We start from the raw sequence: 55,570 nt of genomic DNA on the forward strand, positions 1-55,570 counted from the left end.
ACGCGGCCAGCCGCGCGGCGGCCAGCACGAACCGCTCCCCCGCATGCTGCTCGGCCAGCGGCGAACCGTCCTGCGGCTCGACGACCAGGTACTCGATGTCCGGGCCGACCGCGAGCGCCAGGTTGCTGGGCAGGGTCCACGGCGTGGTGGTCCACAGCAGGGCGAGCTCACCGGTCTCCAGGCGCACGCCGACGGTCAACGCCGGGTCCTGGCGGGAGGCGTAGACGTCGTCGTCCATGCGCAGCTCGTGGTTGGACAGCGGGGTCTCGTCGCGCCAGCAGTACGGCAGCACGCGGTAGCCCTCGTAGGCCAGCCCCTTGTCGTACAGGCGCTTGAACGCCCACAGGACCGACTCCATGAACGTGATGTCGAGGGTCTTGTAGTCGTTCTCGAAGTCGACCCAGCGCGCCTGCCGGGTGACGTAGCCCTGCCACTCGCCCGTGTAGCGCAGCACCGACTCGCGGCACGCGGCGTTGAACGCGGCGATGCCCATCTCCTCGATCTGCGACTTGTCGGTGATGCCCAGGATCCGCTCGGCCTCGAGCTCGGCGGGCAGACCGTGGGTGTCCCAGCCGAACCGGCGCTCGACACGGCGCCCGCGCATGGTCTGGTAGCGCGGCACGACGTCCTTGACGTAGCCCGTGAGCAGGTGACCGTAGTGCGGCAGACCGTTGGCGAACGGCGGGCCGTCGTAGAACACGAACTCGTTGGCGCCGTGCTCACCGGCGTCGCGCGCCTGCACGGAGGCCGCGAACGTGCCGTCGGCCTCCCAGTGCGCGAGCACGTCGCGCTCCAGCGCGGGCAGGTCGGGCGAGGCGGGGACGGTGATCGGGCTGGCGGGCCCGGCGGAGCCGGACGAGCGGTGCAGCGGGTAGGCCACGCGGGACGCTCCTGTGATCGGCACCCGAGGGTGCGCAACGGCACGGGACCGCGAGGACGACGGGCCCGGACGTCCGGGACCACCGCGGTACCACCCCGCTTGCCACTCACCCCTGACGGGGTGATCGACCACTCTGCGACGGCTGTGACGGGCCTGCCCCGTCCGGTTCTACTGGGGGCGCCCGGGGGTGCCCTGTTCTTCCGGAGGCTCACCGGTGATGGCCGGGTCGACGCCTGTGCGCACCATGCTAGTCGAGGCGCCCGCCGGGGTACGCGAGCAGCGCGGCAACCTGCACCAACGGGGCGTTCCAGTTGATCGTCAGCTCGTTGACGGACCACGCGCCGATGTCGTCCACGAAGCAGCGCTGCGCGGGCAGCCCGCCGACGGCCGCGGCAGCGACCTCGTCCTGCGTGGAGGAGTTCGGGCCGCCGCTGAGCGTGCCGGGGGGAGGGTCGGGCAGCGTCGGGTCGAGCTGGCCGGCGTACCAGCGGCTGTGCTGGTGGTGGACCCACCGCGTGCCGTACCCCGTCACGTACGACAGCCCCAGCGCGTTGCGCCCCAGCAGGTACCCGAGGCCGGTGGCCGCTCCGTGCACGAACCGGTCCTCGCCGCTGACGTCGGCGGCGGCCAGCAGCACCGTGAGCAGGTTGAGCACCAGGCCGTTGGAGCCCCAGTCGTAGCGCCCGTCGCGCGGGGCGTACGGCGTGCCGAACGGCTGGGCGGCCTGCGTGTCCAGCAGCTCCTGCGCCGCCTCGACGACACCGGCGCGCACCTGCTCGCGCTCGGGCAGGGCGCTCGGCACCGTGGCCAGGTCCAGACGGGCCAGCGCGGCGAGGTCCTTCCAGTCGTGGCCCTCGGGGACGAAGACCGGCTCTGCGCCCTCGACATGGCACGCGTTGGCGCGAAGGTCCGCCAGGTAGGGGGCCTCCCCCGTGCTCAGGTAGAGCTCGGCGGCCGCCCAGTACCACTCGTCGTCCAGGTGCATGTCGTCGTACGGTCCACCGCCGAAGTCGGCCACGACGTTCGTGTCGGGGGCCAGCAGCACCGGCTGGGTGAGCGCCGCGGCATACGCCTGACGCGCCGCGGTCAGCAGCACCGACGCGAACGCCTCGTCGTTCCCGGCCAGCACCCGGGCGCCCTGCGCGGCCGCCGCCGCCAGGTTGAGGGTGGCGGCCGTCGAGGGGCGGTGCAGGTAGCGGCGCTGCGGGTCGAGGTGCGGCAGCGTGGGCAGGGGCGTCCACGACTCGTCGTGCACCTTGTGGTGCACCAGCCCGGCGTACCGGGACCCGGCGGGCACGCGCATGCGCAGCATCCACTCCAGCTCCCAGCGGGCCTCCTCGCGCAGGGCCCGCAAGAGCTCGGAGTCCACGGTGGCCCCGGCCGCCGACCGGGCCACCAGGCGCTCGTGGGTGCCGAGCAGCTGGGCGACGGCGATCCCGGCGTTGACGACGTACTTGCCCTGGTCGCCCGCGTCGTACCAGCCGCCGCTCACGTCGAGCACGTGCTCGTCGGTCCAGCCCTGGTACAGGTCGACGCCGTCGGCCGTCACCGCGCGCCCGGCGGGCAGGCAGGCCACGCGGGTGTCACCACCGTGCGCGCAGCCGGCCGTGTGCCCGGCGGGCCGCACGTACGCCGGTCCGGCCACGTCGGGGCCGATCTCGGTGCCCGAGCGCTGCAGGTGGAAGAACCGCAGAGCGTCGGCCGCGAGCGGGGCGTGCAGGTCGGCCGCGACGCGGAACGGGTGGCTCGTGACCCCGTCGGCGACGAGCGTGTAGCCCTCCCCCGGTGCGAGCGGGCCGACGTCCAGCGTGTGCACGTCGAGCCCCGCCGAGTCGTCCCACCCCCCGGGGGTGGAGACACCCGCGGCCACCGGGCGCCCAGCCTGCTCCAGCCGCCACGCCACGGGTTCGACGGCTTGCGTCACCAGGGTCGCGGAGAACGGGACGCCGGGCAGCTGCCCGACCTGGTCGAGGTGCACGCGAGGGTCGCTCGGCTTCGAGGTCACGGCGACCACCCTAGGAGCCGCACGCCCGGCACGAGCCGGGAACGGCGCCACGAATGGCGGTCGGAGCCTTGCGGCTCAGGCAGTGACGCGCTGCACAGGAGGCTGGTCGGACCACGGGAACGTGATCCACCGGTCCGTGCGGCGCCACACGTAGTCCGGGTTCACGATCGAGTGCGGCTTGGCATACAGCACCGCGGTGCGCGCCTCGGCGCAGTGCGCCGTCATCAGCCGCTGCACCAGGGCCAAGGTCTCGCCCGTGTCGGCGACGTCGTCGACGACGAGCAGCCGCAGACCGGCCAGGGCGTCGGTGTCCAGCAACGGCGGCAGCACCACGGGGTCGGGCAGACGCTCGTCGACACCCGTGTAGAACTCCACGTTGAGCGTGCCGACCGCCTTGGTGCCCAGCGCGTACGAGATCGCCCCACCCGGCAGCAGACCGCCGCGGGCGACGGCCACCACGAGGTCAGGCTCGAACCCGGAGTCGACGACGGACTGCGCCAGCGCCCTGCTGGCGGTGCCGAACAGCTCCCAGTCGAGGATCTCGCGGTCGTCGGGCAGTTGCTGGCCGGGGGCCGCCTCAGTCGTCGCCATGAGCGCAGGGTACGGGCCGAACATGACCCCCGAGTGACAGCGCCGGGGAACGGGCGCCTCGCCCGCCGACGGCCGGCTGCCGTGCCGCTCCCGTGCGACGCCCGGCAGGCACGGAGTCGGTCAGACTGGGGCGGTGACCGTCCCGCCGCGCCCCCTCGTCCTGCTCGACCTCGACGGCACGCTGATGGACTCCGCACCGGGGATCGTCGCCTCGGCCGCGCACGCGTACCGCGCGCTGGGGCTTCCGGTACCGGACTCCGCCACGCTGCGCTCGTTCGTCGGGCCACCGATCACCGACTCGTTCACCAGCCACGGGGTGCCGCGTGCGCGGCTGCACGAGGCCGTCACGGCCTACCGGTCCGACTACTCCGCCGGGCGCCTGTTCGACGCCCACGTGTTCCCGGGACTCCCCCAGGCGTTGACCGAGCTGCGGGCGGCCGGCTGCACGCTGGTGGTCGCCACCTCGAAACCCACCGCGTACGCCCGGCCGGTGTGCGACCGGTTCGCCCTGACCGCGCTGGTCGACGCCGTGCAGGGTGCACCGCTCGACGAGTCGACCTCCACCAAGGCCCTGGTGATCGCCGAGGCGCTCGCGGGCCTGGGCGCGGACCGCGTCCCGGCGACGGACGCGATCGTCATGGTCGGTGACCGCTCGCACGACGTGCACGGCGCCGCCGAGCACGGCATCCGCACCGTCGGGGTCTCGTGGGGGTACGCGGCGCCGGGCGAGCTGGCCGCAGCGGGCGCGACCGCCGTGGTCGACGACACCGCGTCGCTGGTCGCCACGGTGCTCGGCCTGCTGGGACCGCACAGGAGTCGCCGAGCGGACCGGAGGTGACCGCCCGACAGGCTTGACCTTGACGTCACGTCAACTCCTAGCGTCGAATCGTCCACCCAGAACGGGTGGGCCGTCCCTCGCTCTGGCGCCACTGGACGCCACTGTGCGCCTCTGCACCGGAGTACGGACGGACACGACCGGGCCAGGAGGTGTGCACGCATGGAGGCCTCGATCCAGGAGGTCGCCCGACTGGTCGGGACGACCAGCCGCACGCTGCGTCACTACGACGCCGTGGGACTGCTGCCGCCCAGCCGCGTGGGGCACGGCGGGTACCGCTGGTACGACCAGGACGCCCTGGTCCGGCTCCAGCGGATCCTGCTGCTGCGCGACCTCGGTCTGGGCCTGCCCGCGATCCGGCGGGTGCTGGACGACGGGCAGGACGAGGCCGAGGCGCTGCGCCACCACCTGCGCCAGCTGCACGCCGAGCAGGCCCGGCTGACCCGGCAGGTCGCGTCCGTCGAACGGACGATCGCCGCACGAGAGGAAGGGGCAGCGCTGATGCCCGAGCAGATGTTCGACGGGTTCGACCACACGCAGCACGAGCAGGAGGTCACCGAGCGGTGGGGCGCCGAGGCGTACCGGGCCGGCGACCGCTGGTGGCAGGGCATGGACGAGGCCGAGCGCACCGCGTGGACGGCGCGTGCCGCGACGCTCACGCAGGACTGGACCGCTGCGGCCCGCGCCGGCACCGCACCGGACGACGACGTCGCCCAGAGGCTGGCCGCCCGGCACGTGGCCTGGCTCGGGTCGATCCCGGGCACCCCCGGCCACGGCACGGCACCCGTCAAGGACTACGTGCTGGGGCTGGCCGAGATGTACGTGACCGACCCGCGGTTCGCCGCGACCTACGACGGGGAGAAGGGCGCCACGTTCGTGCGCGACAGCCTGCGCGTGTACGCCGAGCGGGAGCTGTGACGCTCGCCTGACGCGCCCGGCGGGCAGGCCCGTCGCGACGACCAGTACGGTCGCCGCGACGGGTCGCTCGCCCGGGTTCTCAGAGCTCGACGTCGACCAGCAGCCCGGACTGCACGGCGCCCGCGAGGTCCTCGTAGGACACCCCGGCGTCGTCGAGCAGGTCCAGCAGCGACGTGCCCGACTGCAGCTCGCCGAGCAGCGACTGGGAGTCCGTGCCCAGCAGGTCGGCCAACGCGTCGAAGGTGGTCTGCTGCTCGGTGGTGAGCTCACCGGTCAGCGCCCCGCCCGACGGGGGCGGCGGCGGAGGTCCCGCCGGCCCGCGACCGGCGCCCGTGCCCTCCACGAGCGAGGTGACGAACGACTCCACGTCTCCCGTCGCGGTGATCGCCTCGGGTGCGTCGGCGACCAACGCCGCGACGAGGTCGTCCTTCGACACACCCTGCTCCTGCGCCAGCTCGGCCAGCGTCTGCCCCTGGTCGAGCGCGGCCATGACCTGGTCCGTGGACAGCCCCAGCGTCTCGGCGGCGGTCTCGATGTGCCCCGGGACCCCGCCGCCACGGCTCACGCCGGACGTCGAGGAGCCGGTCGTCGCCGCGAGGTACGCGGACGACGTCGTGCCGGTGACGGCACCGATGCTCATGGTCGTTCCTTCCTGTCGGTTGTGCGGTCGCCCGGCCCATCGGGCGTCCCGCCGACCGCAAGAGGCGTCTGACCTGCTTTGACAGGCAATCGACAGGCTGGGCACAGACACGCCGTGATTCCTGTGAATCCGGCGCACCGCACCGGGCCACGCCGCCCGGGCCGACCGCCCGGAAGGTCGGGCTCGGCGCCCTGGTGCCCGGGCGGGGCCCCCGACGAACCTGACGAGGCACCGCACCACCCCCACGAGCACCAGGAGCACCGCATGACCAGCCACACCGTCGACACCACGACCCTGCGCACCACCCGTCCCTCCCGCTCCTCGACGAGCCGCGCGTGGGCCTGGACGGGGGTCGCCGCCGGGGCTCTCGGCATCGCCTCGATCCAGTCGTCCCTGGCCGCCTCGGTGGACTGGGAGGCCACGGCGGGCGACGCCGGGGCGATCGTCGCGGACGCCGCCGGCAAGCAGGGCGCGTTCCTGGCGTTCCACGTCACGACCACGCTGTGCCTGCTCCTGCTGCCCGTGTTCGCGCTCGGGCTCGCCCGCCGGCTCGACCAGCAGGCACCGGTCGGTTCCCTGCTCGGCAAGCTCGCCGCCTGGGGCCTGGGGCTCGTCTCGGCGGCGCTGCTGCTCGGCAGCGGGCTGGACACCCAGTTCCTGTTCGGGCTGAGCGACACGAGCATGCTGGTTCCCGAGTCCGGCGCGTTCTACACCGACTGGGTCGCCACCATCCCGTGGCTGTGGCTCGGCGCGGGGCTGTCAGGCCTGGCTCTGGCCGTCGCAGCACTGCGTCACGCCGCCGCACCGCGCTGGATCGGTGTGGTCAGCCTCGTGCTGGGCGCCCTGACGTGCCTGGCGGGCATCTCGCCCTTCCAGTACATGGCGGGCTTCACCGGACCACTGTGGCTGCTGGTCGTCGCGCTCGGCTTCGCCCTGGGCGACCGCCGCTGACCATCTGGCCCCACCGGACGGGCGGACCGGGTGAGACGTCGAACTCACCCGGTTCGCCCCTCTTCGTCCCGCTCTGCGCCCTCTACCGTGACCGCATGGGACAGGGGGCCACCCGCAGCGTCGGCGCACCGCGCGCCGCCGCGGCCGTCGCCCTGGTCGCATGGACGCTCGCGGTCGCAGCGGTCGTGGTCCGCGTCGCGGCACGGGTGCCGTTCGAGGGCGACCTGCTCTTCTTCGTGGTCGACGCCACCGCGGCGCTCGTGCAGGGCGCCGTCGCGGCCGTCGTCCTGGCCCGTCGTGCGCACCCCGTGGGCTGGCTCGTGGCGGTGATGGCGGTGGGCTGCGGCGCCTCGGCCGTGGGTGGGGCCTGGTCGGCGTACAGGATCTCCCACCCGCTCGTGCCCGCCGCGGAACCCGTCGCCGCGCTGTACGGCTGGGCCTGGGTGCCCGGCACGCTGGCGCTGTTCCTGGTGGTCCCGTGGCTCGTGCGCGAAGGCCGCCTGCCACCGGTCGCGCGCACCGGCGCGACCGCCGGCGGGGTGCTCGCCGCCGCGATGACCGCGCAACAGCTGCTCGCACCGCAGCGCGACAACACCGGCCTGCTGGCCGCGGCGGTGGTGCTGGGGCTGCTGACCGCCGCCGCCACCGCCTGGCGCCACCGTCACGGGTCACTCGAGGAACGTCCCGGCCTGGGCCTGCTCGCCCTGGGCACCGCACTCATGGCGGCCTCGTTCATCCCGCTGCTGTTCCTGCGCACCGCCCCCGACCTGATGATGGCGGTGCCCTTGACCCATCTGGCGTGCCAGGTGCTGTTCCCCGTGGCCCTGCTGGTCACCGTGCTGCGCAACCGCCTGTGGGGCATCGACCTGGCCGTCAGCCGCGCGTCGATCCTGGCCCTGCTCACCCTCGGGCTGGTGGTCGTGTACGCAGCCGTGACCCTGGCCGTCACCGCACTGGTCGGCAACGACGCCGTGGCCCGGGCGGCCGCCGCGGTCGGGGTCGTGCTCGCGGTCCAGCCGGCCCGCACCCGCCTGGACCGGCAGGTCCGTCGCCTGGTGTACGGCGAGGCCGCCAACCCCGGCCACGCCGCCCTGCTCGTCGGTGCGCACCTGTCCGCCGCCGACGACTCCGACGCGCTGCTGCGCACGCTGGCGGCCGGCGTCGGCGAGTCGCTGCGGCTGGAGTCGGTGACGCTCGCCCCGGCCGACGGGGCACTCGCACCGGTCACGTGGGGGCGGGCGACGTCGGTGCCGTACGAACGCCGACTGGAGCGCGGCGGCCGCGTCGTGGGCACGTTGACCTTCACCGGACGCCCCGGGGAACGGCTCGACTCCCGCAGCGCGACCGCCGTGGACGGCCTGCTGCCCGTGGTCAGCGCGGGGATGGCGCTCACGGCGGGGGCGCACGCGCTCGCGCGGGCACGCGACACCGCGACCCGGGCCCGGCTCGCCGAACGGCAGCTGATCCGCCGCGAGCTGCACGACGGCATCGGCCCGTGGCTGACCGGGCTCGGGCTCGGCCTGCAGGCGGCACGCAACACGCTCGGACGGGACCCGTCGGCCACGGCCGTCCTGCTCGGCGAGCTGCAGGCCGAGGTCGACCAGCGGGTGCAGGACGTGCGCCTGCTCTCCCGCAGCCTGCTGCCGCCGGTGCTCGACGAGCACGGTCTGGCTGCCGCGCTGGAGGACCTCGCGCAGCGCACCGACCACGGGTTCGGCGTGCACCTGGACATCGACGACGTGCGTACCTACGAGGAGAGCCGGCAGCTGGACGCCCGCGTGGCCGCCGCGGCGTACGCGATCGTCGCGGAGTCGGTCGTCAACGCCGGCCGGCACAGCGGCGCCGACGGATGCCGGGTGAGCGTGCGGATCGAGGCGGGCCCGGGCGTCCCGCCCGAGGCGTGGCTGGCCGTGAGCTGCCTCGACGACGGCGTGGGCGTGCCACCGGACGCGACGACGGGCGTGGGCACCCGGTCACTCCGGGAGAGGGCCGAGGAGCTGGGCGGTGCCGTCGAGATCGTCCCCGGACCGACCGGGCGCGGCACGCTCGTGCGCGCTCGCGTGCCGCTGAGCCCGGAGCCGACGGTATGAGCGGCGGGCCGGTGCGTGTCGTCGTGGTCGACGACCACCCGGTGTTCCGCCTGGGCATGGCAGCCCTGCTCGACTCGCTCGACGGCATCGAGGTCACCGGCCAGGCAGCCGGTGCCGGCGCAGCACGTGCGCTGCTCACCTCCGGGGTCCGGGCGGACGTGGTGCTGATGGACCTGGACCTGGGTGACGGCTCGGGTGTCGACGTCACGCGCGAGATCCTGCGCGAACGCCCCGACCTGAGGGTGCTGGTCGTCACGATGCACGAGGACGAGGACACCGTGGTGGCCGCCGTGCGCGCCGGCGCCCGCGGCTACCTGGTGAAGTCCGCGCCGCCGGACGCGGTCGAGCGGGCTGTCCGTGCCGTGGCCGCAGGAGAGATGATCCTGGCCCCTGCCGTGGCCGAGCGTGCCCTGGCGTACGTGCTGGGCGGACGGGCCGCCGTGCGCGTGCCGTTCCCTCGGCTGACCGACCGCGAGCGCGAGGTGCTCGACCTGGTCGCCGCCGGCCTGGACAACCTCGCCGTCTCCCGGCGTCTGCACCTGAGCCCGAAGACCGTGCGCAACCACGTGGCGAACGTGCTCACCAAGCTCGAGGTGTCCGACCGGTCCGCACTGATCGTCCGGGCACGCGAGGAAGGCCTGGGTGGTGGGTCGCGCTGACGGCCCACCACCGGGCCCGCCGCTCACACGCCCGTGCGGGCGATCTTCGTGTTGTGCGCCTGGGCGCGGGGCCGGACGATCAGCAGGTCGACGTTCACGTGCGCGGGGCGCGTGAGGGTCCAGGTGATCGTGTCGGCGATGTCGTCGGCGACGAGCGGCTGGTAGCCCTCGTAGACCTTGGCGGCTCGCTCGGCGTCACCGTCGAACCGCACCAGCGAGAACTCCTCGGTGGCGACGTTGCCGGGCGAGATCTCGATGACCCGCAGCGGCTCGCCGACCAGCTCCCAGCGCAGCGTCTGGGTGAGCATGCGCTCGGCGTGCTTGACACCGGTGTACCCCGCACCGCCCTCGTAGGTGCCGTGGGCGGCCGTCGAGGTGACGATGAGGATGTCGCCGGCACCCGAGGCGCGCAGCAGCGGCAGCACGGCCTGGGTGACGCGCAGCGTGCCCAGCACGTTCAGCTCGTACATGCGTCGCCACAGCTCGAGGTCGGCGTCGGCGACGGGCTCCAGGCCCAGTGCGCCACCGGCGTTGTTGACGACGGCGTCCAGACCGCCCGTGGCGCCCAGGTACGCGGCGAGCCGCTCGATGTCCTCGGCGACGGTGATGTCGGCGACGAACGCCTCCGCACCGGTCTCCTCGGCGAGCGCGGCGAGGCGGTCGGCGCGACGGGCCAGGGCCACGACGTCCCACCCCTCGGCCCGCAGGCGGCGCACGGTGGCCGCACCGATGCCGGACGAGGCCCCGGTGACGAGGGCACGGCGGGGGCGCGGGGTCGCGGGTGCGGCCAGCTCGGGCTGCGGATCGGCGGTGGGCATGCGGGACTCTCCAGACGGGTGGTGGGACGGGCGCGGCGCCCCCGGGCGGACCGGGGGTGCCGTCGTGGCGGGGTCAGAGGGCGGCGGCGACCTCGTCGAGCACGGTACCGAGGACCTCGAGCCCGAGGGCGGCCTCGTCCGGTGTGACGATGCACGGCGGGACGACGTGCACGCGGTTGTCGGCGACGAACGGCAGCACGTCGTGCGCGAGCATGCCGGCCTTGATGCGCCCCATGACGGCCGGGCTCACGGGGGTGCGGGTCTCCTGGTCGGCGACCAGCTCGACGGCCCAGAAGACCCCCAGGCCGCGCACCTCGCCGACCAGCGGGTTGCGCTGGGCGATCGCGGCCAGGCCCGGGCCGAGCACGTCCGTGCCGATCGTGGCCGCGTTCTCGACGACCTTCTCCTCGGTCATGGCGTCGAGCGTGGCGACGATCGCGGCCATGGCCAGGGGGTGCCCGGAGTAGGTCAGACCGCCGGGGAACACGCGGTCGTCGAAGGTCGTGGCGATCGGCTCGGAGATCATCACGCCGCCGGCGGGCACGTACCCGGAGTTGACGCCCTTGGCGAACGTCACGAGGTCCGGGCGCACGTCGTAGTGGTCCAGGGCGAGCCACGCACCCGTGCGGCCGAACCCGGCCATGACCTCGTCGAGGATCAGCACGATGCCGTACCGGTCGGCCAGGGCGCGCACACCCGGCAGGTACCCGGGCGGAGGCACGAGCACGCCGGCGGTGCCCGGGATCGTCTCGAGCAGGATCGCGGCGACGGTGTCGGGGCCCTCGACCTGCAGGATGCGCTCGAGGTGGTGCAGCGCGCGCTCGCACTCCTCCTCGGGCGTGCTCGCCCAGAACTCCGTGCGGTACAGGTACGGGCCGAACACGTGCAGGTGGCCGCGCGCGTACTCGTTGGGCAGGCGACGCCAGTCGCCCGTGGCCACCACGGCGGCCCCCGTGTTGCCGTGGTACGAGCGGTACGCGGAGACGACCTTGTCGCGGCCGGTGTGCAGGCGGGCCATCCGGATGGCGTTCTCGTTGGCGTCGGCGCCGGCGTTGGTGAAGAAGATCTTGGAGAACCCGTCGGGGGCGTGCGCGAGGATGCGCTCGGCGGCCTCTCCGCGGGTCCGGTTCGCCGTGGCCGGCGCGATCGTGGTCAGGACCGCGGCCTGCTCCTGGATCGCGGCCACCACCTTCGGGTGCTGGTGGCCGATGTTCGTGTTGACCAGCTGCGAGGAGAAGTCGAGGTAGCGCCGCCCGGACTCGTCCCAGACGTGGCTGCCGGACCCGCCGGCCACGGCCATCGGGTTCAGGTGGGCCTGCGCGGACCACGAGTGGAACACGTGCGCGCGGTCGAGCTGCAGGGTGGTGCCGTCCTCGTGGCTGCTCATGGAGCCTTCTCCTCGGTGTGCGTGCTGTTCAGGGGACTGTCTCGCCGGTGCGGTGCGGCGGGCGCGAGGCACGCCGCACCGCACCGGCGCGGCGATCAGTTCCCGCCCTCGGCGAGGGTGACGTCGATCGGTGCCCAGTCGGCGCCGACGACGTCGACGCCCTCGTCCGTGAGCTCCGCGAGGGCCTTCTCGACGTACTCGGTCGTGAAGGCCGACTCCGGCGGCTCCTGGGTGATGATCGTCGCCCCGGTCTCGTTGTGCGTCTCGAGCGCGAGGGCGACCGTGCTGGCCCACGCGTCGGGGTCGACCAGGCCGATGCCACCGGTGGTGCTCGGCCAGATCAGCTTGTTGACCTCGTTGGTCATCCACAGCTGGTGGCTGGTGCCCAGGGTGGAGCCGGCGGCCGTGACGATGTCGGCGGCCTCCTGGGCGTTGTCGCGGGCGTACACCCAGCCCTTGATGGAGGCCTTGATGAACTTCACCGTCGTGTCCTGGTAGTCCGTGTCGGACTCCAGGCGCTCCGTGTCCGCCCAGATGGCGTCCTGGAGCATCGCGGTACCCTCCTCGTTCCAGTCGATGACGTTGAAGTCGTCGGCCGTGTACAGCTCGCCGGTCTCCGGGTTCACCGTCTCCAGCAGCTGCGCGTACTCGTTGTACGTCATGGCCTGCGCGGCGTCGATGTCGCCGTTGAGCAGACCCAGCATGTCGAACGCCTGCGTGACCAGCTCGAAGTCGGTGACACCGGCCTTGTTCAGGCCCGCGAACAGCTCCCACTCGTTGCCGTAGCCCCACGAGCCGACCTTCTTGCCTGCCAGGTCGGCGGGCGAGGTGATGCCGGCGTCCTTGAACGAGACCTGCAGCGTCGCGGAACGCTCGAAGATCTGCGCGACGTCGGTGATGTTCGCACCCTGCTCGATCGAGCCGAGCACCTTGGGCACCCACGCGATCGCGTAGTCCACCTCGCCGGCGGCCAGGGCGTCCTGCGGGACGATGTCGCCACCGGACGGCAGGATCTCGACGTCCAGGCCCTCGTCCTCGTAGTAGCCCTGGTCGAGGGCCGCGTAGTAGCCCGCGAACTGGGCCTGCGTCAGCCACTGCAGCTGCAGCTTGACCGGGGTGAGCTCACCGGATCCGTCCTCGGCCGCGGTCGAGTCGGCCTCGTCCGCCTCCGAGCCGCTCGCACAGGCGCTCAGCAGCAGACCTGCTGCCAGACCTGCGGCCACCGCCGCCCCCCAACGCTTCGTGGTCCTCATGTCATCTCCCTTCGCTGGTGGAACTGACCGACGGGCAGCGGGAGCTGCACGCCTCGACCGGCCTGGCGGCGTTGGCAGGCGGACGGGTGCGGGCCGGGCGCCTCATGCGCCGGACCGGCGGGTGACCAGGTGCTCCGCGAGCGCGGTCACCGCGTAGAACAGCAGGCCGACGACGATGCCGCCGAGGACGTACGCCCAGGCCTGCGCGTAGTTGGAGCCGGCGGCGGCGGTCGTGATGAACGAGCCGATGCCGGATCGCGGTCCGCCGAAGTACTCGGCGACGATCGCGGAGATGACGGCGAGCGAGGACGCCATGCGCAGACCGGTGAACACGAACGGCACGGCCGTGGGGATCGTGACGGTGCGTGCGACCTGCTGCGGGGTGGCGGCCAGCGCGCACATGAGGTCGCGGTGCACGGGCAGCACCTGACCGAGCCCGCGCAGCGTGTTGACGTACACGGGTACGAAGACCGCGAGCGCGGCGACGATGACCCGGGCCTGCTCCGAGCTGGCGCCGTACATCGAGTACAGGACCGGGGCGAGCGCGACGATCGGCACGACCGACAGCGCGGTGACGACCGGTGCGGCCAGCAGGTCCAGGAGCCGGAAGGCGGCGGCGACCACTGCGAGCAGGATGGCCAGGAACGACCCCAGGAGCAGCCCGAGCAGCGCGTTGCGGCCGGTGACCAGGGCCGCGGAGGTGATCGGCCCGGCGTAGGTGGAGGCCTCCCCCGCGATGTCCGCGGGCCCGGGCAGCACGAACGGCGGCACGTCTGCGAGCACGACCAGCGCCTGCCAGCCCGCGACGAGGGCGACGAGCAGCACGACGGGCGGCAGCACCTGCCGCGCGAACCCGCGCCCGGTCATCGCAGGTCCACCCCGCGAGCGGCGACCGCACCGCCGTGCAGCGCCTCACGGACGGCGGCGACGGAGGTGAAGAACGCCGTGTCGTTGCGCAGCGCGTCGCCGGTGTCGCCGGCCTCGGCGGGGCTCGACGCGGTGGAGCCGACGGCCGCCGACCGGTCGAGCGTGACGTCGACGATCTCGCGGATGCGGCCCGGTCGCGGGGACATCACCACGACCCGGTTCGAGAGGAACACCGCCTCGGGGATCGAGTGAGTGACGAACACGACGGCGGCCCGGGTCTCCGCGCAGATGCGCAGCAGCTGGGTCTGCAGGTGCTCGCGGGTCATCTCGTCGAGCGCCCCGAAGGGCTCGTCCATCAGCAGCAGGCTCGGCTCCTCGGCCAGCGCGCGGGCGATGGCGACGCGCTGCTGCATGCCCCCCGAGAGCTGGTCGGGGTGGTGGTCGGCGAAGTCGGCCAGGCCGACGAGCTCGAGCAGGTGGTCGGCCCGTTCGCGCCGTCCCGCCTTGCCCGTGCCGGACAGCGCGAGCGGCAGCTCGATGTTGGCCCGGACGGTGCGCCAGGGCAGCAGCCCGGCCTGCTGGAACGCGATGCCGTAGTCGCGGGCGAGCCGCGCCTGCCGGGCCTGGCGACCGAAGACCTCGATGGTGCCCGAGGTCGGGGTGTCCAGGTCGGCCACCAGGCGCAGCAGCGTGGACTTGCCGCAGCCGGAAGGGCCGATGAGGGAGACGAACTCCCCCGAGGCGACGGTCAGGTCGACGTCGCTGAGCGCGTGCACCTCGCTCCCCTTGCCGCCCTGCGCACGGAAGACCCGCGAGACCGCGCTGACCTTGACTGCTGCGGCGCTCATCGAGCCACCTCCACTCGTCGGTAACGTCCCAGGGAGCGGCCGAGCAGGGCGACGAGCCCTGCGGCCAGGAGGCCGAGCGCGACCGCCCCGAAGATCGGGGCCCAGGGCTTGGCGGGGTCGCTGGCGGCGAAGTTGGCGAACTCGAGGATCATCCGGCCGAGCCCACCGGGCATGCCCGTGGCGACCTCGGCGACGACCGTGCCGATCACGGCGTTCGCGGCGGCCAGACGCATCGCCGGGAGAAGGTAGGGCACCGAGGCGGGCAGCCGCAGCCGCACGAGGGTCGCCCACCAGCCCGCGCCGTACGCGGCCATCAGCTCGACGTGGATCGTGTCGGGCGACTGCAGGCCGCGCAGCATCCCGACAGCGACGGGGAAGAACGCCAGGTAGGAGGCGATCACCGCGACCGACATCCACGGCATCCACTCGAACCCGAGCTCGAGCTGGGAGCCCCAGGACCGCACGAGCGGCGCGAGCGCGATCAGTGGCACGGTCTGGGACAGGATCACCAGCGGCAGGACGGCCGACTCGACGACCCGCAGCCGTTGCATCGCCACCGCCAGCAGCACCCCGACCGTCACACCCAGCACCCAGCCCACCGCGGCGATACCCAGGCTCGTCATGCCCGCCTGCACGACCGCGAGCCAGAGCACCACGGCGTCCTTGGCGCCGGAGACCGGTTCGAACAGCCGACCGACCATCTCCCACGTGTGCGGCATGGCCAGGTCGCCCGTGCGCGGCAGCATGCGGGTCTCCCCCAGCGACCAGCCGTCGTCCGGGCCGAGCAGCTTGTACAGCTCCCACAGGGCGGCCAGGGCGAGCGTGGCCGCCACGGCCACGACGACCCGGGAGCGCAGCACCCGGGTGGGCAGCGAGGTGACGGGCTCGCTCATGCGGTCGCCACGACGGCCTCGGCCATCGCCGGGATGATCCGCTCGCCGTACAGACGCATCGTCTCCTCCTTGTTGTCGTGCTGGAGGTACGCGGCGAACTGCGTGACGCCGAGGTCCTGCAGGACCTTGAGCTTCTCGACGTGCTCGCGGGGGCTGCCCAGCAGGCAGAACCGCTCGACGATCTCGTCGGGCACGAACGTGGTGTGCGAGTTCCCCGCACGGCCGTGCTCGTTGTAGTCGTAGCCCTCGCGGTTCTTGATGTAGTCGGTCAGGGCCTTGGGGATCGCCGAGTCGGTGCCGTAGCGCGAGACGATGTCGGCCACGTGGTTGCCGACCATGCCGCCGAACCAGCGGCACTGCTCGCGCATGTGCGCCCGTTCGGCCGGGGAGTCGCCGTCGCCGACGTACGCCGGTGCGGCCACGCAGAACTTGACCTCGTCGGGGTTGCGCCCGGCGGCCTCCGCGGAGTCCCGGACGGCCTTGATCATCCACGAGGCGATGTCCGGGTCGGCCAGCTGCAGGATGAACGCGTCGCCGACCTCACCGGTGAGCTTGAGGGCGAGGGGACCGTAGGCGGCCACCCACACCTCCAGCTCGGAACCCTTGGCCCACGGGAACCGCACGGTGCGCCCGTTGTGCTCCACGGCACGGTCGTTGCCGAGCTCGCGGATCACGTGGATCGAGTCGCGCAGCGTCGACAGGTTCGACGGGCGGCCGTTGAGGGTGCGCACCGCGGAGTCGCCGCGGCCGATGCCGCACACGGTCCGGTTGCCGTACATCTCGTTGAGGGTGGCGAACAGCGAGGCCAGCACGGTCCAGTCGCGCGTGGCCGGGTTGGTGACCATCGGGCCGACGATCACCTTGCGGGTCGCGGCCAGGATCGCCGAGTAGATGACGAACGGCTCCTGCCACAGCAGGTGCGAGTCGAACGTCCACACGTAGTCGAAGCCGTGGGTCTCGGCCTGGCGGGCCAGCTCGACGGTGCGGGATGCCGGGGGGTTCGTCTGCAGGACGACTCCGAAGTCCATGGTGGGGCTCCTGTCAGATGAGGTACTGGGACAGCTCGCGCTTGACGTACCGGCCGTGGCCGGCGCGGCCGTGGAAGGCACCGCCGTCGACGACGACGGAACCGCGGGACAGGACCGTGTCGACGTGGCCGTCGATCTCGAAGCCCTCCCAGGCGGAGTAGTCCATGTTCATGTGGTGGGTCTTGCCGAGGCCGATCGAGGTGTGACCGTTCGGGTCGTAGACCACGACGTCGGCGTCGGCACCGGGGGCCAGGACACCCTTCTTGCCGTACATGCCGAACATGCGGGCCGGGGTGGTCGAGCAGATCTCGACCCAGCGCTCGAGGGTGATCTCGCCGGTGACGACGCCCTGGTAGAGCAGGTCGAGCCGGTGCTCGACGGATCCGATGCCGTTGGGGATCTTGGAGAAGTCGCCCGCGCCCATCTGCTTCTGGGTCATGCAGAACGGGCAGTGGTCGGTGGAGACGAGCTGCAGGTCGTTGGTGCGCAGCGCGTTCCACATGTGGTCCTGGTGGTGCTCGGCCCGCGAGCGCAGCGGCGTCGAGCACACCCACTTGGCGCCCTCGAACCCCGGGGCGCCGAGCTGCTCCTCGAGCGAGAGGTACAGGTACTGCGGACAGGTCTCGCCGAACACGTTCTGGCCCTTGTCGCGGGCCTGCGCGATCTGCTCGGCGGCCTGCTTGGCCGACACGTGCACCACATACAGGGGTGCGCCGGTGAGGTTGGCCAACATGATCGCGCGGTGCGTGGCCTCCTCCTCGGCCTGCCACGGGCGGGTGATGCCGTGGTAGTACGGCGAGGTGTTGCCGGCGGCGACGGCCTGCTGCACGAGCAGGTCGATGACCGACCCGTTCTCGGCGTGCATCATGATCATCGAGCCGTTGTCCGCGGCCTTCTGCATGGCCTTGACGATCTGCCCGTCGTCCGACAGGAACACGCCCTTGTAGGCCATGAACAGCTTGAAGCTGGTCACGCCCTCCTTCACGAGCTCGTCCATGGCGTGCAGCGAGGAGTCCTGCACGTCGGACAGGATCTGGTGGAACCCGTAGTCGATCGCGCAGCTGCCTGCGGCCTTCTCCTGCCACAGGGCGTACTGCTCGAGGGGGCTCTCCCCCGCGTACTGCACGGCGAAGTCGACGATCGTGGTGGTGCCGCCCCAGGCGGCGGCGGTGGTGCCCGTCTCGAAGGTGTCCGAGGCGAACGTGCCGCCGAACGGCATCTCCATGTGCGTGTGGGCGTCGATCCCGCCGGGGATCACGTACTTGCCGGTCGCGTCGATGACGCGGTCGACACCGGCCGACAGGTCGGTGCCGAGCAGGGTCGAGCCGGGGGTGAGCAGGGCGACGATCTTCTCGCCGTCGATCAAGACGTCGGCAGCCCCGCGACCTGTCGCGTTGACGACGGTGCCGCCGGTGATGAGCGTGGTGGCCATCAGGTGTCCTCTCGGGTGTCAGGGTCGCGGGGCGCCGGTGGGCAGAGCCGTCAGGGGGCGACGATCGGGCCGTAGGCGTCGGGCCGGCGGTCGCGGAAGAACTGCCAGCGCTCGCGCACCTCGCGGATCTGCTCCAGGTCGAGGTCGCGCACGATCAGCTGGTTCTCGCTGCTGGAGCCGATCTCGCCGACGAAGTTGCCGTCGGGGCCGACCGCGTACGACGAGCCGTAGAAGTTGACGGCCTCGTCCCCGTACTCGTTGTCCTCCAGGCCCACGCGGTTGTTCGCGATCACGAAGTAGCCGTTGGCGATGGCCGCGGCCGGCTGCTCGATCTCCCACAGGCGGTTCGAGACGCCCGGGGCGGTGGCGTTCGGGTTGAACACGATCTCGGCGCCGTTGAGCGCGAGGTTCCGCCAACCCTCGGGGAAGTGCCGGTCGTAGCAGATGTTCACGCCGATCTTGCCGACGGCCGTCTCGAACACGGGGTACCCCAGGTTGCCGGGACGGAAGTAGAACTTCTCCCAGAACTTGGGCAGGTGCGGGATGTGGTGCTTGCGGTACTTGCCGAGCACGGTGCCGTCCGCGTCGATGACGACCGCCGTGTTGTAGAGGACGCCGGGCTGGTCCTCCTCGTAGATCGGCAGCACGATGACGATGCCCAGCTCGGCGGCCAGCGCCGCGAAGCGGTCCGTGGTCGGCCCGGGGATCGTCTCGGCGTAGTCGTAGTACTTCGTGTCCTGCGTGATCCCGAAGTAGGGACCGTAGAACAGCTCCTGGAAGCCGATGACCTGCGCGCCCTGCGCGGCGGCCTCACGGGTCCAGGCCTCGTGGAGGTCGATCATCGACTCCTTGTCGCCTGTCCAGGTGGCCTGGGTGAACGCGACGCGCACGACTGTCATGGGGGTCCTCCGTCTCGGTCCGTCAGAGGCGACCCCCGGCTGGTGTCCCGTCCGGGGCTCCGTCGCCGTGGAATGTGACTCTGAGCGTTGAACATTTCTGCGGGGTTTCTCAGCGTTTCCACGCCGCTAACGTCGATGACGCCGTCGTAAACACTTCGCGCCCGAGCCCTCCCGCCGTGCCCGGTGGCGCCGGACACCGCAGTCACGGGGCACGATGACCACCATGGAGCCGGCCACGTTCGTCGTCGCGGTCGAGGACCGCAGCCCTCGCGGCATCGCGGCGACCGTCGCGCGCCTGGTGCGCAGCGGCGAGCTGCGCGCGGGCGACCGCCTGCCCACCGTGCGCGACGTCGCGGCGCGGCTCGGCGTGAGCCCGGCCACCGTCAGCGGCGCCTGGCAGGCGCTGTCGGCCGTCGGCATGGTCGTCTCACGGGGACGCGCCGGCACGTTCGTGCTGCCGGAGCCGGCCGGCTGGTTGCCTCCGCGCTACCGCGACATGACCGGCGGCGCCCACCCGCGCGAGCAGACCCGCCCGGCCGGGGCTCCCCTGGTCGACCTCTCGACGGGCACACCCGACCCCGAGCTGCTCCCACCCCTGGGCCCTGCTCTCGCGCGCGTGTCGGCGCGCACCCCCGCTGCCGAGACGGCCACCTACGTGACCACGCCCATCGTCCCCGAGCTCGAGCGGCTGCTGCGTGAGTCCTGGCCGTTCCCGCCCGGACGGCTCACGGTGGTCGACGGTGCCGTCGACGCCATCGGGCGCACGCTCGAGCAGGTCGTCGGCTTCGGCGACCGGGTCGCGGTCGAGGACCCCGGGTTCCCGCCGCTGTTCGACCTGCTCGACCAGCTCGGCCTCGAACGGCTCCCCGTCGCGCTCGACCACCAGGGAATGCGACCCGACGCCCTCGCCGAGGCGCTCGACGCCGGCGCGCACGCCGTGATCCTGCAGCCCCGCGCGCACAACCCGACGGGGGTCAGCCTCACCGCGACCCGTGCGCGCGAGCTGGCCGCGGTGCTGCGTCGGCACACCCAGCAGGCCCAGGCCTCCGACGACGAGCACGCCCGCCGTGACGCCCGCCGCACCGTGCACGTCATCGAGGACGACCACTCCGGTGAGATCGCCTCCGCCAAGGACGTCAGCCTCGGCGCGTACCTGCCCGAACGTGTCGTGCACGTGCGCTCGTACTCCAAGTCGCACGGGCCCGACCTGCGCATCGCGGCGGTCGGTGGGCCGGTCTCCGTCATCGACCCGCTCATCGCCCGGCGCATGCTCGGGCCCGGATGGACGAGCAGGCTGCTGCAGCGGGTGCTCGCCGACCTGCTGGTCGACGGCGCGGCGGTCGACGCCGTCGCACACGCCCGCCGCGTGTACTACGGCCGCCAGCGGGCGCTGTGCGACGCCCTGGCCGCCCACGGCCTGCAGGTCCGGCCCGGTGACGGGGTGAACCTGTGGCTCCCCGTGCTCGACGAGTCCACCGCGCTGGTCCGGCTGGAGGCCGCCGGCATCCGGGTGGCACCCGGCACCCCGTTCCTGGCGACCGCGCCGGGCGACCACCGGCCCGGGCACGTGCGCGTCACCGTCGGGTTGCTGCGGGAGGACGCCGAGGCGGTCGCCCGCACGCTCGTGGTCGCCGCGACGGCCTGACCGGCACCCGCCCCGGGGGCGCGCGGCCCGTCGGCGCGGTGCACGCCCGGTGGGCAGGTGTTGCGCTGCACGGACCCGGCGGGCATATGGTGACGCCTCGGAACCCGGCCGGGCATGGTCGGGTCGCACCGTCCGGCACTGGACGGTCCTCCGCGGGTGCGACGTGCATCCCCTCCCCGGCTGCGCCCGACGGCGTGCGTCAGCGATCCCGCGATCCGCCTGGAGCCTCCATGTCCTCCCCCCAGACCCCCTTGTCCCCCGAGGCGCGCCCGTCCGGCGCGCACCCCGCCGCCCGCCCTGCGACCCGTCGGTGGGCGGTCCTGGCCACCGGCGTGGCCGTGCTGGCGCTCGCCGCCTGCTCCTCGACGCCCGCGGCCGACGCGACGACCCCGTCCACGGCGAGCACCACCGCCGCGTTCACACCCGTCGAGCTGGACAACTGCGGCACGCCCGTCACGGTCGACAGCCCGCCGCAGCGCGTGCTCACCATCAAGTCCTCGACGACCGAGATGCTGCTGGCCCTGGGTCTGCAGGACGTCATGGTCGGCACGGCGTTCGCCGACGGGCCGGTCCCCGAGCAGTGGGCCGACGCGTACCAGGCGATCCCCGTGGTCTCCGACAAGGTCCCGGGCCAGGAGGCGCTGCTCGCCCTCGAGCCCGACTTCGTCTACGGCGGCTGGGAGTCGAACTTCTCGGCCGACGGTGTCGGTGAGCGTCCCGCGCTGGCCGACCTGGGCATCGGCACGTACGTCTCGCCGGCGGCCTGCAAGGAGGACGGCTACCAGCCCGACCCGTTGACCTTCGACGTGGTCTTCGACGAGATCCGCGAGGTCGCCTCGATCTTCGGCGTGCAGGACCGCGCCGAGGAGGTCGTCGCCGAGCAGGAGGCCGCCCTGGCCGACATCACCGCCCCCGCCGAGCCGACCACGGCCCTGTGGTATTCCTCGGGCACGGACACCCCGTACGTCGGTGCGGGCATCGGCTCGGCGCAGATGATCATGGACGCCGCCGGCCTGACCAACGTGTTCGCCGACGTGCACGACACGTGGACGTCGGTGGGCTGGGAGCAGGTCGTGGCGGCCGACCCGTCGGTGATAGTGCTGGTCGACGCGACGTGGAACACCGCCGACTCCAAGATCGCCCTGCTCGAGTCGAACCCGGCGACCGCCCAGCTGACGGCCGTGCGCGAGCACCGGTACGTGGTGGTGCCGTTCGCTGCCACGGAGGCCGGCGTGCGCAACGCCGAGGCCGCCGTGCAGGTGTCGCAGGACGTCGCCGCGCTCGACGCCACCTCCTGAGCATCGCCGCCTCGATGGACACCGCCCCTCGCCGACCTCCGCTGGCCGTGCTCGTCACGGTCGGTCTGGTCGCGCTGGTCCTCACCGTGCTGGTCACGGTGACGATCGGCCCGGCCGACCTGGCGGTCGGCGAGGTGGCGCGTTCCGTCGGAGCCCACCTGGGGCTGCCGGTCACCCCGGTCGCGCCCCTGCACGACGCGATCGTGTGGGAGCTGCGGCTGCCGCGCGTGCTGACGGCCGCCGCGGTGGGCGCGGGGCTGGCACTCTCCGGGGCTGTCATGCAGTCCCTGACCCGCAACCCGTTGGCCGACCCGTACCTGCTGGGGCTCTCCTCCGGCGCGTCGCTCGGCGCGGTGGCCGTGCTGATCGTGGGCATCAGCCTGCTGCTGCCCGTCGCGGCCTTCGCCGGGGCGCTGGCCGCCCTGGTCGCCACCTTGTCACTGGCCCGCACCGGCGGTGTGCTGACACCCGGCCGGGCCGTCCTGGCCGGGCTGGCCGTCTCGCAGCTGTGCGCGGCGGGCACCTCGTTCGTCATCTTCTGGACCGCCACGGGCGACTCGTACCGCGACATCCTGGCCTGGCTCATGGGGTCGTTGGCGGGGGCCACCTGGTCGTCCGTCGCGATCGCCGGCACCGCGCTGCTGCTGGTCGGGGCGGTGCTGCTGGCCAGCAGCCTGCGGCTGGACGCTTTCGCGTTCGGCGACACGGCGGCTGCCGCCCTCGGCATCGGCGTCGACCGCACCCGCTGGACCCTGATGACGCTGGTCGCACTGCTGACCGGCGCGATGGTGGCCGTCAGCGGGGCCATCGGGTTCGTCGGGCTCGTGCTGCCGCACGCCGTCTCGGTCGCCACCGGCCCCGCGCACCGGCGCCTGCTGCCGGTCGCCGCCCTGGCCGGGGGCGTGTTCCTGGTGTGGGCCGACACGCTCGCCCGCACGGTGTTCGACCCGCGCGAGCTGCCCGTCGGCATCGTCACGGCACTGCTGGGCGTGCCGGTGTTCGCGGTGCTGCTGCGCCGGGGGCGGGGCACGGCATGGAGCTGAGCATCCGGCAGGTGGGCACGCGCCTGGGCGGCCGGTGGGTGGTCGACGGGGTCGACGCGACCCCGCCCGCGGGCGCGCTGACCGGGCTGCTCGGGCCCAACGGGGCCGGCAAGACCACCCTGCTGCGGCTCGTGGCCGGTCTGCTGACGCCCGAGGCGGGCGCGGTGCTGGTCGGCGGCGACGGCCCTCACGCCACGCCCGGCTCCAGCTCCGGCACCGGGACTGCGACGACCACCCCGGTCGCCGTGCACACGCTGCCGCGCCGGGAGCGCGCCCGGCGGATCGCGCTGCTCGAGCAGGAGTCCTCGGCCACCGTGCCCCTGTCGGTGCGCGACGTGGTCGCCCTGGGGCGCATCCCGTACCGCACCTTGTGGGGCGCCGACACGGACACCGACGCCGTCGAGCGGGCGCTGGTCGCCGCCGAGGCCGATCACCTGGCCGACCGCACGTGGTCGACGCTGTCGGGGGGCGAGCGCCAGCGCGTGCACATCGCCCGCGCCCTGGCCCAGCAACCCACGCTGCTGCTGCTCGACGAGCCGACCAACCACCTGGACGTGGCCGCCCAGCTGCACCTGCTGGCGTTCGTGCGCGACCTGGGCACCACCACCGTGGCGGCCCTGCACGACCTGAACCTGGCCGCGGCGTTCTGCGAGCACGTGCTGGTGCTCTCGGCCGGGCGCCTGGCCGCCGCAGGCCACCCGCGCGACGTGCTCACCCCCGCGCTGCTGCACCAGGTGTACGGCGTCGAGGCCGACGTGCTGACCCACCCCCGCACGGGTCGGCCCGTGATCGCGTTCGCCGACCAGTCCCCCACCCCCGCGCGACCGGCCACGGACGCCGCGACGACCCCCCGGAGCCGACGATGAGGATCACCGTGCTGTCCGGCGGCGTGGGCGGGGCGCGGTTCACCCGCGGCCTGCTCGCCCTGCTGCGCGAACGCCTGCCCGACGGTTCCGGCGGCACGAGCGCGCAGGTCACCGTGGTGGCCAACACCGGCGACGACATGTGGCTGCACGGCGTGCGCGTGTGCCCCGACCTGGACACCCTGCTGTACACCCTGGGCGGCGGCGTGCACGAGGAGCAGGGATGGGGGCGGCGCGAGGAGTCACGACGCGTCAGCGACGACCTGGCCGCCTACGACCTGGGCTGGGAGTGGTTCACGCTCGGCGACCTGGACCTGGCCACGCACCTGGCGCGCACCGAGCTGCTGCGGCGCGGTCTGCCGCTGTCGCAGGTGATGGAGCACCTGTCACGCCGGTGGCAGCCCGGGGCGCGGCTGCTGCCGATGAGCGACCAACCGGTCGAGACGCACGTCGAGCTGACCGACGGCCGGCTGATCCACTTCGAGGAGTGGTGGGTGCGCCACCGCGCCGCCCTGCCCGCCGCGCGGTTCGTGCAGGTCGGGCTCGAGCAGGCCACCGCCGCCCCGGGCGTGATCGAGGCACTGACCGAGGCGGACGTCGTGGTGCTCCCGCCGTCCAACCCGGTGGTCTCCGTGGGCACGATCCTGGCCGTCCCCGGCATCCGCGACGCGCTGCGCACCACGTCCGCGCCGGTGGTGGGGGTCAGTCCCGTCATCGGCGGCGCCCCCGTGCGGGGGATGGCCGACGCGTGCCTGCGCACCATCGGCGTCGAGACGAGCGCCGGCGCCGTGGCCCGGCACTACGGACGCCGCGCCGATGGTGGCGTGCTCGACGCGTGGCTGCTCGACTCGGCGGACGCCGCCACCGTGCCGGGACTGACCGCCGAGGGGTGGCGGGCGGCCGCGGTGCCGACCCTGATGAGCGACGTGCCCACGACCGCGCGGATCGCGGCCGACGCCCTCGCCCTCGTCGACGTGCTGCGCTGAGCCCGGTGCTGCACGGCACGGTTCAGAACGGACGCGCCACCCCGCGCCCGGGCGTCGCCGCCTCCAGCATCCCGACGAGCTCGGCGGTGCGCCGTCCGAGCGGCATCCGCGCGATCGCCACCAGGTCGGCGGGCACGTCGACGTCCTGACGCAGCCGCGAGTCGGGCGGCAGGTCGAGCGGCACGTGACCCAGGTGCTGGTGCGCGACCGCCGAACCCAGCCCGAACCGGGGGTCGAGGTCCACGTGCGGCCCGACGGCCAGCAGCGTCGTCCCGGTCCCGGTGGCGTCCACGACGAGCGCACGCGGATGCGCGTCCGCAGCCGTCAGGGCCTGCGCCAGGTCGTCGCTCTGCAGCGCCGGCACGTCACCCAGCAGCACCGCGACGGACACGGGTCCTCCATGCCGCGCGGCCGCGGCACCGGCGAGCGCCGCGGCGTCCAGGCCGGACCGGGCGCCCGCGTGCGGCGGTTCGCGCACGACCTCGACTCCGGGCACGCCCACCGCCTGGGCCGCCACGGGTTCGTCCGCCGTCACGACCAGCACCCGCGCCACCCTCGCGCAGGCCGCCGCGGCCTCCACGGTGTCCAGCGCCATGGCCCGCACGAGCGCCGCCCGGGACGCGGCGTCCAGTGCGGCACCGAGCCGGGTCTTGCCGTGACGGGCGTCCTTGACGGGGATGACCACCACCCAGCTGCGCGGCTCCTCGCTCATGGCGTGCCGACCTGCGGGCCACGGTCCACCGTGACCGGCTGCTCCGCCCGGCGGCACCCGAGCGGGTAGGCGAGGATGGCGCCATGGCGCTGTGGATGACCGGGAACGAGGCCGCCGACCGACTGCTCGACGAGGATCCGTTCGCGCTGCTCGTCGGCATGCTGCTGGACCAGCAGGTCACCATGGAGTCCGCGTTCGCCGGACCGGCCAAGATCGCCGAACGCATGGGCGGGCTGGACGTGTACCGGGTGGCGGGCGCCGACCCGCAGGAGTTCGCTGCGCTGTGCGCGATCCCACCCGCCGTGCACCGGTTCCCCGGTTCGATGGCCACGCGCATCCAGGCCGTCGCGGTCGCCGTGCGTGACCAGTACGACGGCGACGTGACCCGGCTGTGGACCGACGGCGACCCGGATGCGCGGACCGTGCTGGCGCGGTTGCAGGCGCTGCCGGGGTTCGGGGAGCAGAAGGCCCGCATCTTCCTGGCGCTGCTCGGCAAGCAGCGGGGTGTGCGACCCGAGGGTTGGCGTGAGGTCGCCGGACCGTACGGCGAGGAGGGGTCGCACCGCTCGATCGCCGACGTCATCGACCCCGCGAGCCTGGCGCTGGTCCGCGAGACGAAGCGGGCCGCCAAGGCCGCGGCTCGCTCGCGCTGAACGGGCCCCGCGCACGGGCCCGCACTGCGGGCTCATCGCTCGGGCTCGTCCGCGAGCGCGTCCTTCCATCCCTGCGCGTACGCCTCGGCGCTGCCCTGCCGGAACATGTCGTCGGGGCCGACACGCACCAGGGCCCGCGCACCCGGTCCGTCGTCGTCGGTCACGTGTCGCCCGACGCCGCGCACCACGGCCAGGGGGCGCCCGGTGGCCTTGCCCTTGACGAGCTCGGCCGCGGAGGCGATCTCGTCGGCGACGGCCGCGACGGTCATGGTCAGGGGTCGACCGAACGTGTCGACCTGCCCGCGCAGGTCCTCCAGCACGCGCAGACCTGCCGCGCCGATCGCCAGGTCCGCCACGCCCTGCCGCCAGGGCCGCCCGGCGGTGTCGGAGACGACCACACCGATCCGCACCCCCAGGCGTGCCTGCACCCCGGCGCGCAGCGCCCGCGCCGAGGCGTCCGGGTCGAGCGGCAGCAGCAGCACGGTGCCGTCGGGGGTGTTGCTGGCGTCGACACCGGCCGCGGCCATGACCAGGCCCAGCCGGTTCTCCACGATCCGGGTCAGCCCACCGGGGTGCTCGCGGGTGGCCACCACGCGCACGGTCTCGTCGGTGATGGCCTGCTCGCGGTCGTCCGCGGCGACCTGGCGTCCTTCCGCCTTGGACACGACCTTGCTGGTGAGCACGAGCACGTCGCCGTCGAGCAGGGCGTGGGTGGGGTCGGCGACGGCGTCGGCGGCCAGCACGTCCAGCACGAGGGCGACGAGGTCGTCCCCCGCGACGACCTCGGGCAGGCCGTCGGGCGCCCAGACCCGCAGCTCGGTCGTCGGCTCGGTCGTCGGTTCCGTGGTGGGCTGCGTCATCGCACCAGCTTCGGCAGGACGTCGCGGCCGAACGTCTCGATCCACTCGCGCTGGTTGCGGCCCACGTTGTGCAGGTAGATGCGGTCGAAGCCGAGGTCGACGTACTTCTGGATCGAGGCGCGGTGCACGTCGGGGTCGGCGGAGATGACCATGCGACCCTCGAAGTCCTCGGGGCGCACGAGCTTGGCCATCTGCTCGAAGTCGAACGGCGAGCGGATGTCGCCCTTGGGGAACTTCATGCCGCCGTTGGGCCACTCGGTCATGGCGTTGACCATGGCCTCCTCGTCGGTGGGCGCCCACGACAGGTGCACCTGCAGCACCTTGGGCATGGTCTGCGGGTCGCGCCCGGACTCGCGCACGCCTTCCTCGAACTTGCCGAAGAGGCCGCTGATCTTCTCCAGCGGTGCGCCCACGGTGATGAGGCCGTCGGCGTGCCGGCCGGCACGCTTGGCGGTCACGGGGCCGGCGGTGGCGACCAGGATCTCGGGCGCGACCTCCGGCATGGTCCACAGCCGGGTCGACTCGAGCTTGTAGAACGGGCCGGCGTGCTTGACGTCCTTGCCTGCGATCGAGGCGACGAACAGCTTCTTGATGATCTCGATGGCCTCGAACATGCGGTTGATGCGCTCGGGGGCCTCGGGCCAGTACCCGGCCACGATGTGCTCGTTGAGCGCCTCGCCCGAGCCGAGCCCGAGCCAGTGCCGGCCCGGGTACATCGCGGCGAGCGTGGCCGAGGCCTGCGCGACCATCGCCGGGTGCCAGCGGAACGTCGGCGCGGTCACACCCGGGCCCATGTCACCGGTGGTGCGCTCGCCGATCGCGGTCAGCACGTTCCACACGAACGAGGACTGCCCCTGCGCGGGCACCCACGGCTGGAAGTGGTCGGCGGCCATCACGCCGCTGAACCCGTGCTGCTCGGCGTACGCGGACAGCTCCACCGCCTCGGTCGGGTGGAACTGCTCGAGCATCGCCGCGTACCCGATGGTCAGACCGTTCGTCACGTCACACACCTTCGCTCGTCCCTGTGCCGTCCCACCGGTGCGCCGAGGCGAGCTCGTCGCAGGGCCGGTGTCGAGGCAGGGTAACTCCGTCATGTGACGCGAAATGTGTCAGCCGATCGCACCCACGGTGACGTCGTCCTGCTCCGGGGCGGGCAGCGGGGGCCGGGCGATGTCAGGACGCTGCACCGCGGGGATCTCGGTGGGGGTGCCGCGGCGGACCGTGGCCACGCCGGCCACGACCAGCACGGCACCCACGAGCTGCACGGGCAGGGGGCGCTCGTGCAGCAGCACCCAGGCCAGCAGCACGGAGAACACGACCTCGGTGAGGGCCAGGAACGACGCGACCCGCTCCCCCAGCAGCCGCACGGACACGGCGCTGATGCCGAAGCCGAACGCCGTGGGCAGCACCCCGACGACCGCGAGCGGCACCCACCAGTGCACGGACGCGCCCAGCACGTCGACGTGGACGTCGGGCGCGGCGAACGGCAGCACGCCGACCGCGGTGACCAGCACGACCGCACCCGCACCGACGGCCATGCCGGTCCCGGCCAGTGCGACGGGCGGCAGCACGGTGGGCCGGGCGGTGAGCGCGAAGTAGGCGGCGTTGCCGACCGCGGCGGCCAGGGCGAAGACCAGGCCGAGCGGGTCCAGCTCGAGCGTGCCGGTCAGGTCGAGCACGAGGGCGAGGCCGCCGGTGGCCAGCGCCGCACCCAGCAGCGTCAGGGGTGTGGGTGCCTGCCGGGTGCGCAGCCAGGACCATGCGATGAGCAGCAGCGGCCCGGTGTACTCCACGAGGAGGGCGACGGCCACGGGCAGCCGGTCGACGGCCAGGAAGTAGCAGGTCGAGGCGCCGGCCACGCCGAGCAACCCGAAGGCGAGCACGAGCCGCCACTCCTGGGCGAGGGTGCACCACCGTCCCCGCAGCGTCCACACGACGGGCCCGGCGAGCAGCAGCGTGCCGAGCAGCAGCCGGGCGCAGATCGCGGCACCGGGCGTCCACCCCGCGGCGAGCAGGGGCTTGACCATGGGGCCGCTGGTGGCGAAGGCGAGGGCGGCGACGAGTCCTGCCCCGACGCCGAGCCCACGCGCACCCTGCTGGGCCTGTGGCACGTGCTCCCCTGTCGTCGGCCCGACAGCCGTGCCTCCACGGGCGATGTCAGGAGTCATCCGTCACTATGCTCATGACGGTAGGGCCGCTCGGTGACAGGAGTCAACATGGTTTTCGCACCTGACACGGAGGCGAACCTGCGCGCCGCAGCCGACCTGGTCAACACCGGCAGGCGTCGCGACGGCCACGACCGCCTCGCCACCGTCGCCGACCTCGACGCGTTCTACACCGGCTGGGGCTACAGCACGCGCCACGACCACGACGAGGCCGAGCTCGCGCAGGTGCGCGAGGCCCGGGGCCGGCTCGGTGCACTGTGGGCGCTCGACCGCGACACCGCCGCGCACGAGGTCAACGCGATCCTGCGCGAGGCCCACGGCGTGCCGTACCTGGTCCGCCACGGCAGCACCGACTGGCACCTGCACGCCACCGTCCCCGACGCGCCACTGGCCACCGTGATGCTCGTCGAGACGGCCATGGCTGTCGCCGACGTGGTCCGCGGCGACCAGTGGGACCGACTGCGCACCTGCCAGGCGCCGGACTGCACGGCCGTGCTCGTCGACCTCTCCCGCAACCGGTCCCGCCAGTTCTGCGAGGCCAACGGCTGCGGCAACCGTGCGCACGTGGCCGCGTACCGCGCGCGGCACGCGCCCGCCTGAGCGCACCGCGCACCTCCACAGCCCGCTCGCCCCCCGAACTCGTCCAGGCGGACCGCGCAGATCTGGGAAGATGTCTGACCATGAGCGACCTGACCCCTGGTACCGACGCCCCGACGAGCGCACCCGCCCGCCAGGTACCGGACAAGGTCTCCCTCGACGGGGTCGAGGCCCGCTGGGACGCCGCCTGGAGCGAGCAGGGCCTCTACGCGTTCGACCGCACGGCCACGCGTGAACAGGTGTACTCGATCGACACCCCGCCGCCCACGGTCTCCGGCTCGCTGCACGTGGGCCACGTGTTCTCGTACACGCACACCGACGTCGTGGCGCGCTACCGCCGCATGCAGGGCGCCGAGGTGTTCTACCCGATGGGCTGGGACGACAACGGCCTGCCCACCGAGCGCCGCGTGCAGAACTACTACGGCGTGCGGTGCGACACCTCGCTGCCCTACGACCCCGACTTCGTGCCCCCGCACGAGGGTGGCGAGGGCAAGTCGATCAAGGCCGCCGACCAGCTGCCGATCAGCCGCCGCAACTTCGTCGAGCTGTGCGAGCGGCTCACGGTCGAGGACGAGCGCCAGTTCGAGGCGCTGTGGCGTCGCCTGGGCCTGTCCGTCGACTGGTCGCGCACGTACCAGACCATCTCGGCCGAGGCCCGCGCGGTCGCCCAGCAGGCGTTCCTGCGCAACCTCGCGCGCGGCGAGGCGTACCAGGCGGAGGCTCCCGGCCTGTGGGACGTGACGTTCCAGACCGCGGTCGCCCAGGCCGAGCTCGAGGCGCGCGACTACCCGGGGGCATTCCACCGCGTCGCGTTCCACCAGGCCGACGGCACGCCCGTGCACATCGAGACCACGCGTCCCGAGCTGCTGCCCGCGTGTGTGGCGCTCATCGCGCACCCGGACGACGAGCGCTACCAGCACCTGTTCGGCACCACGGTCACCACTCCCCTGTTCGGCGTCGAGGTGCCCGTGCTGGCGCACCCCCTGGCCGAGCAGGACAAGGGCGCAGGCATCGCGATGTGCTGCACGTTCGGCGACCTCACCGACGTCACCTGGTGGCGCGAGCTGCAGCTGCCGACCCGCTCGGTCATCGGCCGCGACGGTCGCCTGCTGCGCGACACCCCGGAGTGGATCGGCACCGAGGCCGGCCAGGCCGTGTACGCCGAGCTGGCGGGCAAGACCACGTTCTCCGCGCGGGAGGCCGTCGTGGCCGGGCTGCGCGAGAGCGGCGACCTGGACGGCGAGCCGCAGACCACGCAGCGCAAGGCGAACTTCTTCGAGAAGGGCGACAAGCCGCTCGAGATCGTCACCAGCCGCCAGTGGTACATCCGCAACGGCGGCCGCGACGAGGCGCTGCGCGAGCAGCTGCTGGCGCGCGGCGTCGAGCTGGACTTCCACCCGGACTTCATGAAGGTCCGCTACGAGAACTGGGTCGGTGGCCTCAACGGCGACTGGCTCATCTCGCGCCAGCGGTTCTTCGGTGTGCCGTTCCCGGTCTGGTACGCGCTCGACGAGCACGGCGAGATCCTCTACGACTCCCCGCTGGTGCCGTCCGAGGACCAGCTGCCGATCGACCCGTCCAGCGACGTCCCGGCCGGCTACAGCTCCGACCAGCGCGGCGTGCCCGGCGGGTTCGTCGGCGACCCGGACGTCATGGACACCTGGGCCACCAGCTCGCTGACCCCGCAGATCGCCGGCGGCTGGCGCACCGACCCCGACCTGTTCTCGCGCGTGTTCCCCATGGACCTGCGCCCGCAGGGGCAGGACATCATCCGCACCTGGCTGTTCTCCACCGTGGTCCGCTCCCACCTGGAGCACGGCTCACTGCCGTGGTCGGACGCGGCGATCAGCGGCTGGATCCTGGACCCCGACCGCAAGAAGATGAGCAAGTCCAAGGGCAACGTCGTCACGCCCATGGGTCTGCTCGAGGAGCACGGTTCCGACGCCGTGCGGTACTGGGCGGCCTCGGCCCGACTGGGCACGGATGCGGCGTTCGAGGTCGGCCAGATGAAGATCGGCCGCCGCCTGGCGATCAAGGTGCTCAACGCCAGCAAGTTCGCGCTGTCGTTCGGCGACCCGACCGAGCCGGTCTCGCTCGACCCGGCCATGGTGACCGTCCCGCTGGACCGCGCGATGCTCGCCGGCCTGGCCGACGTCGTCGAGAAGGCCACCGCTGCGCTCGAGGCCTACGACCACACCCGCGCGCTGGAGCTGTCCGAGACGTTCTTCTGGACGTTCTGCGACGACTACCTCGAGCTGGTCAAGGACCGCGCCTACGCCGCCGCCGAGGACCCGACGGGTGCCGCCTCGGCCCGTGCCGCGCTCGGCCTGGCGCTCGACGTGATGCTGCGCCTGTTCGCCCCCGTGCTGCCGTTCGCGACCGAGGAGGTGTGGTCGTGGTGGCGCACCGGCTCGGTGCACCGTCAGCCGTGGCCCGAGCCGTCGGCGCTGCGTGCGGCGGCCGGCGACGCGGAGGCCGGTGTGGTCGGTGCGGCCGGTGCCGCCCTGGCTGCGCTGCGCAAGGTCAAGTCCGAGGCGAAGGTCTCGATGCGCACGCAGATCGCCGCGGTGACGCTGAGCGTGCCGGAGGCCCTGCGAGCCGGGGTCGAGCTGGCACTGAACGACGTGCGCGCCGCCGGGCGGGTCACGGGGTCGCTGGAACTGGTGACGGCCGAGGTCGAGGTGCCGGTGGCCGGCGACGCCGAGCTGGTGCCCGCCGAGCCGAAGGCCTGATCGCACGGTCGACCCTCGTTGACGGGACGACGGAGGGGACGGTGCTGCGGCGCCGTCCCCTCCGTCGTCCCCGCGTGTGTCAGGGGCCGCGCACGGGTCCGGACCGACTCTCGGTTGCGCAGGTGCGCGATCGCCGTGACGGCACCAGCATGTGACGAACGTCCCGACTGTCCCCGCTGCGTATAACTATCGTCGGGGACGTATAGTTTCTCGTCCGTCCGTGTTCGAGAGGTCTCCCATGCGCTCCCCCCGCTTCCTGGCCGCCGCGTCGCTCGCCGCCGGTGCCGCCCTGCTCCTGTCCGCCTGCGCGTCCTCCTCCGACGAGGCCGAGCCCGCCGCCTCCGACAACGCCGCTGCCGGCGAGGTCGCGCTCATCACGCCCGGCACCCTGACGGTGTGCTCCAACCCGCCCTACGAGCCGTTCGAGTTCGAGGACGAGACCGGCGAGATCGTCGGTTTGGACATCGACATCATGCAGGAGGTCGCCGACGACCTGGGCGTCGAGCTGCTGGTCAAGGTGACGGCCTTCGAGACCATCCAGTCGGGCGTCGACCTGGACACCGGCTCGTGCGACGTCGTGGCCTCCGGCATCACGATCACCGACGAGCGCAAGGCGAAGTTCGACTTCTCCGACCCGTACTTCGACGCCGACCAGGGCCTCCTGGTGCCTTCCGGCTCGGACCTGAGCGATGTCGACTCGCTGGCCGGCAAGAAGGTCGGCGTCCAGCAGGCCACCACCGGCGAGACGTTCGCGGACGAGAACGGGCTGCAGACCGTGCAGTTCGAGGACCTCGGCCTGCAGATCCAGGCGCTCAAGACCGGCCAGGTCGACGCCGTGATCAACGACATCGCCGTGCTCGGCCCGTTCGTCGAGGAGGGCTTCGAGGTCGCCACCACGTTCCCGACCGGCGAGCAGTACGGGTTCGGCGTGAAGAAGGGCAGCACCGCGCTGCTCGACGCGATCAACGGCACGCTCGAGCGCATCACCACCGACGGCACGTACGACGCGATCTACACCGAGCGCATCGGCACCGCACCGATCGGCAAGTGACATGACGACGACCGCCCCGCCGACCCTGACGCTGCCGCCCGGCCGTCGCCGGATGAAGCCGCGCGCCCGCGCCCGGCTCGTCCGCGTCGTGCAGTACGCCGTGCTCCTGGCCGTCGTCGGGGCGGTCGTCGCCCTCACCGACTGGTCGCGTGTCGGCGACCAGCTGTTCAACCCGCAGGCCGCCAAGGACATGCTCCCCGACCTGCCGCGCGCCCTGTGGAACACCATCCGGTACACGCTGGGCGCGTTCACCGTCGGACTGTCGCTCGGCGTGGTGCTCGCGCTCATGAAGCTCTCGAGCGTGCGCGCGTACCGGTGGATCGCCACGGTGTACATCGAGTTCTTCCGCGGCATCCCCGCGCTGCTGGTCGTCCTGTCGGTGGCGTTCGCGATCCCGATCGCCTTCGGCGTGCGGATCGACTCGCTGCTCGCGAAGGCCTCGATCGCCCTGGGCGCCGTCTCGGCCGCGTACATCGCCGAGACGCTGCGCGCCGGGATCGAGGCGGTCCCGCGCGGTCAGGTCGAGGCGGCACGCTCGCTCGGCATGTCGCACGCGCGGGCCCTGGTCGAGGTCGTCATCCCGCAGGCGTTCCGGATCGTCCTGCCGCCGATGACCAACGAGATCATCCTGCTCACCAAGGACACCTCGCTGGTGTTCCTGGCGGGTCTGCTGCAGACCGAGTTCGACCTGACGAAGATCGGGCGCGACGCGCTCAACACCGCGACCGGTGGCCTCACTGCGCTGTGGGTCATCGGCGCCTGCTACCTGCTCATCACGCTCCCGCTCGGTCAGCTCGCGCGCTGGCTCGAACGGCGTACCGGAACGAAGGGCCGCTCATGACCGCCACCACGGCCGGCGCTGCCCCGGTCGTCCGCATCGCCGACCTGCACAAGTCCTTCGGCGAGCGCGAGGTGCTGCGCGGCATCGACCTGGACATCGCCGCCGGTGAGGTCGTGTGCGTCATCGGCCCGTCGGGTTCCGGCAAGTCCACGTTGCTGCGCTGCGTGAACCTCCTCGAGCAGCCCACCGCCGGTCGGATCGACGTGCTGGGCGTCGAGGTCACCGACCCCGATGTCGACATCGACCGCGTCCGCACGCACGTGGGCATGGTGTTCCAGCAGTTCAACCTGTTCTCGCACCGCACCGTGCTGGAGAACTGCACCGTCGCCCAGCGGCGCGTGCTGGGCCGTTCGAAGGCCGAGGCCGAGAAGGTCGCGCTGGAGAACCTGGACCGGGTCGGTCTGGCAGACCGCGCGCAGTCGCACCCCTCGCAGCTGTCGGGCGGTCAGCAGCAGCGCGTGGCAATCGCCCGTGCACTGTCCATGGGCCCGGCGCTCATGCTCTTCGACGAGCCGACCTCCGCCCTGGACCCCGAGCTCGTCGGGGACGTGCTGGCCGTCATGCGCGACCTCGCCGAGGGCGGCATGACGATGCTGGTCGTCACGCACGAGATGGCGTTCGCCCGTGAGGTCGGCGACCGGGTGGTCTTCATGGACGACGGTGTCGTGGTCGAGCAGGGGCCGCCCGAGCAGGTCATCGGGGCGCCGCGCGAGGAGCGCACGCGGACCTTCCTGCAGCGGGTCCTCGACCCCGTTCACACCCACCAGGGGAACCCCGACCACTAGGGTCGCCGCATGGCGGCGCACACACGAGCGAGACGAGGTCTGACCGGGGCGATCGTGCTGGCCGTCGCGCTGGGGGCGACCTCGGCATGCACCGACGACGACGCGCATCCGCAGGGCGATGCCGCGACCGCGCTGTCCGTCGCCGTGGCCGCGCTGCCCGCCGCGCTGGTCGAGGTGGCTCCGGCCGAGGACGTCCTGGCGGTCTTCGAGGGCACGGCGTCGGACGGTCGGACGGTGCGAGGCCTGGTCGCCCGGGACGACGAGACCTGCACCGCGGCGACCGCCGACCGCGACATCGTGACGTCCGTGCTCGCCTCGCCCGCGGACGAGGGTGCGCACGACGGCGAGGACGGGGGCGAACCCGACCCCGCGGCCGACCTGCTGGCGAGCACCCTGCAGACCTCGGGGTACGTTGCCGCGGACTCCGTGGACGACTCGACGACGTCCGTCGTGCTGCGCTGCGGACCGGAAGGCGCCGAGGTGGTGCTCGACCCGATGCCGGCCGACCTGCAGGTCGTCGGTTCCGCGACCGTCATCCGGTACGCGAACGGGTTCCCGGTCGGCCTCGTCGTGGGGCCGGACCGCCTGCGTGAACGTGCCGCGGACGTGGCGGCGACGGCCGACTCCCCCGACCCGGCCGTGCTGGACGTGCCGCGCCTCGCGGTCGACGACACCACCGCGGGCACGCTCACACCCTCCCTGCGCCGGCACGTGGTGGCCACCTTCACGATCGACTCCCCCACCGGCGCGCTGACCGGCGCGGTCGCGCTGACGGGCACGCAGTGCGCGCTGACCGCAGACACCGGGCCGGGGCCGTTCGGGCTGGGCGCCACCGCCGACCTCGCGCTCACCGCGGACGAGCGGGCCGCCGCGCTCATCGAACAACTCACGGCGACCGTCCTGGCCGCCAGTGGCGTCGGCGGCGACATCGCCCTGACGTGCACCTCGAGCGGCGCCGCCGTGCGGATCAGCGGCGCGGAACCGGGCGCGACCCGTGCCGAGGGTGCGGTGAGCGTCACGGCCGGCGAGGACGGCGGAACCCTGCTGCTGGTCGGCACCGCCGAGGCCCGCAGGTCCGTCACGAGCCTGCTCGCACGCCGATAGGGTTCAGGGCGTCCCCGCCGAGCAGGAGCCCCGCATGCCCGAGTTCACCACGCCCTCGTCGGTGACCACCGACCCCACCTGGTCGATCCCGACCCTGCTCGCGCAGCGGCTCGCCCGCGACCCGCAGGACGTCTTCGCCGAGCGGCACCAGGACGACGGCTCGTGGCTGCCCGTCACCGTGCAGGAGTTCGTCGACCAGGTGCGCGCCGTGGCCAAGGGCCTGGTGGCCGGCGGTGTCGAGCCCGGCGACCGTGTCGGCATCATGTCGCGCACGCGGTACGAGTGGACGTTGCTGGACTTCGCGATCTGGCAGGCGGGCGCCGTCGGCGTGCCGATCTACGAGACGTCCTCGGCCGAGCAGGTGCGCTGGATCGCCGCCGACGCCGGGATCCGACTGGCGATCGTCGAGACCGCCTCGCACGCGGCGACGGTGGCGACCGTGCGCGACGACCTGCCCGGTCTGGCCGAGGTCCTCGTACTCGACGACGGCGCGATCGAGTCGCTGGTGGCACGCGGGGTCGACGTGAGCGACGACGAGATCACGCGCCGGAGCACCCTGGCCGGCATGGACGACCTGGCCACCGTGATCTACACCTCCGGTACGACCGGCCGCCCCAAGGGCGTCGAGCTCACGCACGGCAACTTCGTCGCACTGACGCTCAACGGCGTCGAGGGGCTGCGCGAGGTCTGCGCCAAGCCGTACTCGCGCACACTGCTGTTCATGCCGCTCGCGCACGTGTTCGCGCGGTTCATCCAGGTGCTGTGCGTACCGTCGGGCGCCGTGCTGGGGCACACCCCGGACACCCGCAACCTGCTGCCCGACCTGGCCGCGTTCCGTCCGACGTTCGTGCTGGCCGTCCCCCGCGTGTTCGAGAAGGTGTACAACTCCGCGGGCCAGAAGGCCGGCTCCGGCCTCTCGCTCCGCGTGTTCCGGTGGGCGACCAAGGTCGCGATCACCTACTCGCGTGCGCTGGACACGTCCGGCGGTCCCAGTGCCGCCCTGAAGGCCCAGCACCGCCTGGCCGACCGCCTGGTGCACGCCAAGCTGCGGCAGGCCCTGGGAGGCGCGTGCGAGTTCGCGGTGTCCGGTGGGGCGCCCCTCGGCGAACGCCTGGGTCACTTCTACCGCGGTATCGGGGTGCGCATCCTGGAGGGGTACGGCCTCACGGAGACCACCGCACCCACCGCCGTGAACCGTCCCGGGCTGACCAAGGTCGGCACCGTCGGTCCTGCGTTCCCCGGCACGTCGCTGCGCGTGAACGACGCCGGTGAGGTGTTCGTCAAGGGCCCGCACGTGTTCCGCGGCTACCGGCACGACGCCGAGGCCACCGCGACCGCCCTGTCCGACGGCTGGTTCCGCACCGGCGACCTGGGCACGCTCGACGCCGACGGCTACCTGCGCATCACCGGCCGCACCAAGGAGATCATCGTCACCGCCGGCGGCAAGAACGTCGCCCCGGCCGTGCTCGAGGACCGGCTGCGCGGTCACCCACTGGTCAGCCAGGTCGTCGTGGTCGGCGACCAGCGCCCGTTCATCGGCGCCCTGGTCACCCTCGACGCCGAGATGCTGCCGGGGTGGCTCGCCAACCACGGGCTGCCGTCGATGGACGTGGCCACGGCCGCGGTGCACCCCGCGGTGCGCGACTCGCTCGACGCCGCCGTGGCCCGCACCAACGAGGCCGTCTCGCGGGCGGAGTCGATCCGCAAGATCCACGTGCTGCCCACCGACTTCACCGAGGCGAACGGCTACCTGACGCCCTCGCTGAAGGTCAAGCGAGCACTGGTGCTGCGCGACTTCGAGGCGACGATCGACGAGCTGTACACGGACACCCGGGCGGACGCCACAGCCTGAGGCACCCGATGCCCGGACGGCGGACCGCACACGACGGGACCGCCGTCCGGGCACGGCTCAGGTCAGGGTCAGGTGGGGTCAGACGATCCGGCGCAGCCGCATCTGGTCGCTCGACAGGGTCGGCACCGCCTCACTGGGTGTCGAGCCGTCCGACCAGCGCAGCACCGCACCGACCCCGTCGACGAGCTCCACCTGACCGTCGTCGACGAGCGTCAGGCCCGCATCCTGCCCGACAGCGGCCCGCAGCAGCGCCGCGTCGGCGGGCATCGACCGGACCGGTCCCTGCACCCCGATCACCCCGAGCTCGGTCTCGGACAGCGCCAGCTGCAGCGGTTCGGGGCCCACCCACAGCGTGCGCGCACCCAGACCCGCCCCCGGGGAGACGACCAGCTCGGCCACCTGGCCGCGCTGCAGCACCGCCACGACGTCCTCCAGGGCCGTCACCGCGCCCGACCCGCGGCCCTGCTGCTCGCGGTACCGGGCCAGCGCCGCCTCGCGCCGACGCCACCGGAACGCCTCGAGGCTCTCGGTGACCTTGTGCCCGAACTCGCGGTGCACACCCTCGGCCCGCGATCCCCCGACGACCTCGACCAGCCGGTCCCGCGCTGTCTGCCCGACGGCGTCGCGCACGAGCGCCACGGCACGCACGTCACCGGTGAGCAGCACCACCTCGGGCTCACGCGCAGCCACCTGCCGGTCGAGCTCGGCCGCGACCACCTCGGCGTTGCGCTCCCACGAGTCCTCGGCCCGCTTGTCCGACAGCCCGCCGTCACGCACCTTGTGCAACGCGTCGTGGTCCCCCTCGACCACCCAGTGCTCGGTGTCACGGGCCCCGGTGCCGTCCGACCACGTCAGGTCGGCACCCTGGCGGTCGACGACCACCAGCAGGTACCGGGTGCACTCGTCGGCGGCCTGCGCGGCCGGCAGCAGCACCGGCACGGGTCCGCACGTGGCCGACGACGCGGCCGGCGGTGCGGCCACGGCCCGGTCGACCAGCACACCGTCGGCGTCCGCGACCAGCACACGTCCGTGCGGTCCTGACACGCCCAACGGTCGGCCGACACGCTCCTCGATCTCGTCGAGCACCACACCGGGTGCGCCGTCCCGCTCGAGCTCGCGGCGCAACGCACGCCACCGGTCGAGGACCTCCTCGTCGCCGTTCGCGTCGGCGCGCGTCGCGTCCAGGAACACGCTGGTGAACGGTGCCGGTCGTCCGAGAAGGGGCTTGAGCCAGCGCAGGTCCATGGAGCACTACCTCCGGGGTCGCGGGGCTCCGGCGGGTTCGGCGACGCTGCCGATCACCCGCCGGAACTGACTCCCCCACCTTCCGCCAGGCCCGACGTGCGCGCCACCGGGGCCGCACGCAGAGCGGCGGTCCGGCACAGGTGCGAGCCGCGACCGCCGGCAGGGGCGGGCCTCAGGACCCGTTCGCGTGGTCCTGCGCGATGGCCTCGTGGTGCCGGATGACCTCTTCGACGATGAACGCCAGGAACTTCTCGGCGAAGACCGGGTCGAGGTCGGCCTCCTGCGCCAGCGCCCGCAGCCGGGCCACCTGACGCTCCTCACGGCCCGGGTCGGAGGCCGGCAGCCCCCTCGCCGCCTTGAGCACACCCACCTGCTGGGTGGCCTTGAACCGTTCGGCGAGGATGTGGATCAGGGCCGCGTCGATGTTGTCGATACTGCCGCGCAGCCGGCGCAGCTCGGCGGGGATCTCGGGCTCGTCGCTCACGCGGCCGATCCTAGGTGCTGCACGGCGCGGGACACCCGACGTGACCAGACCGGGCGGCTGGTCGACGACCCGGTGCGGCGGGAGGGCGGGCTCAGGCGCTCTTCTCGCGGGGGGTGCGCTTGTCGGAGGCGTCGCGGGGCACCAGCGTGGGGTTGACGTTCTTCTGCACCACGTCGCGCGTGATGACCACACGGGCCACGTCGTCGCGGCTGGGCACCTCGAACATCACCTGCTGGAGGACCTCCTCCATGATGGCGCGCAGACCACGGGCACCGGTGCCGCGCAGCAGCGCCTGGTCGGCGATCGCCGCGACGGCCTCGTCGTCGAACTCCAGCTCGACCCCGTCGATCTCGAACATGCGCTGGTACTGCTTGAGCAGCGCGTTACGAGGTTCGGTGAGGATCCGCACCAGCGCGTCGCGGTCCAGCGGCGAGACGGTGGTGATGACGGGCACGCGGCCGATGAACTCGGGGATCAGGCCGAACTTCAGCAGGTCCTCCGGCATGACCTCGCCGTAGACGTCGACGTCGTCGGCGGAGTGCAGCGGCGCACCGAACCCGATGCCGCGGCGACCGGCACGGCTGGTGATGATCTCGTCGAGCCCGGCGAACGCGCCGGCCACGATGAACAGCACGTTCGTGGTGTCGATCTGGATGAACTCCTGGTGCGGGTGCTTGCGCCCGCCCTGCGGTGGCACGGAGGCCGTGGTGCCTTCGAGGATCTTCAGCAGCGCCTGCTGCACGCCCTCGCCGGACACGTCGCGCGTGATCGACGGGTTCTCGCTCTTGCGGGCGATCTTGTCGACCTCGTCGATGTAGATGATCCCCGTCTCGGCCTTCTTGACGTCGTAGTCAGCGGCCTGGATGAGCTTGAGGAGGATGTTCTCGACGTCCTCACCGACGTAACCGGCCTCGGTGAGCGCCGTGGCGTCCGCGATGGCGAACGGCACGTTCAGCATCTTCGCGAGGGTCTGGGCCAGGTACGTCTTGCCGCAGCCCGTGGGGCCGATCAGCAGGATGTTCGACTTGGCGATCTCGACCTGGTCGTCGCCGCCGCGCCCGGACTCACCGGCCTGGATGCGCTTGTAGTGGTTGTAGACCGCCACCGCGAGCGACCGCTTGGCGGGCTCCTGGCCGACGATGTACTGCTCGAGGAAGTCGAAGATCTCCTTCGGCTTGGGCAGCTCGACCATGCCGACCTCGGTGGCCTCGGCGAGCTCTTCCTCGATGATCTCGTTGCACAGGTCGATGCACTCGTCGCAGATGTACACACCCGGACCGGCGATCAGCTTCTTGACCTGCTTCTGCGACTTGCCGCAGAAGGAGCACTTCAGGAGATCCGCACCGTCCCCCATTCGAGCCACGTGCGTCTCCTTCCTGCGTGTCGCCTCCCACCCCGGTCGGGCGGTGCGTCTTCCGGATGCCGTCCGAGGATGACATGCCGTCACTCCATTGCACACCACCACGCGCGGGTGTGTCAGCCGAGCCACGCCCGGGGCCGCCGCGATCCGGTCACGATCCGGATACGCGGCGGCTCCGCGCGAGCGTCAGACGGGCTGCACCACCGGCACGGTGGCGGCCTTGCGGCTGGCCAGCACCTGGTCGACGATCCCGTAGTCCAGCGCCTGGGCGGCGGTGAGGATCTTGTCGCGCTCGATGTCCACGCGGACCTGGTCGACGTCGCGACCGGTGTGGAACGCCAGCGTCGCCTCGAGCCACTCGCGCATCCGGATGAGCTCGTTGGCGTGGATCTCGATGTCGGAGGCCTGCGCGTAGCCGCCGCCCTCCATGGCGGGCTGGTGGATCAGCACGCGCGCGTTCGGCAGGGCCAGGCGCTTGCCGGGCGAACCGGCTGCGAGCAGCACCGCCGCCGCGGAGGCCGCCTGCCCGAGGCACACGGTCTGGATCTGCGGCTTGATGTACTGCATCGTGTCGTAGATCGCCGTGAGCGCCGTGAACGAGCCGCCGGGCGAGTTGATGTACAGGATGATGTCGCGGTCGGGGTCCGTGCTCTCCAGCACGAGCAGCTGCGCCATCACGTCGTCGGCCGAGGCGTCGTCCACCTGCACGCCGAGGAAGATGATGCGGTCCTCGAACAGCTTGGTGTACGGGTCCTGCCGCTTGAAGCCGTAGGCCGTGCGCTCCTCGAACTGCGGCAGCACGTAGCGACCGGAGGGCGAGGCGGGGGCCTGGCCGCCGGGGGTGCCGGCGAGCCGGCCGGCGCGGGCCATGAACTGGGACTCGAAGCTCACGAGTGTCTCCCTGGGTGTCGTCGGGGCGGGTCGGGGCGCGTCAGGAACCGGTGGTCCCGCCGCCGCCGGTGACCGAGCCGGCGTGCGTGACGACGTGGTCGATGAAGCCGTACTCGAGCGCCTCGTTGGCGGTGAACCAGCGGTCGCGGTCCGAGTCGGTGTGGATCTGCTCGACGGACTTGCCCGTCTGCTCGGCGATCAGCTCGGCCAGGACGGTCTTCATGTGCAGGATCAGCTGGGCGTTGATCCGCACGTCGGTGGCGGTGCCACCGATGCCGCCGGAGGGCTGGTGCATCATCACGCGGGCGTGGGGCGTGGCGTACCGCTTGCCCTTGGTGCCCGAGGAGAGCAGGAACTGCCCCATCGAGGCCGCCATGCCCATCGCGATCGTGGCGACGTCCGGCTGGATGTACTGCATGGTGTCGTAGATCGCCATGCCCGCGGTGATCGAGCCACCGGGCGAGTTGATGTAGAGCCAGATGTCCTTGTCGGGGTCCTCGGCGGCCAGCAGCATCATCTGCGCGCAGATGGCGTTGGCGTTCTCGTCGCGGACCTCGGAGCCGAGCCAGATGATCCGCTCGCGCAGCAGTCGGTTGAAGATGTGGTCGTTGAGACCGAGCCCCGGGGACTCTGCCCGGGCGATCGCCGGCACCTGGTGGTTCACGAAGCGCTCCCTCGTCTGGCTGCGTCGGCGGTCACGGGACCTGCCGACCGTGCATGTGCAAGGACCCTAACGCGCGGCCCGGCCCGTCGATGTCGCGGCCACGGCCGTTTTCGCTGACGGCGCAGCATGACCGCCCGGGCGCGCGAGGACCCCGCACCCGAGCGGGTACGGGGTCCTCGTCACGCAGAGCCAGGCAGGCTCACCGGGAACGCAGGCTCAGGCCTGGGTGGTCTCCTCGGCGGTCTCCTCCGCGGCGTCCTCGGTGGGCTCGACGACCTCGGCGGCCTCGGCCGCGGCGTCGTCCTCGTCCGTGCCGATGAAGTCGGCCAGGTCGACGGCCGCACCCTCGGAGTCGGTCACCGCGACGCGACGCAGCGCGACCGCGAGGGCCTTCGAGCGGGCGACCTCGGCCACCATCATCGGGATCTGACCCTGCTGGTCGATCGTCTGGATGAAGGTGTTGGGGTCCATGCCGTACTGGCGCGAGGCGGAGACCAGGTAGTCGATGAGCTCCTGCTGCGAGACCTTGATCTTCAGCTGCTCGGCCAGCGTGTCCAGCAGGATCTGGTTCTTCAGGGCGCTGGCGGCCTGCTCGTTGACCTCGGCACGGTGCTCGTCGTCCTCGAGGCGACCCTCGGACTCCAGGTGACGGGTCACCTCGGCCTGCACGACGCCGTCCGGCACGGGGATCTCGGTGCCCTCGAGGAGCTTCTCGAGCAGCAGGTCACGGGCCTGGACGGCCTGGTTCGAGGCCTTGATGCGCGCAGCCTGCTCGCGCAGGTCGGCCGTGAGCTCCTCGAGCGTGTCGAACTCGCTGGCGAGCTGGGCAAAGTCGTCGTCCGCCTCGGGCAGCTGGCGCTCCTTGACCGTGGTGGCCGAGACGGTCACCTGGGCGCGCTCGCCGGCGTGCTCGCCACCGGCCAGCTCGGTCTCGAACGTGGTGGTCTCGCCGGCGGACAGGCCGGTGAGCGCCTCGTCGAGGCCCTCGAGCATGTTGCCCGAGCCGATCTGGTAGCTGACGCCGGAGACCTGGTCGACCTGCTCGCCGTCGATCGTGGCGACCAGGTCGAGGACGACGAAGTCCTTCTCGGCGGCCGGGCGGTCGATGCCGACCAGCGTGCCGAAGCGCTCGCGCAGCGCGTCCAGGCGGCCGGTGACGTCCTCGTCGGAGACCTCGAGGGAGTCGACCGTCAGGGCCAGGCCCTCGAGCTCGGGGACGGTGATCTCGGGGCGGACCTCGACCTCGGCGGTGAAGTGCAGCTCGCCGGGCTCGGCGTCCTTGGCCGTGGACAGGCCGGGGACCTGCGTCACGTTGACCTCGGGCTGACCCATGGGGCGCAGCTTGTTCTCCCGCACGGCCTCGGCGTAGAAGGTCGACAGACCCTCGTTCACGGCGTGCTCGATGACGGCGGGGCGACCCACGCGCTGGTCGATGATGCGGGGCGGCACCTTGCCCTTGCGGAAGCCGGGGACCGTCACCTGCTCGGCGATGTGCTCGTAGGCGTGGTCGATGCTCGGCTTGAGCTCGTCGTAGGTCACCTCGACGGTCAGCTTGACCTTGGTGGGCTCCAGGGTCTCGACGGCGCTCTTCACTTCGATGGTCTCCAACTGATCGGGGCGGGCACCGGAGAGGTCCGGCGGCATCCGTGCTGACGACGCGTCACGCGACCCTCGATCCTACGTCACGGCTCACCGTGCGACCGAACCATCAGGCGTTCCCGCAGGCAGTACCCCTGCTGTGCCTCACGCCTGCCCGACGCCTGCCCGACGCCTGCCTCACGCCTTGCCTCGCGCGCGCGGCGGGTGACCCGGCCCCTCCTCCGGGCCACCCGCCACGCGCACGAGGCGCCGAAGCCCTCAGGCCGCCCGACGTCGCGCACCGGCACCCACGGGCGCCACGTGGGACCGGCCGTGCCGCAACGCCGTGGCCTCGACGACCTCGACCGTGCGGGCGATCGCGTCGTACCTGCCGTACTCGACGGCCAGGGCCCGCGCGTGCACCCCGGGCTGCCGCGACCCGAGGACCGCCCGGACCCCCGCCTGCACCGCGGCAGGCGACGGGGCACCAGAACGCGCGTCGGTGCGCACCGAGACGCCCGCACCGGCACGCACCACGCGCGCGGCGACCTCCACCTCGACCCCCGAACGCCCCGCCACCACCACCGGGACGCCGTGCACGAGCGCCTGCTGCACACCGCCGAAGCCACCGTGCGTGACCAGCACGTCGACGAACGGCAGCAGCTGGTCGAACGGCACGGCCTCCGTCACGCGCGCGTTGCCCGGCACGTCGGCCGCGACGATGCCCCGGCCTGCACCCGCCGCAGGCGCCAGGGCCACCACCAGCACGTCCTCGTCGGCGAGCGCGGCGAGCGCCGGCAGCACCAGCCGCTGCGGGTCTCGGGCGACGGCACCCTGCGTGACCAGCACCACGGGCCGGCGCACCGTGCACGCCGCGAGCACGTCCTGCCACCAGGCGGGCCGCTCGAACCGCTCGGCCTCGCGGGGCGCGATCGGCCCGATCATCTCGACGGAGGCCGGCAGGTCGCTGCGCGGGTGCTCTAGGCCAGGGACCGAGGTGTGCAGCGTGCAGGCGGCCAGCTGGCTGACCCAGTCGAGCAGGAACCCGCGCGGGTGGGCCATGCCGAACTCGGCCATCACGGCCCGCGCGTGCCGCTGCGCGTCCCGGAAGGCGACCTTCTCGACGAGCAGGCGCAAGGCCGTGGTCCGCGCCCGCCCCAGCGCTGTGGCGGTCGGCGGCAGGCCGGTGCCGAACGGTGCCGTGTCCCGACCGGTCAGGGCCAGCGGGACGACCGACAGCGCCACGCACGGCAGGTCGTGCCGGGCGGCCGTGAGCGCCCCGGCGAGGAAGGCACTCTCGGCGAGCACCACGTGCGGCGCGAACGAGGCCACCAGGTCGGTGAGGTCGTCCACGTAGTCGGGCACCGGGTCCAGGAACACGTGCCGCACGTCCCACTGCAGCCGCCGCAGCCCGGTCGACGGCGCCCCCTGCGCCTGGGACCACGCGTCCAGGTGAGCGTCGTCGATGTCGCGACCGCGCACCATGAGCGCGGCCGTCCCCCCGGCGTCCGCGACCGCGTCGGCGAACTTGCTGCCCGTGTACACCAGGACGTCGTGGCCGGCATCGGCCAACGCCCGGATCACCGGCAGCGCCGGGCGCACGTGCCCGGCGAGGGGACTCAGGGTGACGAGGATCCTGCTCATGGGTGACTCCGTGGGCTCTGGGGCGTTCTGGAGCACAGGAGATTCGCAGGGGCGCGTCTGATACGTCCGGCTGGGGCGAGCGGCCCGGCCGGACGAGCGCGGGGCCGTCTCGGCTACGCGAGATCCGCCACGCACGAGGACCCGAAGGTCGGGGTGCGCCCTCGGTGCGCGAACCGGGCGACCGGAGCCGGTACCCTGGGTGCCGCGGTCAGCGCCACGGCGATGACCCGTGCGGACGTAGCTCAATGGTAGAGCCCCAGTCTTCCAAACTGGCTACGCGGGTTCGATTCCCGTCGTCCGCTCCCAGCATCCGCAGCTCGAGCAGCTGCGCCAGGTCGTGGACCTCACCGGCCACCGCCGAGGAACGCGGCCAGCGCCGGTTCGGTGGCCGAGACCGTCGTGGCATTGGCGAGCACGATCACGGCCAGGAGCAGTGCCATCGCTCCGACCGACGCCGCACCCGCGGCCAGGACGGTCCGGCGCGAGCGGTGCGCGCGCGGTGTCTGCGCCCGTCGTCGCCACAGGACCACGACGACGACCAGCAGACCGAGGACCGCGATCGACCCGACCACCACGAAGGCCGCGTGGTAGCTGCGGAAGTCGCCCACGAGGGCCGTGAGGAACGGCGTCGACACCCCGCCGCGCAGCTGGGCCCGTACGGCCGTCATCGTCGAGCTCGGCGGAGCGGTCGGCAGGAAGCTCAGCACCGAGGACAACGGCGCGACGGCACCCTGCACGTTGGCGAGCACGACGAGCAGAACGACCGCCGCCAGCACCGCTCCACCGGCCGCCGCCGCCGCGTGCAGTGCCCGGCGACCGCGGTGACCCGCACCGAGCGGCGCCGCCCACAGTCGCCGCAGCAGCAGGATCAGCACCGCCAGCAGTGCGACCGCGCACCCGGCCTTGACGACGTGGAACACGGCCCAGAAGCGCACCGCGGCGGCCAGCTCGGGATCGGGTTGCGCCCCACCGGCGGCGAACCACCGGTCGAACCCGGCACTGACCTCCTGCGGGAGGTCCGCGACCGTGAGGCCGCCCGGCCCGGCGGCGAGGCGGGCGACGGCGGCGGGCATCAGCGCCACGGCGGCGAGGAGCACCGCCGTCAGGAACCACAGGACGGCGGTCGGCCTCCCCGACCTCGGCGTGGCGGGCTGCGGCACGGACATGACGGCTCCTCACGATCGTCCGCCGCGCGGACGAGGACGGTTCGAGGACGGGGACCAGTGACGTGGAGCTCAGGCGAGCGCGTGGCTCGGCTCGGTGACGGCGGACGGCTGCGGCGGGCGCAGGCCGACCACGATCAGGTACAGCGCGAACCACAGCTCGAACGCGAACACCGGCGCGGCAGCGGCACCGGCGAGTACGCCGTTCATCGGGACGACGCCCCAGAGCTGGCCGAGGTCGCTGGCGAGCACGAGGGCGCCGCCGCCGAGGCCCAGCAGGGCGAGCGCACGCGGCACGCGTCCGGAGTCGAGCAGCAGCCAGCCGAGCACGATCGTGTTGACGGCGATGACGAGCCCCTGCCCGACGAGGAACGCGGCGGTGTGCAGCTCGTCGAGCGCGTCCGTCACCGCGCCGGGGCCGGTGGCCACCCACGACGCAGCCAGCATCGGCAGGGACCCGGCAGCGATGACCGACGCCTCGACGGTGCGCAGCAGCGCGAACGTGGCGGCACGTGCGGGGCCGTGCTCACGCAGCAGGAGCCAGAGGAGCACGCCGGTGCCGACGCAGCCGACGGCGAGCGCGAGCTCAAGGGTCACGCCGGCCTCCACCGCCCCTGAACCGTAGGCGGCGACCGCGACCACCGAGGTGACGTGGGTGACCAGGTACAGGGCGCCAGCGGCGCGGGCGTGCTGCCGGGGGGTGTGGGTCATCGCACGGCTCCTCATCGTTTGGTATACGGCGTATGCCACCTCGTGAGCGAGCGTAGGTATACGCTGTACACGTGTCAACCGCTGCGACCCGCACCCCTCTCGACCGCGCGCGGATCGTCGACGCCGCGATCAGGCTCGCGGATGCCGACGGGCTCGAGGCGACGAGCATGCGTCGCGTCGCGGAGTCGCTCGGGGTGACCCCGATGGCCCTGTACAAGCACCTCGGCGGCCGGGACGAGCTGCTCGACGGCATGGTCGACCGGCTGATCGAGCACGTCGGCGGGCCCGACGGGTCCGGCACCTGGCGCGAGGTGCTCCGTGCCCGCATCCTGGCGACGCGCGCCGCGCTCGCGGCGCACCCGTGGGCCCGGGACGCCGTGGAGTCGCGCACGCTGGCGAGCCCGCGCGTGCTGGCCTACATGGACTCACTCATGGCCGTGATGTTCGACGGCGGCCTCTCGGCCGACCTCGTGCACCACGCCATGCACGCCCTCAGCACCCGCATGTGGGGATTCACCCGCGACGTCATGCCGACACCGCGTCTGCCCGAGGACCCTGACGAGCGGGCGCGGGCGATGGCCGGCTATGCCGCGTCGTACCCCGCGATCGTGCGGATGGCGACCACCGCTCCCCACGCCGACCTCGGGTGCGACGACGACGCGGAGTTCGCGTTCGCCCTCGACCTCCTGCTCGGCGGCATCGAGCAGCTGCACCTGGCCGGGTGGCGGTCGCCCGACCGGTCCTGACGACCTCGGCACACGACCCGCACAGCGGCGACCTGCACCGCACCCAGGGGCAACCCGCGCGGAGCCACATCCGCTTCCTCCCTTTACAACGATAGAGAAGCCCCGCTACGGTCGGCGCGAGCCCGGCACCGGTGCGACGTCGTCGTCCCATCCGGCGGGCTCTCCCTGCGTCCAGTGCTGCACCAGGAGACCCGCGTGAGAACCAGGAACACCCGCATCACCCGTCCCCTCGTCACCGCGTCCGTCGTGGCCGCCCTCACCCTCACGGGCGCCGTCGCCGCGAGCGCCCGCCCACCGAAAGCACCGCCGACACCGACGTTCACCGATGCGACCGTGCACGACCCGTCGGTGGTCGTGGCGGACGACGAGCTGTGGGTGTTCGGCTCGCACCTGCAGGTCGCCAAGACGGACGACCTCATGGGGTGGGAGCAGGTCGCCTCGGGCGTGAATGCCGACAACCCGATCTTCGACGACGTGGTCAGCGAGCTCGCCGAGACGTTCGAGTGGGCCCAGTCCGACACGCTGTGGGCGGCGGACGTGATCCAGCTCGGCGACGGCCGGTTCTACATGTACTACAACGCCTGCAAGGGCGACTCGCCCCGCTCGGCTCTGGGCGTCGCGGTCTCCGACGACGTCGACGGCCCGTACGAGGACCTGGGCATCGTGCTGAAGTCGGGCATGTGGGACCAGATCAGCGAGGACGGCACCGTCTACGACGCACGGGTGCACCCCAACGCCGTCGACCCGGACGTGTTCTACGACGCCGACGGCAAGCTGTGGATGGTCTACGGCTCGTACTCGGGCGGCATCTTCGTCCTCGAGATGGACCCCGAGACGGGCAAGCCCGTGCCCGGCCAGGGCTACGGCAAGCACCTCGTGGGCGGCAACCACAGCCGCATCGAGGCCCCGAACGTCATGTACGACGAGGGCACCGGGTACTACTACCTGTTCCTGTCGTTCGGCGGGCTGGACGCCACGGGCGGGTACAACATGCGCGTTGCCCGCTCGCTGCACCCGGACGGTCCGTACCTGGACGCCGAGGGCAACGACATGAGCGAGGTCAAGGCAGACCCGAGCCTGCCGCTGTTCGACGACGCGTCCATCGCGCCCTACGGCGTGAAGATCATGGGCAGCTACCTGTTCCAGCGCGAGGTCGGTGACCCGGGCAGCGGCCTGGGCGTCGGGTACGCCTCCCCGGGGCACAACTCGACGTACGTCGACGAGGCCACCGGGCGGAAGTTCCTCGTGTTCCACTCCCGGTTCCCGGGTCAGGGCGAGACGCACAACGTGCGGGTGCACGAGATGTTCGTCAACAGCGCCGGCTGGCCCGTCGTGGCGCCCTACCGCTACGCGGACGACGGCTCGACGCCGGCCCCGCTGGCGGGCGCCTCGGCCACGACCTCGAAGGCCCGTGTCGCGAGGATCACGCGTGAGGACGCCATCGGGCAGTACGCGCTGATCGACCACGGGAAGGCCATCAACAGCACACCGGTCGAGGCCGTGGCCGTGAAGCTCGAGAAGAGCGGCAGGGTCACCGGCGCGCTCACCGGCCGGTGGAGCCTTCTGGGCTCGAACCGGGCGCGGATCGTGGCGGGCGGCTCGACCTACGACGGGGTGTTCACCCGCCAGTGGGAGCCGGACCGGCAGGAGTGGGTCGTGACCTTCACGGTCCAGTCCGCGGCGGGCGTCTCGCTGTGGGGCAGCCACGTCGACGTGCTGTCGGCCAAGGAGGCCGTCGCGGCCGTCAAGGCCGACCTGGACCTCGGGGACACCTCCGCGGTGGTGGCCGACCTGACGCTGCCGACCGTCGGCACCAACGGTGCCACCATCGCCTGGTCGTCGAGCGACCCGGCGGTGGTCTCCCCCACCGGTGAGGTCACGCGCCCCGAGAACGGTGCCGGCGACGCCACGGTGACGCTCACCGCGACCATCACCAAGGACCGCCGCACGGCCACCGCGACGTTCACCGTCACCGTGCTGGAGCGCACCGCGGGCGGCACGACCGGCGCCTGGTCGTTCGAGGGCGACCTGGCCGACTCGACCGGCGCGCTGCCCGCCGCGACCGTGACCGGCGCTCGCGTCGACACCACAGGCGGCACCGTCTCCTACGTGCAGGGCGTGCAGGGCCAGGCCGTGCACCTGGACGGCGCCAGCGGCGTCCGCCTGCCCGACGGGCTGATCAGCGGACCGACGTACACGGTGTCGATGTGGCTGCGGCCCGACGCGCTCACCCAGTTCACGTCGGCGTTCTTCGGGGCGCGCGACGCGAACAGCTGGGTCTCGGTCGTGCCGAAGGGCCACGACGGCGTGGGCGGCAACACGATGGTGTGGTCGGGCTCGGCCTGGTACGACGCCGGCACCCCGCTGCAGCTCCCGGTGGGCCAGTGGAGCCATGTCGCCCTCACCGTCGACTCCGGCGACGTGAGCGTCTACGTCGACGGCGCGCCGCAGTTCACCGGCACGGGCTTCCCCGACGTCTTCACCACGACCACGGGCACCTTCGCGGTGGGCGTGAACTGGTGGGACACGCCGTTCGCCGGTGACGTCGACGAGCTCTCCGTGCACGGCTCGGCCCTGTCGGCCGACGAGGTCGCGGCACTCGCCACGCGCTGAGCGCGGACGACGACCGGCCGGACCCCTGCTGGGGTCGGCCGGTCGTCGTCTGCTCGGGCAGGTGTCAGGCGGCGAGGGCCTCGCGGACGACCAGCGGGCGACCGTCGAGCCCGAGCTCGCGCAGCACACGGCCGTCGTCGTCGAGCTCGAGGACGCTGGCCCGGCGCACCCGCGTGGGGCCTGCGGTGCCCAGGCGCTGCGCCAGCTCGGCCAACGCCTGCACGGCCGCGGCCAGCGACTCGCGGCGCAGGCGCATCGGTGCGATGTCTGCCGTGTCGGCGGTAGCCAGCACGACGGTGGCGATGTACTGCATGACGACCTCCTCGACGGTGCGACATCCGCACGGGTGCCGGGCGTGTCCCGGTCACCAGCCCATCGGCGCGAGGCGCGCCGCTGTGAGCGGTGCACGCGGGCGGGCACGGCGGGCCGGGGCTGCGCCCGACCCACCGCGGCGCTCAGATCCGGAACTGCCCCACGAGCCCGCGCAGGTCGGCCGACATCCGCGCGAGCTCGCCGACGGACTGCAGCGACTCCCCCACGCCGGAGGTGGTGGCGTCGGCCGCGTCGGCCACCCCGACGATGTTCGCCGCGATCTCCCCCGCCCCCGTGGCGGCCTCCGTCACCGAACGGTTGACCTCGCTGGTGGTGGCGGTCTGCTCCTCGACGGCGGAGGCGATCGTCGACTGGTACCCGCTGATCGAGTCGATGACTGCGGAGATCTCGCCGATTGCGGTGACGGCCGACTCGGTGTCGGTCTGGATCGACTCGATCCGGCGGGCGATGTCCTCGGTGGCGCGCGCCGTCTCCTGCGCGAGCTCCTTCACCTCGCCGGCGACGACCGCGAACCCCTTGCCTGCCTCCCCGGCGCGGGCGGCCTCGATGGTCGCGTTGAGCGCCAGCAGGTTGGTCTGGCCGGCGATGCCGCTGATGACCTTCACGACGTCGCCGATCTCCCGGCTGGACGCCCCCAGGCGGTTGACGGTGGTGGTCGACTCCTGCGCGGCCGCGACGGCACGGCCTGCGACCTGGACCGCCTCGGACGCGTTGTGCGCGATCTCCCGGATGGAGGCGCCCATCTGCTCGGACGCCGACGCGACGGTCTGCACGTTGCGGGAGACCTGCTCGGCGGCCGCGGCCACCACACCGGCCTGCGCCGAGGTCTCCTCGGCACCGGCGGCGATCTGGTGGGACGCACCCGACATCTGCTCGGCGGCGCCGGCCAGCGAGACGGCCGAGGTGTCGATGGTGCCGATGAGCTGGCGCAGCCGGGCGACGGCGGTGTCGAGCGCGACCCCCATCTGCCCGATCTCGTCGCGGGAGGTCAGGCCGGCCGAACGGGTCAGGTCGCCCTCGGCGAGGGCGCTGCTGACGTCTCGCACCCGGGCCACCCCGCGCACGATCCCCCGGGCGACGGCCACACCCAGGCCGAGGGCCAGGGCCAGACCTGCCACGAGCAGCACGACGACCTGCGTCCGGTTGCTGGTGTACGCGGCGGTGGAGGCCGCCACGGCGTCGGCCGCGTCGGACTTCTCCAGCTCGACCATGCCACCGAGCGCGTCCATCATCGCGGCGATCTGCGTACCGGACTCGTCGCGCGCAGTGGCCCACGCGCCCGTGTCCTGCGCGCGCCCGGCGGGGAACAGCTTCTCGTCGCGCAGCGTGGCGTAGTCGTCCAGCGCGACGGTGAACGCCTCGAGGAGGTCGGTGCGGACCGGGTCGAGGTCGGTCGCCGCGTACTGCGCGGCGGTGTCGCGCGCGTCGGCCTCGGCGGCGAACGCCTTGTCCTCGTACCCGGTCAGCGTGGTCTCGTCCTCGGACAGCGCCTGGTTGGTGACCGCGATCCGCATCTCCAGCGTGGCTCGGCGCATGGTGGCGGCGAGCTCGAAGCGCCCCATGTTCGACGCGTACAGCTGCTCGGTGGCGGCATTCGTGGTGCCCAGGGCCGAGATCCCGAGTATCCCGACGAGGGCCGCCACGATGGCAGCCACAGCCACGGCGGCGACGATCTTGGCGCTCAGACCCAGGTCGGAGAAGCGCACGCGGCGGCGTGCGGTCGGGTGGTCGATCAGGTGCTCGCTCATGGGTGTACCTCCGGTGCGGGGTCGACCGCACTGCTGTCGTCGAAGGCGCTGGTCGCGCCAGCGTCTTCATCGGGCGCACCGCGGAGCGGTCATAGGTCGAAAGTCACGTACGTCGTAGACCCATGACATCGGTCCTGGTCAGGGCCTCGACCCTCGCCGGGCCACCCGCGCAGGTTCACCCTCGGCAGCCTCGTAGCATCGGCCCGTGCCTCCCCGCTCGCCTCTTCCTCCCCGCCACGGCCTGGCCGCCGCGTGGCTGCGCACACCGGACCGCGACCCGTCCGGGCCTGCGCCCTGGCCGACCATGGGCACCTGGCTGCGCGACCGGCTGCCTGACGACGTCGACGTGACGGGCATGCTCGCGCAGCAGCGCTTCGTGGACGCCTCGGGCCGAGCCGTCCACGACGACGACCCCTACGGCCCGCACCGGTTCGTGTGGTTCCACCGCGACCTGCGCGACGAGCCGCCCGTGCCTGGCCCGATCTACGTGGTGCACCGCGACGAACGGCTCGTCGTGGTCGACAAGCCCGCGTTCCTGTCCTCGATCCCGCGCGGCCGGCACGTGGTGCAGAGCGTCGTGGTCCGGCTGCGCGACGAGCTCGGCCTGCCCGAGCTGTCACCGCTGCACCGGCTGGACCGGGTCACCTCCGGTCTGCTGATGCTGGCCACCGAACGCCGGTGGCGGGGCGTCTACCAGTCGGCCTTCGAGGCCCGGACGATCCACAAGACGTACTGGGCGCTGGCGCCGCTGCGCCCGGACCTGACCCTGCCGACGGTCGTGCGCAACCACATCCGCAAGGACCGCGGATCGTGGCAGGCACAGGTGGTGCCGAACGCCCCGGTCAACGCCGAGACGCTCGTCGAGCTGGAGTCGCAGGTCGGCGAGCACGGCATCTACCGCCTGACACCCCGCACGGGCCGCACCCACCAGCTGCGCCTGCACCTGCTCGGCCTGGGCATCCCGATCGTCGACGACCCGCTGTACCCGCACGTACACGACGTGGCCGTGGACGACTTCAGCCGACCGCTGCAGCTGCTGGCCGGCGAGCTCACGTTCGTCGACCCGCTGGACGGCGAGCCGCGACGTTTCCGCAGCGTGCGCCGACTTCCGCTGGGCACCGACTCCTGACACGACGTCGGGGTGGCGGGATTCGAACCCACGACCTTCCGCTCCCAAAGCGGACGCGCTACCAACCTGCGCCACACCCCGTGGCACCGGGAAGCCTAGTGCCCGCGGAGCCTGTGACGTGCCCGGTCGGTGACCGGTCCCCGCTACCTCACCAGCCTTCCTCACCTCGCAGCACGACGTCAGACCCGCCGTCGACGAACACGATCTGGCCGCACACGTGCGTGTTCGTCTCGCCGACCAGCCAGGCGTGCAGCGCGGCCGGCACCTCGGGCCCCATGATCCCGTGCAGCGGCATGGGCACGAGCGTCAGCAGGTGCTCGCGGGCCTCGGCAGTGGCGATCATCTCGGCCGTCATCGGGGTGGTCACGATGCCCGGCCCGATCGCGTTGAGCGGGATCCCGGCGCCGGCCCAGTCGGCCGTGGCCGCGTGACGACGCATCCAGCGGGTGAGCGCAACCTTGGTCGAGGCGTAGATCTGGTCGCGCTGCTCGGACTCGGCCAGCACCCCGGCACGTGCCAGCGCCCCGGGCTCGTCACCCGCCAGCGCGAGGTCCACCAGGTCCGCGTCGTGCGGCATCAGGGTGGCCATCGAGCTGGTCAGCGAAGCACGCGGGGACGAGGAGCCCAGCAGCAACGGGCGCAGACCTTCGAGCGTGGCCACGGCACCGAAGTAGTTGACCGACACGGTCAGCGGCACGGGGAGCGCGAGCCCGGCGTTGGCCACGACGGCGTCGATCGTGCCGCCGGACAGCTCGCGGACCTGGTCGACGAGGTCGGCGCGACCGGCGGCCGTGGCCAGGTCCACCTCGACGTCCGCGTCGTGCAGGTCGACCCCGATGACCCGGTCGCCGCGCTCCCGCAGCACCTGTGCGGTGGCCCGCCCGATGCCCGAGGCCGATCCGGTGATGACGACGGTGCGCATGGTGCCTCCCTGCGAGAGGGGCGCCGGCAGTGCGCCGGCGACCTCGCCGACTCCTGACTTTTCCACGGTACGACCGTGGCTCACATGGGCGACGGACCTACGTCCCGGCGAGAGGTTCGTCCCGCAGATCGGGAACCTTTGCGCCCCTCGCGGCGTTG

50 protein-coding genes and 2 tRNA genes (1 of these 52 only partly in view) are annotated in these 55,570 nt (G+C 72.7%); 22 read left to right on the top strand and 30 right to left on the bottom strand.

Annotated features, from left to right (window positions below; all coding sequences use genetic code 11):
* The 3 genes from ileS to ACTHAM_RS13655 form a co-directional block, all read right to left on the bottom strand.
* On the bottom strand, positions 1 to 880 hold the 5' end (the start) of the coding sequence (gene ileS / locus ACTHAM_RS13645) for an isoleucine--tRNA ligase (protein WP_440688357.1). It extends 2,411 nt beyond the left edge of the window; the window shows 880 of its 3,291 coding nt (coding positions 1–880); its start codon is at positions 878 to 880; the stop codon falls past the left edge of the window.
* Between the two features lie 247 nt (positions 881 to 1,127).
* Complete coding sequence (locus tag ACTHAM_RS13650; RefSeq protein WP_440688359.1) at positions 1,128 to 2,885, bottom strand: glycoside hydrolase family 9 protein; 1,758 nt, start codon at positions 2,883 to 2,885, stop codon at positions 1,128 to 1,130.
* A 75-nt stretch (positions 2,886 to 2,960) separates the two neighbouring features.
* A complete protein-coding gene (locus ACTHAM_RS13655; protein WP_440688361.1) occupies positions 2,961 to 3,476 on the bottom strand; it encodes a phosphoribosyltransferase in 516 nt (171 codons plus the stop codon).
* A gap of 133 nt (positions 3,477 to 3,609) precedes the next feature.
* Here ACTHAM_RS13655 and ACTHAM_RS13660 point away from each other — a divergent pair, with 133 nt between their 5' ends.
* Entirely contained in the window at positions 3,610 to 4,314 is a 705-nt protein-coding gene (locus ACTHAM_RS13660) for an HAD hydrolase-like protein (RefSeq protein WP_440688363.1), read from the top strand.
* Between the two features lie 159 nt (positions 4,315 to 4,473).
* Positions 4,474 to 5,229 (top strand): MerR family transcriptional regulator, encoded by a 756-nt coding sequence (locus ACTHAM_RS13665; RefSeq protein ID WP_440688365.1) that lies wholly within the window; start codon positions 4,474 to 4,476, stop codon positions 5,227 to 5,229.
* Positions 5,230 to 5,308: 79 nt separating this feature from the next.
* Here the strand turns inward: ACTHAM_RS13665 and ACTHAM_RS13670 are convergent, their stop codons facing one another.
* Positions 5,309 to 5,869, bottom strand: coding sequence for a hypothetical protein (locus ACTHAM_RS13670; protein ID WP_440688367.1), 561 nt, complete (start codon positions 5,867 to 5,869; stop codon positions 5,309 to 5,311).
* Between the two features lie 264 nt (positions 5,870 to 6,133).
* Here ACTHAM_RS13670 and ACTHAM_RS13675 point away from each other — a divergent pair, with 264 nt between their 5' ends.
* The 3 genes from ACTHAM_RS13675 to ACTHAM_RS13685 all read left to right on the top strand — a co-directional run bounded on the left by ACTHAM_RS13675 (position 6,134) and on the right by ACTHAM_RS13685 (position 9,569).
* Complete coding sequence (locus ACTHAM_RS13675) at positions 6,134 to 6,820, top strand: hypothetical protein (RefSeq protein WP_440688368.1); 687 nt, start codon at positions 6,134 to 6,136, stop codon at positions 6,818 to 6,820.
* Between the two features lie 95 nt (positions 6,821 to 6,915).
* Entirely contained in the window at positions 6,916 to 8,910 is a 1,995-nt protein-coding gene (locus ACTHAM_RS13680; protein ID WP_440688370.1) for a histidine kinase, read from the top strand.
* Positions 8,907 to 9,569, top strand: a complete 663-nt coding sequence (locus ACTHAM_RS13685) for a response regulator (RefSeq protein ID WP_440688372.1) — start codon at positions 8,907 to 8,909, stop codon at positions 9,567 to 9,569. Before ACTHAM_RS13680 ends, ACTHAM_RS13685 begins: the two co-directional genes overlap by 4 nt.
* A 23-nt stretch (positions 9,570 to 9,592) precedes the next feature.
* Here the strand turns inward: ACTHAM_RS13685 and ACTHAM_RS13690 are convergent, their stop codons facing one another.
* The 9 genes from ACTHAM_RS13690 to ACTHAM_RS13730 all read right to left on the bottom strand — a co-directional run bounded on the left by ACTHAM_RS13690 (position 9,593) and on the right by ACTHAM_RS13730 (position 18,994).
* The gene (locus ACTHAM_RS13690; RefSeq protein ID WP_440688374.1) at positions 9,593 to 10,387 is read right to left on the bottom strand and encodes an SDR family oxidoreductase; all 795 of its coding nucleotides are present in this window, start codon (positions 10,385 to 10,387) and stop codon (positions 9,593 to 9,595) included.
* A 73-nt stretch (positions 10,388 to 10,460) separates the two neighbouring features.
* Positions 10,461 to 11,774 carry an aspartate aminotransferase family protein gene (locus tag ACTHAM_RS13695; protein ID WP_440688376.1) on the bottom strand — a complete coding sequence of 438 codons (1,314 nt, stop codon included), beginning with the start codon at positions 11,772 to 11,774 and terminating at the stop codon, positions 10,461 to 10,463.
* A gap of 95 nt (positions 11,775 to 11,869) precedes the next feature.
* Complete coding sequence (locus tag ACTHAM_RS13700; protein ID WP_440688378.1) at positions 11,870 to 13,027, bottom strand: ABC transporter substrate-binding protein; 1,158 nt, start codon at positions 13,025 to 13,027, stop codon at positions 11,870 to 11,872.
* 102 nt (positions 13,028 to 13,129) lie between these two features.
* Positions 13,130 to 13,894 (bottom strand): ABC transporter permease, encoded by a 765-nt coding sequence (locus tag ACTHAM_RS13705; protein WP_440688380.1) that lies wholly within the window; start codon positions 13,892 to 13,894, stop codon positions 13,130 to 13,132.
* The gene (locus ACTHAM_RS13710) at positions 13,891 to 14,742 is read right to left on the bottom strand and encodes an ABC transporter ATP-binding protein (RefSeq protein WP_440688382.1); all 852 of its coding nucleotides are present in this window, start codon (positions 14,740 to 14,742) and stop codon (positions 13,891 to 13,893) included. Before ACTHAM_RS13710 ends, ACTHAM_RS13705 begins: the two co-directional genes overlap by 4 nt.
* Positions 14,739 to 15,635 (bottom strand): ABC transporter permease, encoded by an 897-nt coding sequence (locus ACTHAM_RS13715; RefSeq protein WP_440688384.1) that lies wholly within the window; start codon positions 15,633 to 15,635, stop codon positions 14,739 to 14,741. Before ACTHAM_RS13715 ends, ACTHAM_RS13710 begins: the two co-directional genes overlap by 4 nt.
* Entirely contained in the window at positions 15,632 to 16,663 is a 1,032-nt protein-coding gene (locus ACTHAM_RS13720; RefSeq protein WP_440688386.1) for a TIGR03842 family LLM class F420-dependent oxidoreductase, read from the bottom strand. Before ACTHAM_RS13720 ends, ACTHAM_RS13715 begins: the two co-directional genes overlap by 4 nt.
* Before the next feature lie 13 nt (positions 16,664 to 16,676).
* Entirely contained in the window at positions 16,677 to 18,095 is a 1,419-nt protein-coding gene (gene hydA, locus ACTHAM_RS13725) for a dihydropyrimidinase (RefSeq protein ID WP_440688388.1), read from the bottom strand.
* Positions 18,096 to 18,145: 50 nt separating this feature from the next.
* Positions 18,146 to 18,994, bottom strand: coding sequence for a nitrilase-related carbon-nitrogen hydrolase (locus tag ACTHAM_RS13730; protein WP_440688390.1), 849 nt, complete (start codon positions 18,992 to 18,994; stop codon positions 18,146 to 18,148).
* 214 nt (positions 18,995 to 19,208) lie between these two features.
* Here ACTHAM_RS13730 and ACTHAM_RS13735 point away from each other — a divergent pair, with 214 nt between their 5' ends.
* From ACTHAM_RS13735 to cofD, 5 genes are all read left to right on the top strand, one after another.
* The gene (locus tag ACTHAM_RS13735; protein ID WP_440688392.1) at positions 19,209 to 20,639 is read left to right on the top strand and encodes a PLP-dependent aminotransferase family protein; all 1,431 of its coding nucleotides are present in this window, start codon (positions 19,209 to 19,211) and stop codon (positions 20,637 to 20,639) included.
* A 230-nt stretch (positions 20,640 to 20,869) separates the two neighbouring features.
* Positions 20,870 to 21,937 carry a putative F420-0 ABC transporter substrate-binding protein gene (locus tag ACTHAM_RS13740; protein ID WP_440688394.1) on the top strand — a complete coding sequence of 356 codons (1,068 nt, stop codon included), beginning with the start codon at positions 20,870 to 20,872 and terminating at the stop codon, positions 21,935 to 21,937.
* Positions 21,938 to 21,951: 14 nt separating this feature from the next.
* A complete protein-coding gene (locus ACTHAM_RS13745) occupies positions 21,952 to 22,980 on the top strand; it encodes a putative F420-0 ABC transporter permease subunit (RefSeq protein ID WP_440688396.1) in 1,029 nt (342 codons plus the stop codon).
* Positions 22,971 to 23,846, top strand: coding sequence for a putative F420-0 ABC transporter ATP-binding protein (locus tag ACTHAM_RS13750; protein ID WP_440688398.1), 876 nt, complete (start codon positions 22,971 to 22,973; stop codon positions 23,844 to 23,846). Before ACTHAM_RS13745 ends, ACTHAM_RS13750 begins: the two co-directional genes overlap by 10 nt.
* The gene (gene cofD / locus ACTHAM_RS13755) at positions 23,843 to 24,829 is read left to right on the top strand and encodes a 2-phospho-L-lactate transferase (RefSeq protein ID WP_440688400.1); all 987 of its coding nucleotides are present in this window, start codon (positions 23,843 to 23,845) and stop codon (positions 24,827 to 24,829) included. Before ACTHAM_RS13750 ends, cofD begins: the two co-directional genes overlap by 4 nt.
* A 22-nt stretch (positions 24,830 to 24,851) precedes the next feature.
* On the opposite strand, the gene cofC is transcribed toward cofD, so the two are convergent.
* On the bottom strand, positions 24,852 to 25,541 hold the full coding sequence (gene cofC / locus ACTHAM_RS13760) for a 2-phospho-L-lactate guanylyltransferase (RefSeq protein ID WP_440688402.1): 690 nt from the start codon (positions 25,539 to 25,541) through the stop codon (positions 24,852 to 24,854).
* A gap of 83 nt (positions 25,542 to 25,624) precedes the next feature.
* Here cofC and ACTHAM_RS13765 point away from each other — a divergent pair, with 83 nt between their 5' ends.
* Positions 25,625 to 26,194, top strand: coding sequence for an HhH-GPD-type base excision DNA repair protein (locus ACTHAM_RS13765; protein WP_440688404.1), 570 nt, complete (start codon positions 25,625 to 25,627; stop codon positions 26,192 to 26,194).
* 32 nt (positions 26,195 to 26,226) lie between these two features.
* Here ACTHAM_RS13765 and ACTHAM_RS13770 read toward each other — a convergent pair whose 3' ends face one another.
* The 3 genes from ACTHAM_RS13770 to ACTHAM_RS13780 form a co-directional block, all read right to left on the bottom strand.
* Complete coding sequence (locus tag ACTHAM_RS13770) at positions 26,227 to 27,054, bottom strand: coenzyme F420-0:L-glutamate ligase (protein WP_440688406.1); 828 nt, start codon at positions 27,052 to 27,054, stop codon at positions 26,227 to 26,229.
* A complete protein-coding gene (locus tag ACTHAM_RS13775) occupies positions 27,051 to 28,055 on the bottom strand; it encodes a TIGR03557 family F420-dependent LLM class oxidoreductase (protein ID WP_440688408.1) in 1,005 nt (334 codons plus the stop codon). The genes ACTHAM_RS13770 and ACTHAM_RS13775 overlap by 4 nt, the downstream gene beginning before the upstream one ends.
* Positions 28,056 to 28,163: 108 nt before the next feature.
* Complete coding sequence (locus ACTHAM_RS13780; RefSeq protein WP_440688410.1) at positions 28,164 to 29,165, bottom strand: EamA family transporter; 1,002 nt, start codon at positions 29,163 to 29,165, stop codon at positions 28,164 to 28,166.
* Positions 29,166 to 29,270: 105 nt separating this feature from the next.
* On the opposite strand from ACTHAM_RS13780, the gene ACTHAM_RS13785 reads away from it, so the two are divergent.
* The 7 genes from ACTHAM_RS13785 to ACTHAM_RS13815 all read left to right on the top strand — a co-directional run bounded on the left by ACTHAM_RS13785 (position 29,271) and on the right by ACTHAM_RS13815 (position 38,181).
* Entirely contained in the window at positions 29,271 to 29,819 is a 549-nt protein-coding gene (locus ACTHAM_RS13785) for a CGNR zinc finger domain-containing protein (RefSeq protein ID WP_440688412.1), read from the top strand.
* A gap of 80 nt (positions 29,820 to 29,899) precedes the next feature.
* Complete coding sequence (gene valS, locus ACTHAM_RS13790; RefSeq protein ID WP_440688414.1) at positions 29,900 to 32,548, top strand: valine--tRNA ligase; 2,649 nt, start codon at positions 29,900 to 29,902, stop codon at positions 32,546 to 32,548.
* Positions 32,549 to 32,786: 238 nt separating this feature from the next.
* Positions 32,787 to 33,599: an ABC transporter substrate-binding protein gene (locus ACTHAM_RS13795; protein WP_440688416.1), complete on the top strand. Its 813-nt coding sequence runs from the start codon at positions 32,787 to 32,789 to the stop codon at positions 33,597 to 33,599.
* 1 nt (position 33,600) lies between these two features.
* On the top strand, positions 33,601 to 34,440 hold the full coding sequence (locus ACTHAM_RS13800) for an amino acid ABC transporter permease (RefSeq protein ID WP_440688417.1): 840 nt from the start codon (positions 33,601 to 33,603) through the stop codon (positions 34,438 to 34,440).
* On the top strand, positions 34,437 to 35,225 hold the full coding sequence (locus tag ACTHAM_RS13805; protein WP_440688419.1) for an amino acid ABC transporter ATP-binding protein: 789 nt from the start codon (positions 34,437 to 34,439) through the stop codon (positions 35,223 to 35,225). Before ACTHAM_RS13800 ends, ACTHAM_RS13805 begins: the two co-directional genes overlap by 4 nt.
* A gap of 9 nt (positions 35,226 to 35,234) precedes the next feature.
* Entirely contained in the window at positions 35,235 to 36,329 is a 1,095-nt protein-coding gene (locus tag ACTHAM_RS13810) for a hypothetical protein (RefSeq protein WP_440688421.1), read from the top strand.
* A gap of 34 nt (positions 36,330 to 36,363) precedes the next feature.
* Entirely contained in the window at positions 36,364 to 38,181 is a 1,818-nt protein-coding gene (locus ACTHAM_RS13815) for an AMP-dependent synthetase/ligase (RefSeq protein WP_440688423.1), read from the top strand.
* Between the two features lie 78 nt (positions 38,182 to 38,259).
* Here ACTHAM_RS13815 and ACTHAM_RS13820 read toward each other — a convergent pair whose 3' ends face one another.
* The 7 genes from ACTHAM_RS13820 to ACTHAM_RS13850 all read right to left on the bottom strand — a co-directional run bounded on the left by ACTHAM_RS13820 (position 38,260) and on the right by ACTHAM_RS13850 (position 46,047).
* Positions 38,260 to 39,426, bottom strand: coding sequence for a baeRF2 domain-containing protein (locus tag ACTHAM_RS13820; RefSeq protein WP_440688425.1), 1,167 nt, complete (start codon positions 39,424 to 39,426; stop codon positions 38,260 to 38,262).
* A gap of 172 nt (positions 39,427 to 39,598) precedes the next feature.
* Positions 39,599 to 39,910, bottom strand: a complete 312-nt coding sequence (locus ACTHAM_RS13825) for a chorismate mutase (RefSeq protein WP_440688427.1) — start codon at positions 39,908 to 39,910, stop codon at positions 39,599 to 39,601.
* Between the two features lie 91 nt (positions 39,911 to 40,001).
* Positions 40,002 to 41,273, bottom strand: coding sequence for an ATP-dependent Clp protease ATP-binding subunit ClpX (clpX, locus tag ACTHAM_RS13830; protein WP_440688429.1), 1,272 nt, complete (start codon positions 41,271 to 41,273; stop codon positions 40,002 to 40,004).
* A 183-nt stretch (positions 41,274 to 41,456) separates the two neighbouring features.
* A complete protein-coding gene (locus ACTHAM_RS13835) occupies positions 41,457 to 42,161 on the bottom strand; it encodes an ATP-dependent Clp protease proteolytic subunit (protein WP_440688431.1) in 705 nt (234 codons plus the stop codon).
* Positions 42,162 to 42,201: 40 nt separating this feature from the next.
* Positions 42,202 to 42,825, bottom strand: a complete 624-nt coding sequence (locus ACTHAM_RS13840; RefSeq protein WP_440688433.1) for an ATP-dependent Clp protease proteolytic subunit — start codon at positions 42,823 to 42,825, stop codon at positions 42,202 to 42,204.
* Positions 42,826 to 43,041: 216 nt separating this feature from the next.
* Positions 43,042 to 44,418: a trigger factor gene (gene tig / locus ACTHAM_RS13845; protein ID WP_440688435.1), complete on the bottom strand. Its 1,377-nt coding sequence runs from the start codon at positions 44,416 to 44,418 to the stop codon at positions 43,042 to 43,044.
* A 264-nt stretch (positions 44,419 to 44,682) separates the two neighbouring features.
* Positions 44,683 to 46,047 carry a glycosyltransferase gene (locus ACTHAM_RS13850; RefSeq protein ID WP_440688437.1) on the bottom strand — a complete coding sequence of 455 codons (1,365 nt, stop codon included), beginning with the start codon at positions 46,045 to 46,047 and terminating at the stop codon, positions 44,683 to 44,685.
* A 231-nt stretch (positions 46,048 to 46,278) separates the two neighbouring features.
* Here ACTHAM_RS13850 and ACTHAM_RS13855 point away from each other — a divergent pair.
* A tRNA-Gly gene (locus tag ACTHAM_RS13855) sits at positions 46,279 to 46,349 on the top strand.
* 42 nt (positions 46,350 to 46,391) lie between these two features.
* Here ACTHAM_RS13855 and ACTHAM_RS13860 read toward each other — a convergent pair.
* Together ACTHAM_RS13860 and ACTHAM_RS13865 are read right to left on the bottom strand one after the other, a co-directional pair.
* Complete coding sequence (locus ACTHAM_RS13860) at positions 46,392 to 47,213, bottom strand: hypothetical protein (protein ID WP_440688439.1); 822 nt, start codon at positions 47,211 to 47,213, stop codon at positions 46,392 to 46,394.
* Between the two features lie 69 nt (positions 47,214 to 47,282).
* Positions 47,283 to 47,921, bottom strand: coding sequence for a DUF4386 domain-containing protein (locus ACTHAM_RS13865; protein ID WP_440688441.1), 639 nt, complete (start codon positions 47,919 to 47,921; stop codon positions 47,283 to 47,285).
* A 71-nt stretch (positions 47,922 to 47,992) separates the two neighbouring features.
* On the opposite strand from ACTHAM_RS13865, the gene ACTHAM_RS13870 reads away from it, so the two are divergent.
* Positions 47,993 to 48,667: a TetR/AcrR family transcriptional regulator gene (locus tag ACTHAM_RS13870; protein WP_440688443.1), complete on the top strand. Its 675-nt coding sequence runs from the start codon at positions 47,993 to 47,995 to the stop codon at positions 48,665 to 48,667.
* A 195-nt stretch (positions 48,668 to 48,862) separates the two neighbouring features.
* On the top strand, positions 48,863 to 51,280 hold the full coding sequence (locus ACTHAM_RS13875) for a LamG-like jellyroll fold domain-containing protein (protein ID WP_440688445.1): 2,418 nt from the start codon (positions 48,863 to 48,865) through the stop codon (positions 51,278 to 51,280).
* A 64-nt stretch (positions 51,281 to 51,344) separates the two neighbouring features.
* Here the strand turns inward: ACTHAM_RS13875 and ACTHAM_RS13880 are convergent, their stop codons facing one another.
* Together ACTHAM_RS13880 and ACTHAM_RS13885 are read right to left on the bottom strand one after the other, a co-directional pair.
* Complete coding sequence (locus ACTHAM_RS13880; RefSeq protein ID WP_440688447.1) at positions 51,345 to 51,593, bottom strand: hypothetical protein; 249 nt, start codon at positions 51,591 to 51,593, stop codon at positions 51,345 to 51,347.
* Positions 51,594 to 51,735: 142 nt separating this feature from the next.
* On the bottom strand, positions 51,736 to 53,361 hold the full coding sequence (locus ACTHAM_RS13885; protein ID WP_440688449.1) for a methyl-accepting chemotaxis protein: 1,626 nt from the start codon (positions 53,359 to 53,361) through the stop codon (positions 51,736 to 51,738).
* Between the two features lie 205 nt (positions 53,362 to 53,566).
* Between ACTHAM_RS13885 and ACTHAM_RS13890 the strand changes: the two genes are divergently transcribed.
* Entirely contained in the window at positions 53,567 to 54,490 is a 924-nt protein-coding gene (locus tag ACTHAM_RS13890) for a pseudouridine synthase (RefSeq protein ID WP_440688451.1), read from the top strand.
* Positions 54,491 to 54,497: 7 nt separating this feature from the next.
* Here ACTHAM_RS13890 and ACTHAM_RS13895 read toward each other — a convergent pair.
* Both ACTHAM_RS13895 and ACTHAM_RS13900 read right to left on the bottom strand, forming a co-directional pair.
* Positions 54,498 to 54,571 (bottom strand) — tRNA-Pro (locus tag ACTHAM_RS13895).
* A gap of 67 nt (positions 54,572 to 54,638) precedes the next feature.
* Positions 54,639 to 55,412, bottom strand: a complete 774-nt coding sequence (locus tag ACTHAM_RS13900; protein ID WP_440688453.1) for an SDR family oxidoreductase — start codon at positions 55,410 to 55,412, stop codon at positions 54,639 to 54,641.
* Positions 55,413 to 55,570 lie beyond the last annotated feature (158 nt).

Source organism: Cellulomonas soli, assembly GCF_052036975.1.
Lineage (GTDB): Bacteria > Actinomycetota > Actinomycetes > Actinomycetales > Cellulomonadaceae > Cellulomonas > Cellulomonas soli_A.

What these genes read in the sequence shown, in the direction of transcription:
- ACTHAM_RS13820 (WP_440688425.1), bottom strand. Translation starts at nt 39,426, where the DNA reads ATGGACCTGCGCTGGCTCAAGCCCCTTCTCGGACGACCGGCACCGTTC.
- ACTHAM_RS13740 (WP_440688394.1), top strand. Translation starts at nt 20,870, where the DNA reads ATGTCCTCCCCCCAGACCCCCTTGTCCCCCGAGGCGCGCCCGTCCGGC.
- ACTHAM_RS13805 (WP_440688419.1), top strand. Translation starts at nt 34,437, where the DNA reads ATGACCGCCACCACGGCCGGCGCTGCCCCGGTCGTCCGCATCGCCGAC.
- ACTHAM_RS13655 (WP_440688361.1), bottom strand. Translation starts at nt 3,476, where the DNA reads ATGGCGACGACTGAGGCGGCCCCCGGCCAGCAACTGCCCGACGACCGC.
- cofD (WP_440688400.1), top strand. Translation starts at nt 23,843, where the DNA reads ATGAGGATCACCGTGCTGTCCGGCGGCGTGGGCGGGGCGCGGTTCACC.
- ACTHAM_RS13685 (WP_440688372.1), top strand. Translation starts at nt 8,907, where the DNA reads ATGAGCGGCGGGCCGGTGCGTGTCGTCGTGGTCGACGACCACCCGGTG.
- ACTHAM_RS13750 (WP_440688398.1), top strand. Translation starts at nt 22,971, where the DNA reads ATGGAGCTGAGCATCCGGCAGGTGGGCACGCGCCTGGGCGGCCGGTGG.
- ACTHAM_RS13795 (WP_440688416.1), top strand. Translation starts at nt 32,787, where the DNA reads ATGCGCTCCCCCCGCTTCCTGGCCGCCGCGTCGCTCGCCGCCGGTGCC.
- ACTHAM_RS13860 (WP_440688439.1), bottom strand. Translation starts at nt 47,213, where the DNA reads ATGTCCGTGCCGCAGCCCGCCACGCCGAGGTCGGGGAGGCCGACCGCC.
- ACTHAM_RS13665 (WP_440688365.1), top strand. Translation starts at nt 4,474, where the DNA reads ATGGAGGCCTCGATCCAGGAGGTCGCCCGACTGGTCGGGACGACCAGC.
- ACTHAM_RS13850 (WP_440688437.1), bottom strand. Translation starts at nt 46,047, where the DNA reads ATGAGCAGGATCCTCGTCACCCTGAGTCCCCTCGCCGGGCACGTGCGC.
- ACTHAM_RS13885 (WP_440688449.1), bottom strand. Translation starts at nt 53,361, where the DNA reads ATGAGCGAGCACCTGATCGACCACCCGACCGCACGCCGCCGCGTGCGC.
- ACTHAM_RS13785 (WP_440688412.1), top strand. Translation starts at nt 29,271, where the DNA reads ATGGTTTTCGCACCTGACACGGAGGCGAACCTGCGCGCCGCAGCCGAC.
- ACTHAM_RS13900 (WP_440688453.1), bottom strand. Translation starts at nt 55,412, where the DNA reads ATGCGCACCGTCGTCATCACCGGATCGGCCTCGGGCATCGGGCGGGCC.
- ACTHAM_RS13680 (WP_440688370.1), top strand. Translation starts at nt 6,916, where the DNA reads ATGGGACAGGGGGCCACCCGCAGCGTCGGCGCACCGCGCGCCGCCGCG.
- ACTHAM_RS13810 (WP_440688421.1), top strand. Translation starts at nt 35,235, where the DNA reads ATGGCGGCGCACACACGAGCGAGACGAGGTCTGACCGGGGCGATCGTG.
- ACTHAM_RS13800 (WP_440688417.1), top strand. Translation starts at nt 33,601, where the DNA reads ATGACGACGACCGCCCCGCCGACCCTGACGCTGCCGCCCGGCCGTCGC.
- ACTHAM_RS13720 (WP_440688386.1), bottom strand. Translation starts at nt 16,663, where the DNA reads ATGGACTTCGGAGTCGTCCTGCAGACGAACCCCCCGGCATCCCGCACC.
- ACTHAM_RS13770 (WP_440688406.1), bottom strand. Translation starts at nt 27,054, where the DNA reads ATGACGCAGCCCACCACGGAACCGACGACCGAGCCGACGACCGAGCTG.
- ACTHAM_RS13690 (WP_440688374.1), bottom strand. Translation starts at nt 10,387, where the DNA reads ATGCCCACCGCCGATCCGCAGCCCGAGCTGGCCGCACCCGCGACCCCG.
- ACTHAM_RS13715 (WP_440688384.1), bottom strand. Translation starts at nt 15,635, where the DNA reads ATGAGCGAGCCCGTCACCTCGCTGCCCACCCGGGTGCTGCGCTCCCGG.
- ACTHAM_RS13730 (WP_440688390.1), bottom strand. Translation starts at nt 18,994, where the DNA reads ATGACAGTCGTGCGCGTCGCGTTCACCCAGGCCACCTGGACAGGCGAC.
- ACTHAM_RS13705 (WP_440688380.1), bottom strand. Translation starts at nt 13,894, where the DNA reads ATGACCGGGCGCGGGTTCGCGCGGCAGGTGCTGCCGCCCGTCGTGCTG.
- ACTHAM_RS13765 (WP_440688404.1), top strand. Translation starts at nt 25,625, where the DNA reads ATGGCGCTGTGGATGACCGGGAACGAGGCCGCCGACCGACTGCTCGAC.
- ACTHAM_RS13670 (WP_440688367.1), bottom strand. Translation starts at nt 5,869, where the DNA reads ATGAGCATCGGTGCCGTCACCGGCACGACGTCGTCCGCGTACCTCGCG.
- hydA (WP_440688388.1), bottom strand. Translation starts at nt 18,095, where the DNA reads ATGGCCACCACGCTCATCACCGGCGGCACCGTCGTCAACGCGACAGGT.
- ACTHAM_RS13745 (WP_440688396.1), top strand. Translation starts at nt 21,952, where the DNA reads ATGGACACCGCCCCTCGCCGACCTCCGCTGGCCGTGCTCGTCACGGTC.
- cofC (WP_440688402.1), bottom strand. Translation starts at nt 25,541, where the DNA reads ATGAGCGAGGAGCCGCGCAGCTGGGTGGTGGTCATCCCCGTCAAGGAC.
- ACTHAM_RS13675 (WP_440688368.1), top strand. Translation starts at nt 6,134, where the DNA reads ATGACCAGCCACACCGTCGACACCACGACCCTGCGCACCACCCGTCCC.
- ACTHAM_RS13865 (WP_440688441.1), bottom strand. Translation starts at nt 47,921, where the DNA reads ATGACCCACACCCCCCGGCAGCACGCCCGCGCCGCTGGCGCCCTGTAC.
- ACTHAM_RS13695 (WP_440688376.1), bottom strand. Translation starts at nt 11,774, where the DNA reads ATGAGCAGCCACGAGGACGGCACCACCCTGCAGCTCGACCGCGCGCAC.
- ACTHAM_RS13880 (WP_440688447.1), bottom strand. Translation starts at nt 51,593, where the DNA reads ATGCAGTACATCGCCACCGTCGTGCTGGCTACCGCCGACACGGCAGAC.
- valS (WP_440688414.1), top strand. Translation starts at nt 29,900, where the DNA reads ATGAGCGACCTGACCCCTGGTACCGACGCCCCGACGAGCGCACCCGCC.
- ACTHAM_RS13735 (WP_440688392.1), top strand. Translation starts at nt 19,209, where the DNA reads ATGACCACCATGGAGCCGGCCACGTTCGTCGTCGCGGTCGAGGACCGC.
- ACTHAM_RS13815 (WP_440688423.1), top strand. Translation starts at nt 36,364, where the DNA reads ATGCCCGAGTTCACCACGCCCTCGTCGGTGACCACCGACCCCACCTGG.
- ACTHAM_RS13710 (WP_440688382.1), bottom strand. Translation starts at nt 14,742, where the DNA reads ATGAGCGCCGCAGCAGTCAAGGTCAGCGCGGTCTCGCGGGTCTTCCGT.
- ACTHAM_RS13700 (WP_440688378.1), bottom strand. Translation starts at nt 13,027, where the DNA reads ATGAGGACCACGAAGCGTTGGGGGGCGGCGGTGGCCGCAGGTCTGGCA.